Source organism: Solibacillus merdavium, from assembly GCF_014836935.1.
Taxonomy (GTDB): domain Bacteria; phylum Bacillota; class Bacilli; order Bacillales_A; family Planococcaceae; genus Solibacillus; species Solibacillus ferritrahens.
On record NZ_JACSPW010000015.1, the window covers coordinates 57672 to 100352 of the forward strand.

Consider the following 42681-nt stretch of genomic DNA (forward strand, 5'->3'; position numbering starts at 1 on the left):
AAAAGTTTTGACCGTTGTTGTTTTTGTGACTACCGTAGACTCAGTTATTAATGGAATAAGAACGTCTGGATTCATCTCTTTCCCCTTTTTCGATTTCAATGAATATCTCACATAATATTATATTTATATTTTATATTTCTAATTCTATTACTCACGAATACTATATTAGCGTAATTCCTCATGAAATTTCATGGGAGATGATTGTATATGGGTGAAATAACTAGTAAAGTTAATATATATTAAGTGAAAAAACACCTATTTTAAAGTTAATTATTTCCTTGTTTTAACTATTTCATAATAGAAATATATAGAAATGATAATTAGAATTAAAGTTCATAAATTAAAAATAAAAATGTATTAAGGAGTAAAATATAACATTATAGTTTATTTTATTTCAATGGAATTTTGAAATTCACATTTTTGTCATTTCAAACTAGGTAATTAGAACTGTTTTTGAGTGACCTATGAAAAAGGTGAACAAATTAATAATAAAATCAATGAAAATAGACAATTATATACGGCGTCTTGCAGTGGCTATCATTTGTGTATCGAAGGCTTGTGATTAGAACTATTTTGGCGGGGGTAAAGTATGAATGGTTGGCTATTTATTAATAGAACGGTTTTGCTTTTTGATTTTCAAATCGAAAAGCAAAACCGTTCCTTTTTGTTTAAAGAGAAGTAGAGGATACTTCTTTTAAGTAATATGTGAACGATTTTCCTTCTTTAAAAAGAAAAACTACATAAATTTGATACAGTTTTGGGCACTATCGGCCGATATAAAGAGTGTACGTGCTAAAAAGATGTACCATGATTCGACACTTCAAAAAAGGGGGGTTCTCTAACATGGATTCGAAAAAAGGGAAAAAGCTTTCGAAGGCTACAGTCGCAACAGTTTTAGCAGCGAGTGGTGTCATAGTGGCAATGCCGCAGCAGACAAATGCCTATTCATTTAGCGATTTAAATCCATTTGCAGATTATTATGAGCCCATTTTAGATTTAGCTAGCCGCAAAATTGCGACAGGCTACTCAGATGGCACATTTAAACCAAATCAAGCCATTACTCGGGAAGATGCCGCTAAAATGCTGGCACTAACGATTGATGTTAATATAACAAATCCAAAAAACCCAGGCTTCAAAGATGTACAGATGAGCAATCCAAATTACCGCTACATTGCAGCATTGGCAGAGGCAGGGGTTATTAACGGGTATTCCGATAAAACATTTAAGCCAAAAGAACCGATTACTCGCGGGCAAATGGCGAAAATTTTAACACTTGGTTTCAAATTTGGGGTTTCCTCAAAGCTTAACCATGGGTTTAAGGATGTTAACGCAAAAAATGCGAATGCCTACTTCATCCAAACACTATATGATCTGAATGTGACGAAGGGTAAGACACCTGTTTCATTTGATCCATTTAATACAGTAACACGCGCACAAATGGCAACATTTATTTGGCGTGCGGAAAAAGCAGATCGAGGCAATCCTGTATATGCGATTGGCGATATTACTGGCAATCAAATTTACATAAACGGTGTTGCACATACGATTGCGCCACATTTACGAAGCATTTTAAATGCAGCGAATAAAAATGTATTGCAAGGTGCCTTTATTGAAGGGAATTTTTCAGGAAATACGGTTCAAAACATTTCGAAGCTGACGATTAATGCGAGCGGAAATTCTTCGCGATTATTGGCGCTTGATGGCGGCTATTCTTCTTTTGCAGGAGAGCTTATTGTACATGGTAGCTATGTGCGTTTTAAAAATATAAACTTTACCGGGCGTGTGGAAGTGGCGGAAGCACCGAGACGTTCGCTTGCTTCACTAAGTAATATACGTATTGCAAGTGTTGGCAATGTTGCATCATTCATCGATTGGGAAAAACCGACTGTCCCAAAAAATGAAGAGTTCCTGAACCCAATTGATAAAGAAACATTACAAGAGAAACCAGACCCAACAAAGCCACCTCATTTACAGAAGTATACGGACCGCATGTCGAACTTAAAGAAATATGTCGACTTTGAAAACTCGGATATCCGTCATCTATATGTAACGTCAGATCGTACATTTGTAAAAGCCAATTACGAAATCGACCGTCTGACATTACAAGGAAATGTGGCAAATGTTGAGCTATATGCAAGTCCGAATGCTATGTACATCGACACAGACTACAATGTATCGGTTTTTGGTGTGCATGATATCCAGTATGTATACAAAAACACATTAAAAAATGTGTCGTTTAAAACAGATAGTACATACGACTATTATTACATTACTTCAAGCCATGGCTTTACCGATATTGGCTCACATGTTTATATTACGAACGCAATTATTCCGCCAAACAAAACGGTGAATGATGTTTTTGATGATTATAAAACGGATGATCCGAACATTGGCTATATAAAAGATGAAAATGGGAAAGCAGTAGATCGTGATCCGGTAGAAAATACGATTATTCCGGATGTTACTGGACCAAAGATTACGCAGTTGGATGTGGCTGCTGGAGGATCGACAGCGGACGTAACATTAACGGCTGATGAAGATGGAACTTACTACTATGTTGTAAAACCGGCTAAGGAAAAAGCTCCAACGATTAACGAGATTAAAACAGGCGGCACTAAATACAATGGCAACGGTCCACTCGTAATGGACGAGCCAGTTAAGTTTACAGTAAACGGCTTAGAAACAATGACAGATTATGTTATTTATGCCATTGTCATCGATAAAATGGATAACGTATCGGAAAAAGAGGAGCAGGAGTTCTCGACGATTGATAACCGACCACCTACATTCCGCTTGGACAAAGGGGAAACAATGTACGGCGGGAAGCGTGTACAGTTTGTCATCAAAGGAATTACAGAGCCTGGCGAATATTACTATTATATCCGTGAGAAATCACCAGTTACATTACCTGATCCAACTGTTGATGAAATTATGAAACGTTATACAGGTAAAGGTACGATTGCAAAGCCTGACGATGTTGTCATTACCGAAACAAAATACGGTGCAAGCCCAGCGATAGGCGACATTAAGCCAAATACAGAGTACGAAATTTATGCTGTAATGGTGGATAAATCAGGAAATAAAATGCGCAACCCCGCTCCGAAAATTACATTGAAGACGGAAGCGCCTGATACGACATATCCGTATGTACTGGATCCGCCAGAGCTTCAATTGGCAGATAAGGAAAAAGGCTATTTCTATATTAACGTAAGTGAAGAACTGGACAAGGCAACAGCTGAAAATCCGGATAACTATTTATTATCCGGTACAGGTATTGTGAATATTTCCGGACATAAGGAAATGAAACCAGTCGAGGTACAATACTCGAACAAGCGAATTCGCTTAACGATTCCTGCAGTCAGCTCTCTAGTAAACGGCGATACGATTGTTGCGACGGTATTAAAAGGTGTAAAAGACTTAGCTGAAAATGAATTTGAAAATAAAGAGACAGTAGCGGTAGGTGTAGAACCAAGAAACTACGCTCAGTACAATCACACGGATTCGGTGAAACCAGAATTAACAATTAAAAATGTAATTACTGGTCCAAATAAATATGAAGTAGAGGTAGAGGCAAAGAAAGCCGGTACTTATTACTACATGATTTTACCAAATGATTTTGATTTTAAAGATATTACGAGCCGTGATTTTGTAGATGAATTTTCAAATGACCCGAAAGTTATTACAGGGAAGTTTAAAAAAGCGCCACCGTTAGATAAAGAAAATCATTATATCGGAAACGGTCAAAACCCTGCGCCGTTAGGAACATTTAAATTTGATGTAACAAAACCGGGAACACCTCCACGGGACCCGTTTAAAAGCTACAAAATTTACATGGTGTTAAAGGATCGTTCGGGACAGCTTTCGGAGATTATGAATAAAAATTTAATTGATGATGTAAAGCCACCGTTAGTAACAGGTGTCATGATTGAAAATGTGAAAGATAGCGATACACAGATTAAATTCACAGCCAATGTCGATGAGAAAGCAAACTTCTATGTATTACCTGTAAGAAAATATAAAAAAGAAACAGTAGATGGCAAAGAAGTATATGTATTAAATACTGATTACTTTGATGCATCGGGAATTTTAAAAGATATTACGGCTGTGTTAAGCACAACAGCCAATGCACCAGATTTATTTAATAAGTTTAAATCTTTAGGGGCAAAGGATATAGGTGGTTCAACAGGTAAAGGTACATTTATTGATATTCCAAGGGAAAATCTTCTAAACTTAACAGCTCACGAAGAATATGGCTTCTATATAGGGGCAGTTGATACAATTGGAAACTTTACAATTTTAGAGAAGAGTTCAGCCGTAGTAATTGAGGAAGACGAGCCAAAAGGTCCGCAGATGAAGAAGACGCTTTATATGGATGGCACAAACCCTCATATTAAAAATGATGGATTAGTTACTAGACAAAGTAATTCATTTAACTCATCGTTTATGGAAACCACATTTACAATTACATTTAATGAAGCAATTATGCGTCAGGATGATTTAAGCGGATTATCAAATTATAATAAGACGGCAATACCGGCAAGTGGTACGTTTAATCTATCCTCAATTTTGGAATTTAACGGTGCAGATATTAACGATTATGAATTTGTAAGTTATTCAGTAGGTACAAGTACTACAAGCGAATCTAAGTTAATTATTCGTCCGAAAAATGCACGAGCAGCTATGCAAACGTTCCGAGTGAAGATGAAAGAAGATACTACAGGAGCAACTGTTTACGATTATAAAGATCAAAATGGCTTTGATACGACGAAAATTGGAACTTATATTTATCCAGCGTCTATTATTAATCAAATGTCAATTGCACAATTAAGCACACCTTATGTGTTAGATACAATAGTAGAAACAAGTTCTAAAAAGCTAAATTTATCTGTAGATTTTGATGTAGATTTAGGTTTAGTACAACGTTATTATTATGCAGTTGTTCTCGGAACAACGACGATTAAACCGACTGCTGAAGAAGTGATAAATGCAGTAAGAACTAATACTGTATCATCAAGTAGCCCAATTTATATTTATGGATCTGATATGATTGACGGAAGCGCAGGTAAGAGTCAAGTGTTGCCATTAGAAACAGGTAAAATTAGAGCGTCAGATGTATTCAAAACAGGACATAAAATTTATATGTTTACCGTTGATAAATACGGAAATATTGTATGGGCAAAACATAAAACAATGGCACAAGATTATATTGAAATCACAAAGTAATAAATATTTTACACCTGGTGTGAAAACAGTACAAATAACAACAGATTCAAACCAATCTTACAGTGGCCAAAGCTACGTAGGATTGGTTTTTTTTTGTTAAAGATCATAATGGCTACCATTCTATCAATATCTAAACCCCTTTAATATTTGGTGAATTAAGGTAAGATTTAACGCTTCTTTATTATATACAAATCACGGACAGAGCTAACTTAAAAGAATATATCTTAATAAAAATGACAGGTGTCATTAGTATTTACTGACGCCTGTCGATATTTTCGTAAGTGACCTCCAATGTACGATAAAGGTACGGAAATGGAGGGCATGAAGATGAAACGTATTGCATTAATCGATATTTTAAGAGGTATCGCCATTTTAGGGACACTAGGAACGAATATTTGGATTTTTGCCCATTTAGGGGATCTCAAGTATATAACGACCACGGATTTTAGCAGTTGGTCGAATATGGATGATATTTTACGCATGCTTGTACTGTTTGTGTTTAACGGTAAGTTGCTTGGCATGTTAACGATTATGTTCGGAGTAGGGATGGCGATAAAATACGAGCAGTCCATCAGACGTAATAAACCTTGGATTGGGATGTATAAGTGGGTGATTGTATTTTTAATGGTGGAAGGCTTTCTGCACTACGTATTTGTAATGGAATATGATGTGCTTATGAGCTATGCCGTTACTGCCGCAATTATCGCTGTCATACTAAAGCGCGGGGAACGGGCGATGACACGGGCGTTATGGGTTGCTGGAGCTTTACATTTAGGAATGCTTGCTCTTATTTTTACTTCAATGCTGCTTGGTCCCGCATTTTCAATGGCGAGCTCTCCACAGTTAATTGCGATTTATGCAGAAGGATCGTGGCTGGAGCAGGTCCAAAATCGCCTTGCGAATTTTATGTTTTTTAGAGCAGAGGCGATTTTCATACTTCCTTTAAATATATGCTTATTTATTGTTGGGATAAAACTTATGCGCAGCGGTGCTTTCTCCTTTACGGAGCGCGGCATTGCTATTCAGCGGAAGCTTCTTACTTGGGGGCTATGTCTAGGATTGCCCTTGAATGTATTAACTTTTGTACCAGGTGGTTTATTTGATTTGCCTGTCCGATATATATTTGCCCCTGTGCTGGCATTAGGTTATATAGGACTGATTGCTATTATTGTTCGGAAGTGCAGTACATGGGGAATGTGGAAGTGGCTTGAGAAAACGGGGCGTATGTCTTTAAGCTGTTACATTTTGCAAAACCTTACTGCCACAGCTATTTTCTACGGCTGGGGTTTAGGTCTTGGTGGTAATGTAAATAGTGTGGAAATTATAGGTATTTTTTGTATGATAGTAGTGGGACAAATTATATTGGCAAATGTTTGGTTAGCTAAATTTCCGTATGGACCAATCGAATGGCTGCGGAAAGGAATGCTGCAGAGGCTGGAAAGATAGGGGGGCGACATGCTGGAATGGTATCCTAAAAGTCAGGCAAGATATTATTTAATCATTGATGTACTGACGGTCCTGCTGTTTAGCTATGCGGTTGTCGTCTCGGAACAGATTCCGTCACTTGTTTTTAAAATTGTATTTATAGCCGTTTATTTAGGCGCCTATTACATAGCGCTGTGGTATCAGGATGGTCTATTGCTTCCTGCTACCGTGCTTGGTTTTGTCATTACGGCGTACTTGGCCTATATAGGTGGTCCACAGTGGATCTTCTTTCAGTTTGCCTTTGCAGACTTTGTTGGACGCGCTGTCAATCGGCGTGTTTTATGGATTGCTACGTGTATAAATTTTCTCCTTCTTGCCAGTCTCGTCTGGCGCTATCAGGATGTGCTGTTTTCAAACGCACAGTCAATTGTATTGGCGGCTATGGTTTTTATTTTGCTGCTGCCGTGGTTACGCTATTATATTGAGAAATCCAAGCTGCTTCAACGTGAAGTTGATGAAGCGGTAGTACATATTGCAATGCAGCAGGAACGTCAGCGAATCGCCCGTGATCTGCATGATACTTTAGGGCATACGTTAACGGTCATCAAGGTGAAAACAGAGCTTGTTTCCCGGCTGGTGCCAAGTGATGATCACCGGATTCAAAAGGAGCTCGATGACATTATACTGACAGTCCGCACAGCACATAAGCAGGTGCGTGAGATTATATCGGAAATGAACTTTTTATCCTTGCAGGAAGAACTTAAGCATTGTGAGCAGCTACTTAAGAATGCCGGTATTCGTGTGCAGATTGAGTATCAGCTTACAAATATTCTACTGTCCAGTGTGCAGGAAACGATGCTTGCCTATAGTATCCGGGAAGCAGTAACAAATGTTGTGAAGCATAGTCATGCGGCTACTTGCAGAATACACCTTTACCAGATAGAGGACCGAGTGGAAGTAGCTGTTATCGATAACGGAATCGGTTTATCCAATAAACAGCAAGGAAATGGGTTATTTACAATGAAGGAACGGATGAGGTCATTAAAGGGAAATGCCGAAGTGACGTATGATCAGGAGGGAACAAAAGTGTTCCTGACAATACCACTGTACTCAATACAGGAGGATGAAACATGATTAAAATTTGTATCGCCGAGGATCAGCAGTTGTTGAGGGGCGCCTTAATATCCATTATGGAGCTTGAGGAGGATTTACATATTGTAGGTGAGGCAGCAGATGGAGCAGAAGCATGGACTTTAATTGAAAAAGAAAAGCCAGATGTATGCATTTTGGATATTGAAATGCCACATTTATCCGGTTTGGAAGTAGCTGCGAAAATACGCAATCACAATTTTCCATGCAAAATCATGATTATGACAACATTTGCAAGGGCCGGTTATTTGCAGGAAGCTATGGATCTTCATATTGATGCGTATGTGCTTAAAGATGAGCCTATCCAATATGTAATTGGCGCTGTACGTAAAATTATGCAAGGTGAAAGAGTGATTAGCCAGGATCTTGCTGCAACTTTATTTATGAATGAAAAAAATCCTCTAAATGAACGGGAAATCAATGTACTAAAGCTCGTGAAGGATGGCTATACGACAAATGAAATCAGTAAAAAGTTATTTCTTACTAAAGGCACAATCCGCAACTATTTATCTTTATCTATTCAAAAGCTAGAAGTTGAAACAAGGCAGCAGGCTGTGCAAAAGGCGGTTGAAAAGGGCTGGATTTAGTTTTTAAATAGGTAGCTATTTAATTAATAGAAATTAGCAGGGAATATGGAGAACCGTACTATAAAGTAAGTGCAGTTTTTTATTAAAAAACCTGGGACAATATGAGAAATATCGATTTTTCCTTTTGGGAAAATCGATATTTTTCTGCTTCTGCCAGAATTGATTTCCGTTACGGGGACGCTTTCTGGAAGATATTTCTCCTACGGTTACTCGTCTCCAAACAAATAATGCTGTTCTCCCTGGGTTCGCCCCCTCCACTCCAATCAATCTATAGATAGGGTGTAAATTTCTTAATAAGAATCCTTCTCTTATTTAATGAAATTTCTACTTATGTCCCAGCCACTTTGTTTATAAGCAAATAAATTTTAGATAGTCTTTAATATCCTGTGTGTATTTAATACACCTGCATCTGTTGCATTATAAATCAAATTAATTATATAATTTTCCTTTTTAGTTTATTCCTGAAAGTTGAAGATTGAATTTTCTCTTTACTTGATAACTATCAGTAGGTATTTCCTCGTATTTAATTATATGAATATAATGATTTTCTGTTAACTCATCGCAGTATTTTGGGATACCTATTCATATTTTAATAGCTTTTGTTGCTAAAAAAAAATTGGGAACAAGTAGCTAATAGGTAAGGAAAAAGTTGTGGTTTTATGGTATATTTAATCAAATAACCAAAAATTGAGATTCATCAATGTTAGAATACTATAACAATAGAATTTTTGGGGATAAATTACTTTTTTATAATTAAATATGTATTTAATTATAATGGTAATATAATAATTGGAACTGGTAATTAATTAGAAGAGGTGATATGAATGGAGGAAAATAATCTTATGGAAAGTAAACCTTTTACATTTAATTTTCAAAGGGTTCATCAGTTAAACTTAAAAATTACATGCTTCCTGTTGGCGATAATCATAATTCCACTAATCGTTGATAATGGATTTAACGGGGCGATATTGTATATTTTAACTGCTGTTGGTGTGATAGCGTGTGCAGGCTTAAATTATTTTTTGAAGCACCCTGATACTGTTAAGGCAGTCTTATTTGCGGCATTACCCGGAACGGCAGTATTTGCATTATTCTTATTAGATGGTTTTACATTAAATAAGCATTACTTAGTTTTTATTACAATTGTAATGGCAGCAATTTATTTTAGTCGAAAGATTTTGTTTACATACGCACTTATTGTACAAATTTGTGTGGTGTTACTTTACGTTTTAGCTCCGGAAAAATTTTTAGGGGAAAATCAATCGTTCACGGGCTTTCTTACAGTATTTTTCGTATATAACGGAGTTTTATATATGTTAATTAAACTAAATGAATGGGGCGGCCAATTAGTTTCTGGGTCGCAAAAACGAGAGCAAGAGACAAGTCTGCTACTGCAAGAAACGAAGGAATTAGTAGTAAAGATTGAACAAAGTGCTTATACGTTAGGTACAGAAACGGATGATGTGAAAAGTACATCAAATGCGTTAGCAACCGTGAGCGATACAATTTTAAACTCAACACAGCAAATTGCTGAATCTATACATAGTGAAGCGGAGTCAATTTCTGCAATGCATAATATGATGCATGAATCGAAGCTAGAGCTTTCACAAACAGTTGATTTATCTCAAGAAGCAATGGATCATTCACAACAAGTAAATGAGCAGTTATCTAGAAATGCACAAAATGTGGATCAGGTAACGAAGCAGATGGATGTCTTAAGCGAATCGATGAATATGACAGTAATTACGATGGAAGATTTGCAAAGTAGCTTACAGACGGTGAATGATTTACTAGGTGGTATTAAAAGTATTGCCGACCAAACGAATTTGTTGGCATTAAATGCTGCGATAGAGGCGGCACGAGCCGGTGAACATGGGAAAGGCTTTGCGGTAGTAGCAGATGAAGTTCGAAAGCTAGCAGAGGAAAGTGCAGTAACGGCGTCGGAAATTACCGGAGTTACTTCTCAGCTTTTCACAAAATCTTCAGCGGCACAGGAACAATCTATGCACGGTCAAGTGACTGCGTTAGAAGGGCAAAAATTATTACAAGAAATTGCGACTGTCTTCAATAATGTCAAGAATTCAAGTGATATTTCAAACGCCAATATGAAGAAAAGTGCTCTTGCGATTGAAAAGGTTAGCAACCAGTTCACCCAACTATTAAGTGAAATTGATATGCTATCAATTGCGTCCCAGCAAAATAGTGCGGCTACAGAAGAAATTGTTTCTTCTATCTTAGAGGAAAATAAATTACTAGAAGTGATTGGTGAGGCAACAGAAAAACTTCAAACTTTAAATCGAGAGCTAATTGCCTTAACTAAATAATCCATATACCGAGGTACGAGGATGAACCGTTAGCCGGAAAAGGTATAAGGTATATGTTTAAAGGGGAGTTGAACAGTAGGAAAGGCTGACTCTTAAAAAATAAATTCCCTTCATTCTAAGTAGAGAATGAAGGGAATTATTTTTATCTAGTTATTATAACTTCTTCAAGCGTTAAGCCTGTTGATATTCCTCTTTTAAAATAGAGTAATACACACTATCCACCAGTGTTCCGCGGATCATATGATTTTTTCTCATTGTGCCTTCATGGGTCATACCTAAACGGCTCATCAATTTTGAAGATGCTGCATTTCTAGTGTCGGACTCCGAAAATACCCGTTCTAAGCCTAGCTTATTGAAGGCTAAATCGAGTATTAAGTTTCCGGCTTCGTTCATATAGCCTTTTCCCCAGAAACTTCTGTTCATCGTAAATCCGAGTTCACCGCTTTTGTTCCATTCGTGGACGCGGAACTCGATTGCCCCAATCATTTTATTACTTTCCTTTAACATGAGTGCATACTTGCCAAGAGGCTCTTTCAAAAAATAATTTTCTATCATTTTCTTCGTTTGAGTCAGCTCTTTATGGGGTTCGAATAGGAACTTAACTGTTTCCTCATCCGCCATATATTCATACATATCTTCGGCATCCGTAAGAGAAATCGGACGTAAAAAGAGACGCTCGCTTTCCAATTCACTGTGTTCTTCAAGTAGTTGATTACTATTTTTCATGTGTTTTCTCCAATTATTATGTCTTTGATTCGAGAGTGTTATAGGCTTGCTTATCATAACATAATATACATTTTTTACTATAAGTTGATATGTATAGTATATACATTCAATTAGAAACGGAGTTAATCAAATGGAAGTTGAATGAATTGATCAATAATAAAGGAGGCAGCACCGAGAGCAATTGCACGATCCTTTAAAGTTGAAAATTGCACAGAATAGTTATCCCGTTGAAAATGCATAGTATTAGAGTTGATTGTATCTAATATAGATTGTTCAATAAATTTTTGCGCTTTTATTATACGATTACCAATAATAATTTTTTCAGGGTTAAATGTTTGAATTAAATTGGTGATACCGAGACCGATATAGTAACCGGTTTCCTTGAATAATTGTATAACATCTTCATGGCCTTCTTCGGCTAGAGTTATTAACTGCTCTAATGAGAGTTCACGTTCTTTTAACATATAAGTTGCATCATGAATAAGGGCATATTCTGAGGCGTATGCTTCCCAACATCCATTACGGCCGCATGTGCATTTACGCCCATTCATATGTATGATGGCATGTCCGCTTTCGCCCGAATAACCGTTAACACCCAAATAAATATTATGATCAATAATAATCCCGACACCTAGCCCGATGCCTATACTTAAATATAATAGGTTTGAAGTTTCTTTATTATTTTCAAAAATATATTCTGCATAAGCACCAGCATTTGCCTCATTCGAAATATAGATTGGGAAGTCAAAGCGATTACGCAAATAGCCTCTGATATCAAAATCTTCCCAACGTAAATTGGGCGCAATAATAATTACGCCATCTTTATTAACAGAACCAGGAACAGCAACGCCTAATCCAACGATTGAGAATGGGCTAGGGGGTACATTTTCCATGAGTAATTCTATTAAATTCAAAATACTTTTTAAATACGCGTCAAGTTGGATGGTTGGTACGAGTTGGAGATTATCGAAAACAATTTCCCCTTTTAGATTAAAGACTGCTCCGTATAAATAGTTAACGCCAATATCAATGCCAAGTGCAAAACCGGCCGTTTCATTGAACCTTAATAATTGAGATCTTCTCCCTCCAGTTGAAAAATCTTTCCCGTCTTCTACGATTAGTTGATCCTCTATTAGTTCAGTTACTAAATTGGCAACCGTTGCTTTTTTTAATCCGATTTCTTCAATGATTTCTCCTCTGGAAACGATCCTTTTAGAGAAAATATAATTTAAAATTTGCTGCTTATTAAATTTTTTCCCTATTTGTTGATTCCAAGACAAAGTAGCGATCCCTCCAATCCAAACAATTAAAAATTTAATTAAAGTATAACAAAATAACTTTGTTCATCCAATAGACAAACAAATATTGTCATGTTATTCTATTTTTAAATTAAGAATATTACAAATATTAAAAGGGGTGTAGTTCATGCGTAAATGTAAGGGCTTTCTTTTTGGGATTCTGTTAGTAATGTCAATGTTATTGGTGGCTTGTGGGCAGGATGCAGGCGATTCAAGCAAAGATACAGGCAAGGCTAATTCAAGTGATTCAGCAGGGGATAAATTGAAGATTGGTTTATCGGTATCGGACTTAACATTAGAACGTTGGCAGCATGACCGTGATTTCTTCGTAGCTAAAGCGGAAGAAATGGGTGCAGAAGTCGTAGTGCAGTCTGCAAATGGTGATGAAGCAAAGCAATTATCGCAAATACAAAATATGCTGTCTCAGGATTTAGATGCATTAGTAATTATTGCGATTAATTCGGATTCTTTATCTACTGTTGTAGAGCAGGCAAATGCAGAAGACGTTCCAGTATTAGCGTATGACCGATTGATTAATGGAGCAGATATCAGTGCATATGTTTCATTTGATAACGTACGTGTGGGCGAAATGCAAGCGGAGTATTTAGTGAATTTAAAACCTGATGGAAACTATTTCTTAATGGGTGGATCTCCAACGGATAACAACGCAAAAATGTTCCGTGAAGGGCAAATGAATATTATTCAGCCATTAGTTGATAAAGGTGATATTACAATTGTCGGCGATCAGTGGGCGAAAGATTGGGACGCAAATGAAGCATTGAAAATTATGGAAAACGCATTAACTGCAAACAAAAACAATATTGATGTTGTCGTTGCTTCAAACGATAATACGGCTGGTGGCGCAATTCAGGCGTTAGAAGCTCAGGGATTAGCTGGTAAAGTATTAATTTCCGGGCAAGATGCTGACCTGGCGGGTGTTCAGCGTATTGCAGATGGCTTACAGACAATGACAGTTTATAAGCCGATAAAAGCAATTGCTGAAAAGAGTGCGGAAGTAGCGGTTCAATTAGCAAAAGGTGAGGAAGTTACTGCTACGGATTCTGTAAACAATGGCCAAATGGATGTTCCATTCATTAAGCTGGACCCAATTTCAGTAGGTAAAGATGAATTGATGACAACAGTTATTGAAGATGAATTCCATAGCTATGATGATGTATATAAAAATGTACCGGAAAGCGACCGTCCGTAAATAACAGCAAAAGGAGGGGGAGAATTTCCCTCCTTTCTTTTAAATGAGGATATCGAGAATGGTGGTGGAAACATGACTGAATATGTTTTAGAAATGAAAGGAATAACAAAAGAGTTTCCAAGCGTTAAGGCTCTGGACAATGTTACTTTTTCAGTGCGAAAAGGTGAAATCCATGCCTTATGTGGTGAAAATGGTGCAGGAAAGTCGACCTTGATGAAAGTATTAAGCGGCGTTTATCCGGCTGGCACATACAGTGGAAAAATTTTAATCAAAGGCAAAGAAGCAAGTTTCAAAAATATTAAAGAATCTCAAGATGCAGGAGTGGCAATTATTTATCAGGAGCTGGCATTGGTTGGTGAAATGACGATTGCTGAAAATTTATTTTTAGGACATGATTTAATGCGCTCGGCCGTTATTAATTGGAATGAAATTTATAAAAAGTCGGTGGTAGCACTTGAAAAGGTTGGTTTAGATTTGGACCCACAAATGAAGGTATCCGAATTAACGGTAGGAAAGCAGCAACTTCTGGAAATTGCAAAAGCTCTGACGAAGGAAACGGATATTTTAATCTTAGATGAGCCAACAGCTGCTCTTACAGAAAGTGATGTAGCTGTTTTAATTAAATTGTTAAATGAACTTCGAAAACAAGGTGTAACATGCATATACATTTCGCACAAATTAGGAGAAGTAATGGAGCTGGCTGATTCTGTAACAATTTTACGTGATGGTCAGACAATCTCAACGAACTCCATCGAGTATCTCACTGAGGAAATGATCATTACAAAGATGGTAGGTCGTGAACTGACGGAGTTATTCCCTTATGAGGTGCATGAAATTAGTGATGATAATGTATTGCTTGTAGAAAACTACACTTCATACAATAAATCAGGAAAAAAAGTTGTATCTAATATAAATTTCAATGTTAAAAAGGGTGAAATTGTAGGTTTTTCCGGCTTGATGGGAGCAGGTCGCTCAGAGCTGTTTATTAGTTTGTTTGGCGGAATGCCTGGTAAAAAAGAGGGTGCGGTCAAACTTAATAATAAAACCGTAACAATTAAATCACCAGCAGATGCCATTAAAGAGGGTTTTGCTTATGTATCGGAAGATCGTAAGCGATACGGTCTAGTACTAGGAATGGATATCGCAAAAAATACGACACTAATTGCATTAAACAAGGTGATGAAACTAAATGTGATTAGCCAAGCACTTGAAGTAAGAGTAGCAGAAGAGATTACAACTAAGATGAAATTAAAAGCACCTAATCTAGACATAGAGGTAGGAAAGCTAAGTGGCGGAAACCAGCAAAAGGTTGTTTTGAGTAAATGGATTATGAATAATCCAAAACTATTAATCTTAGATGAACCTACTAGAGGGATTGATGTTGGTGCTAAATATGAAATTTATAAAATTATGAATGAGCTTGTTCAACAAGGTGTTGGGATTGTACTAATTTCATCTGAGCTGCCCGAAGTTTTAGGAATGTCAGATCGAATTCTTGTTATGTGTGAAGGAGAAATTACGGGTGAATTTACAAGAGAAGAAGCAACTCAGGAAAAAGTAATGATGTGTGCAACTGGAGGGAAAAAACGTGATTAATGAACAGACAATCAAAAAAGAAAGTAAATTATCCTTCAAATTCGATTTACAATCCTATACCTTAATTCTTGCTTTAATTTTTATTGCTATTATTTTCACATTTTTTACTGGAGGGGAATTCTTATCTTCTCGTAATATTTCAAATTTATTTACCCAAATGTCGATCATAGCTGTACTTGCGGTAGGGATGACATTGGTTATTGTGGCAGGACACATCGATTTATCGGTAGGTTCGATAGTAGGGGTTACAGGTGGAATTGCCGCAATGCTGCAAGTTTGGCAAGGATGGAGTACACCAGTTGTTGTCCTCGCAGCAATTATAATTGGAGGTTTAATTGGATTATGGCAAGGATGGTGGGTTGCATACCGAGCAGTGCCAGCATTTATTGTTACACTTGGCGGTATGTTAATATTCCGAGGGGTTTTAATCGGCTTATCGGATGGTCAAACGATTTCATCATTAAATCCAAGTTTTAAACAAATAGGGAACAGTTATTTACCATTTATACCAGGTTATATTATAGCTGCTATAGCCGTTATTTTAATGATAACTTTCACGGTAAATAGTCGTAGAAAGCGTAAGGAAATGGGCTTATTATTATTGCCTTCTGTAATCGATTATGGAAAAGTGACAGTTTATTCTGTTGTTCTAGTAGTCATTACGTATATGTTGAATCGTTATTTAGGTATTCCTATCCCGTTTTTAATTGTAGTGGTAATTGCGCTTGTTTTCATGTTCATTACAACGAAAACAGCATTTGGACGTCGGATTTATGCAATTGGCGGCAACCCGGAAGCAGCAGCATTATCGGGAATAAATATTAAACGAAATACGCTATATGTATTCGTCAGCATGGGTGCTTTAGCGGGAGTAGCCGGTGTATTATTAACAGCGCGTTTAAATGCAGCAACAGTATCTGCCGGGAACAGTTATGAACTTGATGCCATCGCAGCCTGTGTAATTGGCGGTACATCTCTAATGGGTGGTAAAGGGAAGATTTTTGGAGCAATTATAGGTGCACTAATTATGGCAAGTATTGATAACGGAATGTCGATGATGAATATCGGCGCATATTGGCAGTATATCGTAAAAGGTTTAATTTTGATTTTGGCGGTATGGGTTGACATCATTTCTAAAAACAAATAAATCGGAGGAATATTATATGGCATATTTCAGCAATATCTCAGCAGTCAAGTATGAAGGACCAAAATCATCAAATGATTTAGCATTTAAATACTACAATCCAGAGGAAGTTGTAGGCGGGAAAACGATGGAGGAAACTTTACGTTTTGGCGTAGCCTATTGGCATACTTTTACGTATGATGGGGGCGATCCATTTGGTGCAGGAAATATGGAGCGATCATGGGATAAGTTTTCCGGCATGGACCTAGCAAAGGCACGTTTAGAAGCTTCATTTGAATTTTATGAAAAGTTAAATGTGCCATTTTTCTGCTTCCATGATGTAGACGTTGCACCAGAAGGCCAGTCATTGGCAGAAACGAATAAAAACCTGGATGAAATTATTGAAATGATGGAAAAATACATGGCTACTTCTAAAACAAAGCTTCTTTGGAATACAGCCAATATGTTTTCAAATCCACGCTTTGTCCATGGTGCTGCGACATCACCGAATGCAGATGTTTTTGCCTATTCGGCTGCGAAAGTGAAAAAGGGCTTGGAAGTAGCAAAGCGTTTAGGTGCTGAAAACTATGTCTTCTGGGGTGGTCGTGAAGGCTATGAAACACTGCTTAATACAAATATGAGGTTAGAACAAGATAATCTTGGTAAGTTCTTGAACATGGCGGTAGATTATGCAAAAGAAATTGGTTATGAAGGTCAATTCCTGATTGAACCAAAGCCAAAAGAGCCGACAAAACACCAATATGACTTCGATGTAGCAACAGGGATTGGCTTCTTGCGTACGTACGGATTGGAAGATAAATTCAAATTCAATATAGAAGCAAACCATGCAACATTAGCATTGCATACATTTGAGCATGAGTTACATACAGCACGAATTAACGGCATGCTGGGCTCAGTGGATGCCAACCAGGGCGATATACTACTTGGCTGGGATACGGATGAATTCCCTACAGACCTTTATACAAACACGTTAGCAATGTATGAAATTTTGAAAAATGGGGGCCTCGGAAAGGGCGGCTTGAACTTTGATGCAAAAGTACGCCGTGGATCATTTGAGCAAGATGATTTGTTTTATGCACATATTGCGGGAATGGACTCATTTGCAGTCGGACTGAAGGTTGCCCATAAGCTATTGGAAGATGGTGTGTTAGAAAACTTCGTAGATAATCGTTATAGCAGTTATAACGAAGGTATCGGCAAACAAATTGTTGATGGGACTGTCGGCTTCAAGCAGTTGGAAGAATATGCTTTAGGGCTTGGGGAAGTTAAAAACAGCTCTGGTCGCACAGAGAAATTGAAAATGATTATAAATCAGTACATTTTAAATGCTATAGCTGAATAATTGTTAAATAAGCTTTTTGAGGCTAGAGCAAAAGATTTATACTTTTGGTCTAGCCTTTTATGCAGTATGAGGGTGGAGGCAGAAATATGAAGTACGTAATCGGGATTGACCTAGGAACAAGCGCAGTAAAAGCACTGTTAATGAATGAGCAAGGAACCATTGTCGATGAAGCATCAAGAAGCTATCCGCTTGTTCATGAAAAGCCAAGTTACTCAGAGCAAAATCCAAATGATTGGGTGACTGGAACTAAAGCGGCAATTCAGGAAATTGTTAAACGGTTTACGGAAGATGTTTCTACTATTGTAGGGATTAGTTATTCTGGTCAAATGCATGGATTGGTGCTACTTGATGAAAACAATGATGTTCTTCGACCTGCAATCTTATGGAATGATACGCGGACAACAGAGCAGTGTAAGCAAATTGTTGAACATGTTGGGCAGGAGGAACTGCTGAGAATCACTAAAAATAATGCTCTGGAAGGCTTTACGTTACCAAAAATTTTATGGGTAAAGGAATATGAACCGGAAATTTTTAATGCGGTAAAAACTTTTCTATTACCTAAGGATTATGTGCGTTTTGTAATGACTGGAAATTTGCATATGGATTATTCCGATGCGGCAGGCACATTATTACTGGATATAGAAAAGAGCGAATGGAGTCAGGAAATAGCTGCAGTGCTGGGAATTGATTTAGCAATATGTCCACCGCTTGTGTCATCGGCAACAGAAGTGGGGCAACTGACAGAGGAATTTGCTAAAAGCACAGGATTAACGACTGCAACTAAAATTTATGCTGGTGGTGCGGATAATGCATGTGGGGCAATTGGTTCTGGTGTTGCAGGCGATGGTAAAACAATGGTCAGTATCGGTACATCGGGAGTGCTATTATCATACGAGGAATCCAATTCAAAGGATTTTGAAGGAAAGGTACACTACTTTAACCATGTTGTAGAAGATGCTTACTACACGATGGGAGTTACGTTGTCGGCGGGGCATTCCCTTAGCTGGTTTAAAGAGAGATTTGCGGAAGGGCAGTCTTATAATGAATTATTTACAGGGATTGATACAATTGCTCCCGGAAGTAACGGATTATTGTTTACACCGTATATTGTAGGTGAACGCACACCTTATGCAGATTCTACGATTCGTGGAAGCTATATTGGCATTGATGCGGCACATACGAAGCTACATTTTGCGCGGGCTGTGATGGAGGGAATCGTTTTTTCACTGCGTGATTCGTTAGAGATTTTCCGCACCTCGGGCAAAGATATTACCAAAATGGTTTCCATCGGCGGTGGCGCAAAAAGTCCAGTCTGGCTACAAATGCAGGCCGATATTTTTAATGTTACGGTGTATAAACTAAAAAACGAGCAAGGGCCAAGTATCGGTGCTTGTATGATTGCAGCGGTAGGAGCGGATATTTACACAGATTTTGAAGAAGCTGTTCAGGCTTGTGTTCAAATAGAAGGGAAATTTGAACCGAACCCTGAAAATGTTGAAATATACAATCAGCTATATGCAATATATCAACAGATTTACACTCAGACAAAAGCGTTAAATGAACAATTAAATCTATTTCGCTAGGGAGGAATTCACAATGAATGCAGTAAAATGGGGAATTTTAAGTACAGCAAATATTGCGCAAACGCAATTAATTCCAGCTATAAGACGTGCTGAAAATGCGGAAGTCATTGCGATTGCCAGTCGTGGCCCAAAGGTACATGCGATCGCTGAAAACTTAGGGATCAAAAGAGCTTACGAGAGTTATGAAGAATTATTAAATGATCAAGAGGTAGAAGTAATTTATATTCCGCTCCCAAATAATTTACATAAAGAGTGGGTCATTAAAGCAGCAAAGGCAGGAAAGCACATTTTATGTGAAAAACCTGCTGCATTAAACGAAGCTGAGCTAGAAGAAATGATTACAGTTTGTAATGAAGAGAATGTACAGTTTATGGAAGCGTTTATGTACCAATTTCATCCACAGCATATGCGAGTGAAAGAAGTTATTGATTCTGGAGAAATTGGTGAGGTAAAACTTTTTAAATCAAGTCACTCATTTTATTTAACAGACAGTAAAGGTGACATCCGCATGGACGCAGAAAAGGGTGGGGGTGCCATTTGGGATGTGGGCTGCTATTCCGTTCATGCAATGCAATTGATTTTGGGGAAAGAAGTTAAGTCACTTTCATTTAAAAGGATTATAGATTCAAAAACAACTGTTGATGTTTCTGCTTTTGGAATAGTCGAGCTGGAAAATGGAATCCATGGCATGATCGATTGTAGTTTTGATATGACAGAACGAAATGAATATGAAATAGTTGGGACGAAGGGAACGGTAAAAGTTAAGAATGCATTTAGACCAGACCGTCTAAGCGGGAATGGACAAATTACTATTAACACTTTAACAACAGAACGTATCGAACAAACCGGCGGAGACATATACAAGCAAGAGGTTGAATACTTCTCCGATGCTGTACGTACTAATGGAGACCTGACAGTACAGCATAATTATTCACGCAAAAATGTGGGGGTTTTGCATGCGATTCAGCAATCGGTAATCACAAATCAACAAATCGTATTAGCCGATTACGTTTGCAATGATTGAAGTTAGACCTTTTGGACAAATAAACAAGCATCCCGTTTATGAAGTTATTTTAACGAATGCAAATGGGATGTATGTAAGCAGTTGTACATTAGGGTGTATTATAACGGCAATCGCTACCCCCGATTCTAAAGGAATAATTGAGAATGTTGTTTGTTCATTTGATACGGCAGAAAAATATAAACAATATCCGCAGTTTTTTGGTGCTGCGATTGGACCTTTTGCAGGCCGTCTTGAAGATGCTACTTTAGAAATCAATGGAGTTTCTTTTCAAGCGAGGGCAAATGAGGGACACCATTTACTGCACGGCGGAAATGACGGTTTTCACAATCAGCTGTGGCAATTTGAAACAGGTGTTTCCTCGCGTGGACAATTTGTAAAATACTTTCTTAATTTCGAATCCGTTGATTTTCCTGGAAAATTAAATATGTCTATTACCTATACATTAACAGCCGGTAACGAGCTAATCATTTCTTATGAAGGTATAAGTGATACAGACACGATTTTAAATTGTACAAATCATAGTTACTTTAATTTAAGTGGAAATTTAAAGCGTACGATTGAAGAGCATGCTTTAAAATTTTCCAGTAGAGGAATGCTTTATATTGATGAGCGGGGGTTACCGTTGGGCAATATAGAAAATGTAGTTGGAACAATATTAGATTTTAATGATAAGAAATATTTGAAGGAAGTCATTGGGAGTAACTCTACGCAAGTCAAATTGGCGAGCGGAGGCATAGATCATCCATTTCTATTAGAAAAAAATGAAATTGAATTATCGGAGGAAGAAAGTGGCCGCAAACTTATAATCATAACGGATGAACAAGCTTTAGTTGTATATACGGGCAGTAAAATCAGCAGTGGGTACTCATTTAAAGAAGCGCCCGCACAAAATTTTTTAGGTATTTGTTTAGAAGTACAAAATGTTCCAAATAGCGTGAAATATAAACATTTACCAAGTTCTATAATAAAAAAAGGAATTCCTTACCATCATGAAACAATCTACAGATTTACAAATCTATAATAAATATGTCGCAGAATAGAAGAAGCACCATTCGATTATAAAACGAATGGTGCTTTTAACTTTATATATTCGAATGATGGGCAGCCGAAGTAGAAACTTTTTCTTCTCTTTCGTTTGTTTTTCTCGTTAAAGAAAAGACTGCACATGCTAAAGCAACTAGTACAAGTGCGCCACCATACCAAGCTGCGTGAGAAATTGAATTGGTTTGATTTAAAACAATACCGCCAAATCCTGAACCCATTGAAATACCGATTTGTAATGCTGAATTGTTAAAGCTTTGCTGAATATCCGAAGTAGCTGGATCTGTTTGAATCAGGTAACTTTGCTGAGGTGGAGATAGACTCCAACTTAATGCACCCCAAATCATCATAACCGGTATAAATACAATAAGTGAAAAGGTCGTGAATGGCAGCAAGAACAGTACGACAGCAAACGAAATGATGACAATAATAATACTTTTAGGAGCACCAATCTTATCTGAAAGTGTACCTCCAAATGCGCCACCACTCACTGCGGCAATCCCGAATAATAGATAACAAAGACTGATCCAGCTTGAATTCAGATTAAGTTCCGTTTCCAGAAATGGAGTAAAATATGCATATATTGTATAATGGCCTGCCAGCATAAACATTGTGGCAAGATGGGCCGTACCAATTTTTGAACTGGTAACTGCCTTTAATTGTTGTGAAAGTGGAACGGCCATTTCACCTGGAATGCGCTCTAAATAGATTGAAATCAGGATAAAAGAGCCTACCGATAGAATGGCAATACCTAGGAAAATAACCCGCCAACCGAAATAATCGGAAATTAAAATTCCAAGTGGTACTCCTAATACAAGCGATGAACTAATCCCCATATAAATAAGACCTAGCGCCTTTGCTCGATGCGTCGGTGCAACAACTTTTGCAGCGATTATTAAAGAGAGCACAGTGATCAGTGATGTACTCATAGCACTTAAAACACGGGCAATCATCATAAAGGTGAAATCCGTACTGAAATAAGTCATGATATTACTGATGAAAAATATAAACAACGAAATAAGGTATAACTTTTTCCGTTCGACCTTACTCGTTAAAACTAATAGCACTGGACCGGCAATCGCATAAATAAGGGCAAATACCGTAATTAGCTGCCCGGCCGAGCTTATTGAAATATTCAAATCCGTTGCAATAATTGGAAGAATACCGCCAACGATTAATTCAACCAAACCTACAGCAACAGTTGATAATGCGAGTATAATAACTTTGAAATTCATAATCTGCTATACATCCTTTCTGATGAAAAATTTAGAAAATAAAAAAATCCTGATTACAAAAAATGAGATTAATCATTTTCTGTAATCAGGATTTTAAGGTTCCTGGTAGAGACCCTCAAGCCGTATCCTTGAGGTTATACAGTACTATATTACTATATTGTTGTGTAATAAAACGAGCACTTGAATAGTTTACTAGCTTTCATTTGATTTATCAAGTTTTTTAATTTTGATTTAACAGGGAGGGAAATAAATAAGTTTGTAACGTTTATTTCACGCTCCGCTATAAGTAAAGCTATATTTTCCTATTTTCTTCATAATGACACGGCAGAGGAAGTCTCCAATTGTAGTGAATTGCTGACAAACGTATTGCAACTACAACCAGAACGATTAGTGTGAGTGCGAGAGGGGAGCTCAAGCCAAGCCAAATAGAGATGGCACATAAAATAGTTAATATCGCATGAATTTCTTCCTTCAATGCAAGCGGTTTTCTACCAGCAATCACATCCCGCATTACCCCGCCGCCTACTCCTGTAAATAGGGCGGCCAAAATCATCACATCTAAATCATTGGAATAAACTTCACTTGCTAGCATGGCACCTTGAAGGGCAAAAGAAGCAAGACCAATTGAATCGAAAAACATTCCCCATCTTCTCCAATGGTCAGTCCATTTTAGTGGAATTAACACGATGATGATTAATGTTATGAACACTGTTAAAATAGTGGATTGCTCCCACAGTTCAGTAGCAGGAATCCCTATAATTACATTTCGAATCAGCCCTCCTCCAAAAGCTGTAATAAAACCTAAAGCAAATACACCTATAAATGAAAATCTCGCTTCAAGAGCGACAAATGCTCCCGTTGCTGCATATGAAATAATCCCGATAAAATGAAGAACAACCCATGACATCCTTTTATAACCCCCTTTAAAATACAAAAAACTCCACCACAAGACGTCTTTTAAAAAGACCTTGTAGTGGAGTAATAAATTAGCAATACCTACTAACGAATCAATCCATTTTATAAAATGTAAATAGCACCCCAACAAATAATTATTGGAATTCCATTTATTTCTTTTATTATACTATTTTGTTTTAAAAGAACAAGTTGGAGAGAGAAGGGTTTATTTTTTTTAAAGTTATATTGTATAGTTTGAATAAACTAGGGGGTGTGTACAAATGGGGAAGAAGGAAACCATTTTTAATGAAATCGTACGAAAAGTACGTAAAGAGCTATATGGAAAAGGACCGGATAGAATTTATACGCATTTCGTGGAGAATATGGCTGTCACAACGATGTACGGCATTCTGACACCTACTGAAAAATTTATTATTCAATCAGAAGAAGGAAAAAAGGTTATCCACAATGCGAGAACCCAAATGATTCAGGAAATTTATAAGCAACAGGTTCCTGAAGGATTGGAGGAGCTCGTCGAATCAAAGCTGCTTCATTTATTTTCGGATATAAAGGTGGAAGAGGATATGGCTGTATCGGTATTTATATTTGAAAAGTCAATTGTGTAGGGGTATAGGTACCATATTTTCAATTATTTCTTTACAATGGACTTTATTTCTAATAGAATGAGAAAAGATTAAAATACCTGAGTTGTTCAGGAGAGGTTCATAGCTGATACCCTCTATAAAAAACTATGGATACATGCATATTATGCCATGTCCATATCGGATGTGGCTTTTTTTATTGCATCCGATAGTTTTTTATTGATGATGATACGCTTAACCCCTCCTTGGAATACTTTGGTATGAACGAAGGAGGGGTTTTTCATGTCTAGTAGACACGAAAAAGATGGTTTAGAGGATTTAACGTTATTAGGAAATCAAAATGTGAAATATGCTTTTGAATATGCACCAGAAGTGTTGGAGTCTGTTGATAATATGCATGTTGGCCGCGATTATTTTGTGAAATTCAATTGTCCAGAGTTTACGAGTCTTTGTCCGATTACACAGCAGCCGGACTTTGCGACGATGTATATTTCGTATATTCCGGATCAGAAAATCGTGGAGAGTAAGTCGTTAAAATTATATTTATTTAGTTTCCGTAATCATGGCGATTTCCATGAAGACTGCGTGAATATTATTATGAATGATTTAATCAAGCTGTTAGACCCGCGCTACATAGAAGTATGGGGTAAATTTACGCCGCGGGGAGGCATTTCAATTGATCCTTGGTGCAATTACGGTCGTCCTGGCACAAAATATGAGGAAATTGCCAACTACCGTTTAATGAACCATGATTTATATCCAGAAAAAATCGACAACCGTTAAAAATTAAATATACCTTGCAGGTGAAAGAGGTTATTAGCGACCCTCTATAAAAAACTAAGATTAAACAGCACATAATCTTAGTGCTGTTTTTTCGTTTAAAAGGAGCAAAAAGATGAAGGACGAAAAAGCACTCGTCGTATTTAGCGGCGGACAGGATAGTACAACATGTCTGTTTTGGGCATTAAAAAATTTTAAAGCAGTGGAAGTTGTTACATTTGATTACGGACAACGGCATGCATTGGAAATTGAATGCGCTAAAAAGATTGCCGAAGAACAGAATGTACGACACCATATTTTAAATATGGAGCTACTGAATCAGCTTGCACCAAATGCCTTAACACGTGATGATATACCAGTGGAAGAAGGGGAAAAGGGTGGATTGCCATCAACCTTTGTACCGGGACGAAATTTACTGTTTCTATCGTTTGCGGGTGTGTTGGCAAGCCAAATCGGCGCAAAGCATATTGTCACAGGTGTATGCGAAACGGATTTTAGCGGTTATCCGGACTGTCGCGATATATTTATAAAATCGTTGAATGTGACACTGAATTTATCAATGGATAGCCCCTTTGTAATTCATACACCGCTCATGTGGATTGATAAAGCTGAAACATGGGCATTAGCCGATGAGCTTGGCGCATTTGAGTATGTTAGAGAGAAAACACTGACTTGTTATAACGGCATTATTGCGGATGGATGCGGGGATTGCCCAGCATGTAAGCTGCGATTACAAGGGATGGAAACGTACTTATACTCGAAGGAAACAGGAGAGGTATTATGATAAGAATTTTATTTTATTTAGTATCTATTGTGACGGCAAACGTTGTAACAGCACGTTTTGCACCGCTTGAATTGGGCATGTTTATTATACCGATGGGTTCATTCTTAATTGGTGCGACATTTATATTCCGTGACTTAGTGCAAAATAAATACGGTCGTAAAAAAACATATGGCTTCATTTTACTGGCATTAGTTTTATCTGCAACTGTATCGTTCTCATTAGGCGATACGTTAATTATTGTAGCTGCATCTGCACTATCTTTTTTAGTGGCAGAAACGGCCGATACAGAAATTTACACACGTCTAAAATTACCGATGGCGTGGCGTGTGTTCTATAGTGGAATTGTCGGAGGTTTTTTGGATTCTATTGTGTTTGTTGTAGTGGGGCTAAGTCCTTTAGGAGCAGGCTTTGTACCTTGGGCAGCGGTACCAGCAGCAATTGTAGGTCAAGTAATTGTGAAAACAGTAATGCAAATGGTGGGTGCCATGATTTTAAGTCAAGGGCTCGCTTATAATGATCGACGTCTAGCGAAAGCGGCTTTATCAACAGTAAGCAAAGGTTAAGATTTTAACAAAATGCCATTCCCAATGAATAGGGGGTGGCTTTTTATGGGTTTTAACTAAAAAATAAGCGGAGAATTTACCGTTATCTGCATACTGACCTTATTTTTAAGGGGAAATAACGGTAGTTTTTTCCGTTATTCAGAGAAAAAACAACTCTTTTCGTGTTTTGGAGCGCAATAAGCGGAATTTCTTCCTTTATTTTTGCTGTTTTTAAGATTTAAATCCTAATAAGGGAAATTTATTCCCTTATTTTTTTCAATATGAATACAAAAAACAAGGCTGCATTAAAAGTCAATTTGACCTCCAACACAGCCTTGTTCCAGTACATTCTTTTATAATTGTGGACCTCGTGTATCCTCGTCCACAATGACTAAAATCTTACCAGCTTTAAATTCTTCATCATAACGGTCTGCTTCCTCTGCGGAAATACCCATTCCTACAAAGGCACCTGCCAATCCACCAATACTACCGCCAGCAGCTAATCCTGTCAGCCCTGTAGCGATTGGTCCAGCAGCTACGATAGGACCTACTCCTGGAATGGCCAGAGCTCCAAGTCCTAAAAGGATACCACCAATGCCACCTAAAGCGCCGCCAGCAGCTAGACCTGCAGCTGCACCGCCTGCAACATCAGCACCTGTTTCAGTGGAAACGTGATCTATATCAGTTTTGCTTTTACTAATAATTGAAATATCCTCCGAGCGGTAACCTTGTCGCTTTAAATCCTCGATAGCGGCGATTGCCTCTTGTTCTGTATCATAATATCCTACAGTATGCTTTGCCATGTCTTTCATCCCCTCGGCTGTATATTTTCAACAATAATTAATTATAAAATTGGACCTCGTAAATCTTCGTCCACAATGACTAAAATTTTGCCGGATTCCACATATCCGCTGTAACGGTTTGCTTCATCTTCTGGAATCCCCATACCAATGAGAGCTCCAGCTAATCCACCGACACCTGCACCAGCAGCTGCTCCTGTTAAACCGGCTACAATCGGACCTGCTGCCACGATTGGCCCAATTCCTGGTATTGCTAATGCGCCAAGTCCAGCAAGTACGCCGCCAACGCCGCCTACTACTCCGCCAGCAGCTGCTCCTGTAGCAGCTCCTTCTGCGACTGCACCTGTTTCATCAGAAATTGTATCTACATTTGAGCTGTTTTTACTTACGACTGAAATATCTTCTGAACGATAGCCTTGACGTTTTAAATCTTCAATTTTCATGATTGCCTCTTCCTCAGTATTATAATAACCTACAATATGTTTTGCCATGTTTATCATCCTCTCCTTTGTTTCTTGCACAGTGTAAAAATACCCTGGTGGAAAATATATAAACATTATGTGGTTGATATTTATATAACTACTGCCTGAAAAAAGCAGTAATAGTAAGGGGTATAGATTTGCTTTTTTAATATAAAAAAACCCCCTTTTCAACAAGTTGAAAAGGGAGAAGAATACTTTTGGCGGAATTGTAATCTTACGGTTTTACCTATCGATATTAATAATAATGTCCTCAAGCTCGACCACTTTTATAGGGGATTTACTATTTTCTTCACGGTATAGCACACCGTTTTCAGGTACTTTATTTGCTGCCATTAATGTCAGAGTTTTCGCATCAGGATGAAGCTTTTCGTATGTGAACATATAATACATATCATGAATACCGCTTCCTGCATTAACCCCCGCTGCTTGAATGAGTTGCTAAAATGTGAAATAATTACGTTAACTTAATACAAATACACCTTCTAGGGTTCCGTATGCGCAGGCATAGTCTGGTCCGAGAGAAGGTGCGCAATTTTTTTTGCGTCACGGAAGGATAAAAGCCTGGGAGATATGTTGATGAACATTCCTCCTGGCTTTTTTATTTGTTGAAAAAATACAGGTTGAAATGAACTCAACGCACAATATAGAGGAGATGAGGAAAATGAAGTATTGGTTATTAGTTGTACTCGCTGCTGTGTTTGAAGTCGGTTGGGTAATCGGCTTAAAGCATGCCGCAACACCTTTGGAATGGTTTGGAACAGTGATTGCCATTATTGTGAGCTTCGGAATATTGATTTACGCGAGTGGGGTATTACCAGTCGGAACCGTATACGCGGTATTCGTTGGACTCGGTACATTCGGTACAGTCATCAGCGATATGGTACTATTCGGCAGCCCGGTTGAGCCGTTAAAAATCCTATTTATTTTTACATTATTAGCAGGTGTCATCATGTTGAAGCTTGCTACACCGGATGACAGCGGTACGGGAGGTGAGCAGTAATGGCTTGGATTTATTTAATTTTAGCAGGATTATTTGAAATGGTTTCAGTTGGATTTATGGGTAGGCTACAGCAGCGGAAGGATATCCTTTCGTTTGTGCTGCTTATTGTGGGCTTTTCTGCTAGCTTCTTTTTCCTGAGCCTTGCTATGAAGGTATTGCCAATGGGATTAGCCTATGCAATTTGGACAGGAATAGGTGCAGCAGGGGGGGCAATTTTAGGAATTGTACTATTTAAAGAACCGAAAAATGCCTTGAGAATTACAGCGATCACTTTAATTATCGGGAGTGTCATTGCGCTGAAATTGATTTCTTAATCATACTAATAACCAATTCTACAGATTTGTGTAGAGTTGGTTTTTATTTTAATATTATAAAATATTTTACAATTCCTATAGTAATAGTATAGAATAAAATAATAGAAAATTTAAAATACATAGAAAATAGTGAGGTAATCATTATGTTAGGAATCAAAAACGATTATTTAGTAATTGGTGATGTGAATGCACCTGTTAAAATGGAAGTATTTTTAAATTATGCATGTCCATATTGTGCTACTTTTTATGAATTAGTTGATCATACACTGCCTAAGTATTTTACAGAAGGTAAAGTGGCTTTAGTTGTGAAGCATTATGATAAGTCTCGGGAAATGCTGCTGCCTGGAACGCTAATTAATGCCAATCTGGATTACACCAATCCGGAAAGAACATTGGAAATCATAAGTGAATTATTTAAAAATCAAGCAACATGGGATAAGTATTCGAGTTTTGAAATAAAGAAATATATTGAAGAAAAATATGACTTAAAAGAAGAGCCTGCTAATATCGACCGTAGCTTACTGATTACAGCTGAAGCGATTGAACGTAATGTAAAAATGGTCCCAACTGTCTTTATCAACGAACATGAATTTCAATACCCACGTGAGATATTTGCAGAGGAATTAGTAGAAGTTATCGAAAAAGAGCTAAAGAATGCTGTAATTTAATTGTCTTCCAACATAACAGAAAGAAGGGGCTATCCGGAATAAAATTCTGGATAGCCCCTTAACTTTGAATGATTTAATTACTCAATACAGCTTTTAAACTGTTCCCTTGATTGGTCTCTGAAACCTGTAACGGCTCTTCTTCACCGTGCATTAGGCGATTTAAAATTTTCTCTTCTAGCTCAATTAGTGCCGGATTCGTTAATTTACGCGGACGTGGTGCATTCACCTCTTCATCATAGGCAATTTGACCGTCCTCAATTAAAATGATTCGATCTGCTAATCGGACCGCTTCTCCGACATCATGGGTTACAAGCAATGCCGTGAAGTTATTTTTTTCCCAAATGTTTTCGATTAGATTTTGCATTTCAATCCGAGTTAAGGCATCAAGAGCACTTAACGGTTCATCCAGCATTAACAATGATGGTTCATGGATTAAGGCTCTCGCCAATGCAACACGTTGCTTTTGACCGCCTGAAAGTGTAGATGGCCACTCATCTTTTAAAGGTAATAATCCAACCTTATTTAAAGCTTCTTCGGCCTTTGCTTTCCAATCTCCTGTCAATCCTAAACCGACATTGTCTATAACTTTCTTCCAAGGAAGTAAACGCGAATCCTGATACATCATTTTCACATTAGCTTCCGATTTAGTAGCAGGGACGCCATCGAATAATAACTCGCCGGCAGTAATTTCCTCAAGGCTTGCCACAAGGCGCAGCAGTGTACTTTTCCCACTGCCACTTTTACCGATAATGGCAATGAATTCACCTTTATCAAAAGAGATGGAAATATCATGTAAAATTTCTTTTGGTCCGAATGACTTTTTTAAGTTTTTAATATCAATTTGAATTGCTTCCGGTTTCATGCTAAATGACCTCCTTATTTCGTATAGCTTGCATTCCACTTTAATGCGCGGTTCTCACCAAACTGTGCAATCAAATCGGCTAGCTTACCAAGCAATGCATAAATGATAATGCTTAAAATAATGACATCTGTCTGCATGAACTCACGAGCGTTTGTCGCCAAATAGCCTAATCCTTCATTAGTCGGGATTGTTTCAGCGATGATTAAAGTCAGCCACATGACACCTAGTGCATATCGTAAACCGACAAAAATAGATGGCAGTGCCCCTGGTAACAATACATCTTTGAATAAGCTCCAGCCCTTTAAGTTGTACATGCGACCCATTTCTACTAAATTAGGATCCACATTACGGATACCGTGGAATGTATTCACGTAAATAGGGAAGAGCACCCCTAATGCCACTAAGAAAATTTTTGCATCTTCTCCAATACCAATCCATACGATAACAAGCGGAATAAGCGCCAGGTGAGGGATATTCCGAATCATTTGAATCGTTGTATCTAAATAAATGTAGGATTTTTTTGATAAACCATTTAATACACCTAATACAAATCCAATGACACCACCGATTAACATTCCCGTTAATGCGCGCCATAAGCTTACGCCAATGTGGGTCATTAAATCGCCATTTACTAGCAGATTCCAACCCGTCTCAACGATTGTCAGTGGGGACGGGAACAATGAAGCCGATATAACTTCCAAACGTACAATGATTTCCCAAATCACGACGAGCACCACAGGAATAACCCATGGACGAAAATCTAGTTTCATACTATTTAACCTCCTATATAAAGTAAGCGAGAGCATAATCGCACTCGCTTACTCAATTTCCTATTTAGTCCAAACTTTATCTTGGATAGTTACTTCTACTGGAATCAATTTTAGTTCGAAGTATTTATCCGCCTGTTTTTGCTGTGTTTCAATAATTTCGTCTGTAATTTCGGATGCACCGAATGTACGACGGTTAATTTGCTTACTAATAACCTCTTCTTTAATGCCAAGTGCTTCAGACATAATCGCGATTACTTCCTCGCGATTTTCGTTAGCCCATTTATCGGACTCATCAATTTTTTCTAAAATGAACTCGACTAGCTCTGGATAATTATCAACAAATGTTTCTGTTGCAAAATAGAATGTACGGTTAGGGTAGCCGTCGATATCCCCGTTTACTAATGTAATAGAATCTGTTTCAAGCTCTGCCGATGCAAAGAATGGATCGTAAGAAGCTAAAGCATCGATTTGCCCTGTTTCAAATAATGCACGACCTTGTGCTGCATCCTCAGGATATACCCACTCTACATCATCCACTGTTAAACCGACTGACTCTAGAGCAAGTACTGTAGAATAATGATGGTTACCACCTTTTAAAGCGCCAACTTTTTTACCTTTTAAATCTTCAAGCTTTGTGATGCCTGATTTTTTTAATACGACAATTCCAACACCTTCTGGATTTGGATTATCTGCCCCTACGTAGTAGAAAGGCTTATTGGAAGCTTGAGCGAAAATACCAGGGCCATCCGCAGCGTGACCGAAATGAATTGCCCCCGCATAAATGCCCTCCATTAAAGTATTACCGTGTGTGAATAATTCCCATTTAATCTCTAAATCTTTTTCTTTAGCAGCTTCATCTAAAATACCTGATTCTTTTAAAATGTGTAATGTATTCCCTTTTTGATAGCCAATATTGATTGTCTTTAACTCTTTCCCTTGTGCATTACCTGTTGATGCGCCGTCCTTTTCATCGGATGAACATGCAGTTAACACTGCTAATACTAAAAATAAACCAAATACTGATAATAGCTTTTTCATTATTTATCCTCCATTTTTAAACAAATCGATAAAGTGCATTTGTAATTTCTTCTACCTTTTGTGTAGCTCCTTTAAATTGAAGCGCGAAAAGTCTTTCACCACCGGCTTCCAGTACGTCTGCAACTACACCTTTTCCAAGCGGCTCATACAGTACAATATCGCCACCTTGTAATGATAGGCGTTGCACTTTTGAATTCCACTCTTCATCTATATAACTTGCGCCTTTTTCAAGCTGTAATAGCGTTGACCAAAGTGCTGCTGTTTCTTCAATATTACGGACAGCAAATGCTGCACCGTCTACTTGAACATCACCTAGCGTATGGGGTGCAATTACTCCGCGTGCTGTTAGATCCTCAAGTCGCTCATTATCTTTTTCATCCCACTCGATAAAGAAAGGTAAATGTAATGATTCATCTTGTTTGCCTGCGAATAATAATTTCCAAGTGACCAATGTGCCATCTGGGCGAGTACGACTGAAATCAGTCGGACCATTCACTTCCAGCCCTTGTGCTTTAAAGTGTTCTGCTAGCTCCTGTAAATTATCTGAACGAAGTGCAATACGCTGTGGGCCAGACTGTAGATTATTTTCGATGAATGTATCACGTAGGCTGTATTTTACGCTGCCGGCTTCTTTTACAAGTGCTTCATCAAAGATGCCGATTAACTCTACATAACTTAAATCAAAGTAGCTAAGTGTGTTGTAAGTGCCTAAATTTTCATGACGCCCCCCTTGAACAGCGTGCAAGCCTAACTTTTGAAATGCCTCTGCTGCTTTTGTTGGGTCAGGCGTTAAATGGACAAAATGATCGAACTGTAATGTCATATATATCGTCTCCTCACAATCTAATAAATTCAAAATTATTATAAACAAATAGATTTAGTTGGTTTAGTGGCAAGAACTAAAGGTACGTTCAATTCCAGCTTATTTAAATGTTAAGGATTCATTAACTATAATCCCTATAAATTTAATACACATTAACTTAGTACTACTTTAAATATTGCGGTACGAAAAGTCAACATAAAATTCAGAAAAATTAAATATCTCAATAGGGTTAAGGGGGGGATTAACAGGACCCTGTAATAATAAAAAGAAAATGACTGCTTAATCCCATCTTTATTTCCTTCTAACCATCCCTAAAAATTTCTGTTACACTAAATTTACAGTAAATTCTAACAATTTAAAGGGGGAGCTTTATGGAAGAAGTTAGGGAGATAGCTTTAAATGAAAATATTATTGCTACGCTAGATACTATTGTCGAAACTGTTTTAGGAAGTGACAAAGCAACCATTACATTGAGAGATCGGGCTTCGGGGGAAATTATATATTCATATCGAGGGGAGCATTTAATGCGTCCGGCTTCCAATATGAAAATCATCACCGGGGCAACTGCGTTATCTGAGCTAGGGTTGGATTTCCGATTCAAAACAGAACTTTATCTGGACGGGCAAATTGAGGATGGCACATTGTACGGGGATATTTACATAAAAGGCTACGGAGACCCTACAATAAATGAAGCAACACTCAAGCTTTTTGCGCAGAAGCTGTCGGAACAAGATATTCAAAAGGCAACCGGGATGATCATAGGCGACGATACATATTTTACAGGAGATACATTGCCGCCGGGTGTTGACGAGGAGGGGGAGACGCATTATTATGGGGCGCGGATTTCACCCATTACGATGTCACCGAACGATGATTTTGATGCAAGTACGATTATTATAGAAGTGACTGCGCGTAACGTAGGAGAGCAGCCGGACTATGTAGTCATTCCCCATTTGAGCGGGATGCAGATTTTTAATGAGGCACTCACAGTAGTAAATGATAGAGAAAATACGCTTGAAATTCGTCGCATTAATAATACAAATCAAATCAAAATCACAGGTGAAATTCCTGAAGGGGAAAGTGCAAAAGTATGGGTATCACATCAGGACCCAACAAAAAATACGCTGCAATTTTTCAAAGTGTTATGTGAACAGGTGGGCATACAATTCAGTGAACAGTGTAGGATAGTAAATGGTATTATTCCTCAACAAGCGGATCTTATTTATACGCACGAATCTGAAACGCTTGAGGAAATGTTCTCTATTTTTATGAAGCTCAGCAATAATAGTATGGCGGATATTTTTGTGAAGACAATGGGGAAACTTCAGCACGGAGTAGGGGATTACGCGCATGGTCTGCAAGTTGTACAGGCCTACTTGGAAAAGCATCAAAATAATTTTGAGGCATGGCAGTTTGTCGACGGATCAGGGCTTTCGCATGGCATCCGCCTCCATTCAAATGGCATCTCACAGCTATTGTTTAAGCTTCAGAAAGAGCCTTACTTCCCTCAGTTTTTCGCTTCACTACCGGTTGCAGGGAATACGGATCGTCTCATCGGCGGTACATTAAAGGATCGTTTTTTGGAGCCGGAATTACAAAATACGATATTCGCCAAAACAGGATATATTCATGAAGTAAACACTTTATCCGGTTATGTAACAGGGGAAAGTGGAAGAGACTATATTTTCTCCATTATGCTTGAAGGCCGAGAAGAAGGAATTCCTTTTTTAGATGAAGGATTAAAGTCAATGATTGTTTATTTATAACTATATGAAACAAATAATTCTGAAACTTTTTTGTACAACACCCGTAAAACAATAAGGGGGTGCACAATGAAGAAAAGAATTGAAGCTATTGACGCATTAAGAGGGTTTTCGCTATTAGGAATACTCATTGCGAATATGCTGTATTTTCAATACAGTGATATAACGCAAAATACAATAGATCCGACAACTTGGTGGGATAAAGGGGCATTTTATTTCACAAAAATATTTGTAGAAGCTTCATTTTATCCGATATTTGGATTTTTGTTTGGATACGGCATTATTTTATTTATTCGCACGTTGGAAAATCGGGATTTAAAAACAAGAGGTCCATTATGGCGGCGTGCCATTGGTTTAATGATTTTAGGCGTCTTACATATTGCTTTTGTATGGGATGGCGACATTTTATTTACTTATGGTGCAGGTCTAATCATCATCATGTTATTTATTAAACGTAAGGTAAAAACTCTGCTCATTTGGGCAACGGTTATGACATTATTAATGGCACCACTATTATTACTGAAAACGGATTTCTTGGCACTTGCAGCAAATGAGGATATTGTCGCTGTTTTAGCAAGCGGTACCTACTGGGAAGTTGTCCAGCAACGCATCGGAATTACTGAAGATATTCCATTTTTCATTGTATTACTAGTCATACCTATTGCGGTTGGTTTTATGGCTTTACTGTCCTTTTTCGTCATTGGCCCATTCGTATTATTAGGAATGGCTGCAGCCAAAACAGATTTCTTTGCGAATATTAGTGGGAAAACAGTATTATTAAAACGGTTAGCATTATTAATTCCAATAGGTCTGGCCTGTAAAGCATTGTTATTTTGGGACCACTTTGCCGGAAAGCTGTTATATGGTGCAGGGACATATATGCTGGCACTTGGTTATATGGCGCTCTTTACGCTCCTTTATTTAGCCAATCATGAAAGCAAGTTATCTAAAGCATTTGCAAGCGTTGGCCGTTTATCGTTAACGAATTACTTAATGCAGTCGCTAATTTTTACAACGATTTTCTACGGATACGGATTAGGTTTCTTCGGGGAGCTGGGCGTCGCAATTGGGTTGGTTCTTGCAGTTGCTTTCTATGCCATTCAACTTTTCGTCTCCACACTTTATTCAAAACGCTTTTCGATTGGCCCAGTAGAATGGTTGCTTCGTAAATTCATTTATTTAGGGAAAGGTTGAAGGAAGATGTTGTTAGAAATGACTTCCGAAATTTTTGCCCATAAATAAGCGGAGATTTTACCGTTATTTGCGGATTGAACCTGTTTTTACAGGAAATAAAGGAAGATTTTCCGCTTATTCATCGAAAAAATAACCATTTTCATGTTTTTTAGTGTAATAAGCGGAATCTCTCCGCTTATTCTGGTAGTTTTTTAGTTAATTTTCATAATAAGGGAAATTCCTCCCTTTATTTTTATGGAGGGACTAAAATTCAAAAAAAGTGCCCTCGAAAAAAGGGTGCTTTTTTTATTTTAATGAAACTATTTTTTAATTACACAGGTCTAACGGTTAATCGGGAAAGGAGGCAGCTATGAATTTGCGAACATTTGAAGAGATTGTACATTCACATGGCGATTATATACTGCGCCTTTGTTATACATATACGAAAGACTGGCAAATGGCTGAGGACCTGACCCAGGAAACCTTTATCCGTTTTTACACGGCACAGGAAAAGTTCAGACAGGAAGCCGATGTAAAAACCTATTTATATCGCATTGCGGTCAATCGCTGCAAAACTTATTTGGCGAGCTGGCGTTATAAACAAACACAGCTGATCGAGATTGGCCAAAAATTAATTTCAAAAGATAATGTCGCCTTACAAATAGAGCGAAAAGATGAGGCAAAACAGCTGTATGAAAAAATAGAAGGGCTACCTGTAAAATACCGGGAAGTACTCGTATTTTATCATTATTTTGATTGGACAACAGCACAAATTGCAGAGCTACTCAGTTGTTCAGAAAATACGGTGAAAACGCGGCTGAGGCGTGGGAGACAGCAACTTAGTCAACTATTGGAGAAAGGGGGCATAACGGATGGATCCGATTAAAAAAGTGCTGACAGATGAGCTGGAAGGAAAAAAGCTATCACAAGAAGCAAAACAAAAAATTTTAACAATGAAACCGCGTAAAAAGAGAAATTTCATCCCGCAAATTGCGGCTATCTGTATATGTGCTGTCGCGCTGTTTTTATTTTTAACGAATACGGAAAAGAAGGCGCCGCAAATGGAAGCAGCTAATGCGATGTTCGGCCCTGTAGACGAAGCCATTGTAGACTATTTTAATAAAGAATCACCGAAGCTACAAATGGAGCCTGGAAAACAGGAGGATCCGTTTCATAATGGGGACGCCTATTTAATGCGACTTGCCCTTGAACAGAATAGTGGTCAATTTTATAGTGACTCCTCATTGACGAAAAGTGAACGCTACATAGTCAGTGAGCTGTTGCATTATATACAAGAAGCAATTTGGCACAATAACACTAGGGTAGAAGTCAACCCAGTTCAATCGATCGATCAGCTTGTAGAACAGGCACCGGCACTTATTTCACAGTTAAAGCCGAATGTTGAAATGCCCTATATGAAAACAGTGGACGAAAAACAACAGCAATGGAATTATACTTCGTTTGATAAGAAAAGGTGGATATCGTATGTAGTCGTTTTAGCTTTACTGTTGGCGGCTATTATTTATTTAATAAAGTACAAACATTTTATTATTGTAGCATTTGTGATCTTTTTAGCTTTGGTGTCCTTTTCACAACCATTTTGGCAACCTTTCAAAGATGTGAGCGCATATGATGAAAAGACATTGATCGAAGTTGTTGAACATGAATTGAAAAAAATGAATATACGAGTTGTTGGACAGCCGGAACTTCAATATGCCGCCTCGATTCATAAAGTAAGAACAGCACTTGTCTCCTTTGAGGATGGCATGACGGTACTAGCTGAATTCGATTATAATAATGGCCGATATATAAATCACGGTATGACATGGCATTCAGGTAATATTTTCAGTAATATATCGATCGTTCAAAATGAACAGAATACTATCAATGTAATGGCTTTTAAAGCAGGTCATCATGTAGCAAAAGTCCGTATTGAAAATGAACAGAATTATTTGGCTGAAGCTACATTAAAAGAGCAGAAACCTACAATAATTTATTTTAAAACACCAAAGGGATTAAGCTCCTACTCTAGAGTCTACTTTGATGCTAATGGAGAACGGGTTCAATAATGAAGAATATAAGCGGAGTTTTCCTTCGTTTCATCCGCAATATAGATAAGCAAAAACATCCATTTCTCTTATGAAGGAAAAATGGATGTTTTTCAGTTTGCCATGGTGGTCTTTTCATCTCATTAATCACTGTTTTTCTAATACCTTCCGTTCAATCATTTCCACACCTTTATACATAATTGTTGCTAACACGATAATGATTAAAAGCGCCAAGAATACTAGTGTGAAGTTAAACACCTGGAAGCCTGAAATAATCAAGTAGCCGAGCCCGCTGGATGATACTAAAAACTCCCCTACAATAACCCCAACCCAGGATAGACCGACATTTACCTTTAGTGTTGAAATGATCGTCGGAGTAGAGGCAGGCAGAATAACATGGCGGAATGTTTCATATTTAGAAGCGCCAAAAAGCTGCATGACCTTCACATAATTTTCATTGACTTGCTGAAATGCTGAAAAAATAACAAGGGTTGAAATAATAACCGATATCAGTACACCCATTACAAGTACTGCCAGCATATTCGGCCCGAAAATCACGAGGATAATCGGTCCAATCGCTACTTTAGGCATCGCATTCAATACGACAAGATAGGGGTCCATCACATCGGCAAATGTTTTCGATGACCACAAGGAGATAGCGAGCAATGTTCCGAATAATGTCCCTAGTATAAAGCCGACAACCGTCTCAAACATGGTTATCGCAATATGGGGAAACAATGACCCATCGCTTATTTTCGCGATGAACATGCTTCCAACTGCACGAGGACTACTGAAAATTAGTGGGTCCAGTATCCGGAAATGTGTAGTAACTTCCCATAATAGAAGAAGACCAATAAGAATAACAAATTGAAAAGCGAATATTTTACGCTTTTCTTGACGTCGCTGCTCATTATATTGCTGTTGTAATTGATCAATATTCATCTGTATCAAGCTCCTCCCATATTTCTTGGAAAAGTACTTGAAAAGCAGGAGCGTTACGAGCATCAAATGGTGTAAGCTCGCGAATTTCCTGCGGGATGATGAAGCTTTTTAAAATAGTCCCTGGCCGTGCGCTGAAGATAAATACTTTATCGCTCATCGCAATAGCTTCACTAATATCATGCGTTACTAAAATGGTCGTTGTTGAAAACTGCTTTAACGTCTCCGATACAAAGTTTTCTAAAGATAGCTTTGATCGGAAATCGAGCGCGGAAAATGGTTCATCCAGGAGGAGTAATGTCGGTTTGACGGCAAGTGTGCGCGCAAGTGCAATACGTTGGCGCATCCCTCCGGATAGTTGTGGCGGGTATAATTTCTTTGTATGCGCTAATTCGAATTGCTCCAAAAGTTCATCAACAATATCATGGTTTTCCCTTTTTAAAAGGGTTAGCCCGAGTGCTACATTCTCCTCGATTGTTTTCCACGGAAATAAAAAATCCTGCTGAAGCATATAACCAATTTCTACGTCTCCAGCAAATTGAATCTCACCGGCCGTTGGAGTTAACAAACCTGCAAGTAAAGAAAGAAGTGTCGATTTCCCGCACCCACTCGGACCTAAAAAAGAAACAAATTCACCCGCTCCAACTGAAAAATTTACATTTTCAAGGGCAGTTGCTACTTGCTGTTCCTTAAAAAAATGGTGAGTTACATTTTTTACATCTAAAAATGTCATTTTACTTCACAACCGCATCAGCAAATGATCGGTTTACTAGGTCTTCGTAGGATGGTTCAAAATCCAATACCCCAGCCTCCGTCATAACATCAAGTAAATTTTGGAACTCCTGATCATCGATGATAGGATCCTTCGCATAAGATTCCTGGTCGCGGTAACGTGTTACCACCTGCTCGATAATGGATTGCTCAGTGTCCTCGAAATAAGGAGCAATTGCTTTTGCCACTTCCTCACTCGATGCACTGTAAACCCATTGTTGTGCTTTATATAATGCTGTTGTAAAGCTTTCGACTAATTCCTTTTCTGTAAGAGTACTTTCCTTTGTCATAAACACTGTATATGGAATCGCACCAAGCTCTTCACCGAAAGAAGCAACGATCTTTCCGATACCCTGTTCTTCAAAAATACTCGCAGTTGGCTCAAAAAGCTGTACATAATCACCAGTACCGGAAGCAAAGGCATTGGCAATATTAGCAAAATCAATGTTTTGAATAAGTGTTAAATCATTTTGTGGGTCAATTCCCTGCTGCTTCAGAACAAACTCGCCGGCCATTTGAGGCATCCCACCTACACGTTGACCTAAAAATGTACTTCCTTTTAAAGCATCCCAGCTAAAGTCAACATCCTTATCGCGTGCCACTAAAAACGTCCCATCTGTTTGCGTAAGCTGTGCAAAATTGATGACAGCATCATTTGGATTTTGCCCCGCTACATAAATAGACGTTTCTGCCCCAATTAATGCAATATCAATTCCATCTGATAAAAGGGCTGTCATCGTCTTATCTCCACCGGGAATAGTTGAAAGCTTTATAGACAAACCTTCATCTTCAAAAAAGCCTTCTTCAATCGCCGCATAAAGAGGGGCATAAAAAATAGAACGAGTTACTTCACCGACTTTTACTTCCTGCAAATCCTTTTGTCCACATCCTGCCAATAACAATAAAACCCCTACAAAAAGGGCTGTTCGTAGCCATTTCATCTGGTCATCCTTTTCTCAAATAGTGTTGTAGTATCGTATGCAGCAGGAAGGTGAGAGGTGTTACATACAACTTTACATTTCACTAAGCTAAAACGTTCATGGTACGATAAAGATAATTATTTTTTGTTATAAGGTGGAGAGTGCGATGAATATAAATCATTTGAAAGGACAGCTTGCAAAGCCGCAACCCTTATTTTTAGGGGAGGAAACGGCCTTTCGTTCGGCAGTACTGATTCCTCTTGTTGAAAAAGAAGGGGAGTGGCATGTGTTATTTGAGGTGCGTGCATTAACAATGCGGAAACAACCCGGAGATATTGGTTTTCCTGGAGGGAAAATTGATGATACTGATGCATCTCCGCTTGCAGCTGCGCTTCGTGAAACGCATGAAGAGCTAGGAGTCGATCAACAATCGATTCAAATTTTGGGACACTTAAGCCCGTACGTTGTTTCACCATCATTTGTCGTCTACCCATTCATTGGCGTTATCGAGCCGTCTGAGCTGGATGCATTTAATAAGGATGAAGTCGAGGAACTATTTACGGTACCGCTGGATTGGCTACTGACACATGAGCCATATGTGCATTATATTCCGATAGAACCAAAGCCTTCGATTGATTTTCCATTTGACAAAATTGCGAATGGGGAAAATTATGAATGGCGCACAAGCCGTATGGAAGAATGGTTTTATGAATATAGAAACTACACAATATGGGGATTGACAGCAAGGCTATTAAAGTACTTTGTGGCAAAGATAAAATAAAATGGCTTCAATCTTCGGTGGCTGACACCAAGTCTAGCGTAATATTAAACAGGGAGCTGGATTAATTGCTTTGTATGATTATCCTGGACTTCACAACAGAGGGGACTGTTTAAGTAAGCTTCTACAATCATCATTTCATCAATCGATAAGTTTTTCGCAACCGGAACATTCAGTGAGCGAGTCGAGCAGTCATACATGAATTTAATCAATATTTTATTGTTTGTACGAAAATGGAGCCTTTGATTGTCTTTTGACGTGATAATAATCGTATAGCGACTCATTTTATTCCTCCTTTATTTATGTAATATTATAGTTTTCAGTGTGAAAAATGTAAATATTTTGATAATTGATGGGGTGCCTCAAAATAGAAGGCAAAAAGAAAATAACAGGCGATTTCTTTTTTTATAAAGAGAATAATCGCCTTTTTTAATTTTATACCTTTTTAAATACACGAACCTCAGATAAATGATTGAAAGATGTGCAAAGGAATTTAAAGATAGCAAACATATAGCCCTTTTCTAGAAACATCTAGGATTTATAAAAAAAATAGCATATGATAAAGGCATCGAAAAAAAACGGGAGGCAGTTATGAAAAGGAAAAAATTTTTATATTTAGGTATCGGGCTAGTAATTGCAATTGCTGCAGTATTGGACATTGCTTTTAAAGGGTTAGGATATCAACTGCTTCAAAAACTGTTTTAGTAGCAGTCTTCCCCGCTTCATTTATTAATGAAGACGGGATTTTTTTATTTTTAAAGCTGCAAATTGGGCGATTTTTATAAAAAGAGAAAATAGATATGATTTTTTCTTGGTGATATATAAATAAGAAGAAACTAATAGTAAAAAAATATAGTGAAAAAAGTTTTTAAAAACTGTTGACGGTTTATTAAAAGGAGTGTAATATTCTAATAGTCGTCAGCAACGAGCTGATAACAAAAAGCAAATGAACCTTGAAAACTGAACAAGCAACGTTAATGAAACAAGCTTCTTTAATGAAGCAAACAATAGATTATAACTTTT

The 42681-nt window shown here is 37.9% G+C and carries 40 protein-coding genes and 3 riboswitches (1 of these 43 cut by a window edge); of the genes, 24 read left to right on the forward strand and 16 right to left on the reverse strand.

The genetic code is table 11. The features are described from left to right. Window positions 1-75 carry the 5' portion of a CAP domain-containing protein gene (locus tag H9632_RS14800; RefSeq protein WP_191704844.1) on the reverse strand. The gene continues 777 nt to the left of window position 1, outside the view, so only the first 75 of its 852 coding nucleotides appear in the window; its start codon is at window positions 73-75; its stop codon lies off the left edge, out of view. Window positions 76-843: 768 nt separating this feature from the next. Here H9632_RS14800 and H9632_RS14805 point away from each other — a divergent pair. The 5 genes from H9632_RS14805 to H9632_RS14825 all read left to right on the forward strand — a co-directional run bounded on the left by H9632_RS14805 (window position 844) and on the right by H9632_RS14825 (window position 10708). Further along, a complete protein-coding gene (locus tag H9632_RS14805; RefSeq protein WP_191704845.1) occupies window positions 844-5223 on the forward strand; it encodes an S-layer homology domain-containing protein in 4380 nt (1459 codons plus the stop codon). 327 nt (window positions 5224-5550) lie between these two features. Then, window positions 5551-6669: a DUF418 domain-containing protein gene (locus H9632_RS14810; RefSeq protein ID WP_318247708.1), complete on the forward strand. Its 1119-nt coding sequence runs from the start codon at window positions 5551-5553 to the stop codon at window positions 6667-6669. Between the two features lie 9 nt (window positions 6670-6678). Further along, entirely contained in the window at window positions 6679-7782 is a 1104-nt protein-coding gene (locus H9632_RS14815) for a sensor histidine kinase (protein WP_191704846.1), read from the forward strand. Continuing rightward, entirely contained in the window at window positions 7779-8384 is a 606-nt protein-coding gene (locus H9632_RS14820) for a response regulator transcription factor (protein ID WP_191704847.1), read from the forward strand. Before H9632_RS14815 ends, H9632_RS14820 begins: the two co-directional genes overlap by 4 nt. Before the next feature lie 824 nt (window positions 8385-9208). Further along, window positions 9209-10708 carry a methyl-accepting chemotaxis protein gene (locus tag H9632_RS14825; protein WP_191704848.1) on the forward strand — a complete coding sequence of 500 codons (1500 nt, stop codon included), beginning with the start codon at window positions 9209-9211 and terminating at the stop codon, window positions 10706-10708. Window positions 10709-10879: 171 nt separating this feature from the next. Here H9632_RS14825 and H9632_RS14830 read toward each other — a convergent pair whose 3' ends face one another. Beyond that, a complete protein-coding gene (locus H9632_RS14830; protein WP_191704849.1) occupies window positions 10880-11434 on the reverse strand; it encodes a GNAT family N-acetyltransferase in 555 nt (184 codons plus the stop codon). Window positions 11435-11556: 122 nt separating this feature from the next. Continuing rightward, complete coding sequence (locus tag H9632_RS14835) at window positions 11557-12714, reverse strand: ROK family protein (RefSeq protein ID WP_191704850.1); 1158 nt, start codon at window positions 12712-12714, stop codon at window positions 11557-11559. Between the two features lie 145 nt (window positions 12715-12859). Here H9632_RS14835 and xylF point away from each other — a divergent pair, with 145 nt between their 5' ends. The 7 genes from xylF (at window position 12860) to H9632_RS14870 (ending at window position 21652) form a co-directional block, all read left to right on the forward strand. After that, window positions 12860-13942 carry a D-xylose ABC transporter substrate-binding protein gene (gene xylF / locus H9632_RS14840; RefSeq protein WP_191704851.1) on the forward strand — a complete coding sequence of 361 codons (1083 nt, stop codon included), beginning with the start codon at window positions 12860-12862 and terminating at the stop codon, window positions 13940-13942. Window positions 13943-14014: 72 nt separating this feature from the next. Beyond that, window positions 14015-15538, forward strand: coding sequence for a xylose ABC transporter ATP-binding protein (locus tag H9632_RS14845; protein WP_191704852.1), 1524 nt, complete (start codon window positions 14015-14017; stop codon window positions 15536-15538). Beyond that, complete coding sequence (locus H9632_RS14850) at window positions 15531-16685, forward strand: sugar ABC transporter permease (RefSeq protein ID WP_318247709.1); 1155 nt, start codon at window positions 15531-15533, stop codon at window positions 16683-16685. The genes H9632_RS14845 and H9632_RS14850 overlap by 8 nt, the downstream gene beginning before the upstream one ends. Window positions 16686-16701: 16 nt before the next feature. Beyond that, window positions 16702-18024, forward strand: a complete 1323-nt coding sequence (gene xylA, locus H9632_RS14855; protein ID WP_191704853.1) for a xylose isomerase — start codon at window positions 16702-16704, stop codon at window positions 18022-18024. Between the two features lie 86 nt (window positions 18025-18110). Next, window positions 18111-19607 (forward strand): xylulokinase, encoded by a 1497-nt coding sequence (gene xylB, locus H9632_RS14860; protein ID WP_191704854.1) that lies wholly within the window; start codon window positions 18111-18113, stop codon window positions 19605-19607. A gap of 13 nt (window positions 19608-19620) precedes the next feature. Then, window positions 19621-20631, forward strand: coding sequence for a Gfo/Idh/MocA family protein (locus H9632_RS14865; protein ID WP_191704855.1), 1011 nt, complete (start codon window positions 19621-19623; stop codon window positions 20629-20631). Beyond that, window positions 20624-21652 (forward strand): aldose epimerase family protein, encoded by a 1029-nt coding sequence (locus tag H9632_RS14870; protein WP_191704856.1) that lies wholly within the window; start codon window positions 20624-20626, stop codon window positions 21650-21652. The genes H9632_RS14865 and H9632_RS14870 overlap by 8 nt, the downstream gene beginning before the upstream one ends. A gap of 61 nt (window positions 21653-21713) precedes the next feature. On the opposite strand, the gene H9632_RS14875 is transcribed toward H9632_RS14870, so the two are convergent. Both H9632_RS14875 and H9632_RS14880 read right to left on the reverse strand, forming a co-directional pair. After that, window positions 21714-22907, reverse strand: coding sequence for an MFS transporter (locus tag H9632_RS14875; RefSeq protein ID WP_191704857.1), 1194 nt, complete (start codon window positions 22905-22907; stop codon window positions 21714-21716). A gap of 62 nt (window positions 22908-22969) precedes the next feature. After that, window positions 22970-23069: riboswitch (purine riboswitch) on the reverse strand. Between the two features lie 130 nt (window positions 23070-23199). Beyond that, window positions 23200-23814: a trimeric intracellular cation channel family protein gene (locus tag H9632_RS14880; protein WP_191704858.1), complete on the reverse strand. Its 615-nt coding sequence runs from the start codon at window positions 23812-23814 to the stop codon at window positions 23200-23202. 268 nt (window positions 23815-24082) lie between these two features. Between H9632_RS14880 and H9632_RS14885 the strand changes: the two genes are divergently transcribed. The 4 genes from H9632_RS14885 to H9632_RS14900 all read left to right on the forward strand — a co-directional run bounded on the left by H9632_RS14885 (window position 24083) and on the right by H9632_RS14900 (window position 26530). Then, window positions 24083-24427 carry a DUF2294 domain-containing protein gene (locus H9632_RS14885; protein WP_191704859.1) on the forward strand — a complete coding sequence of 115 codons (345 nt, stop codon included), beginning with the start codon at window positions 24083-24085 and terminating at the stop codon, window positions 24425-24427. A gap of 86 nt (window positions 24428-24513) precedes the next feature. Continuing rightward, window positions 24514-24560, forward strand: a riboswitch (PreQ1 riboswitch). A gap of 125 nt (window positions 24561-24685) precedes the next feature. Beyond that, the gene (gene queF / locus H9632_RS14890) at window positions 24686-25186 is read left to right on the forward strand and encodes a preQ(1) synthase (RefSeq protein WP_191701623.1); all 501 of its coding nucleotides are present in this window, start codon (window positions 24686-24688) and stop codon (window positions 25184-25186) included. Between the two features lie 112 nt (window positions 25187-25298). Next, window positions 25299-25967: a 7-cyano-7-deazaguanine synthase QueC gene (gene queC / locus H9632_RS14895; protein WP_191704860.1), complete on the forward strand. Its 669-nt coding sequence runs from the start codon at window positions 25299-25301 to the stop codon at window positions 25965-25967. Further along, window positions 25967-26530, forward strand: coding sequence for a VUT family protein (locus H9632_RS14900; RefSeq protein WP_191704885.1), 564 nt, complete (start codon window positions 25967-25969; stop codon window positions 26528-26530). The genes queC and H9632_RS14900 overlap by 1 nt, the downstream gene beginning before the upstream one ends. A gap of 332 nt (window positions 26531-26862) precedes the next feature. Here the strand turns inward: H9632_RS14900 and H9632_RS14905 are convergent, their stop codons facing one another. The 3 genes from H9632_RS14905 to H9632_RS14915 all read right to left on the reverse strand — a co-directional run bounded on the left by H9632_RS14905 (window position 26863) and on the right by H9632_RS14915 (window position 28181). Beyond that, window positions 26863-27312 (reverse strand): general stress protein, encoded by a 450-nt coding sequence (locus H9632_RS14905; protein ID WP_191704861.1) that lies wholly within the window; start codon window positions 27310-27312, stop codon window positions 26863-26865. 41 nt (window positions 27313-27353) lie between these two features. Beyond that, the gene (locus H9632_RS14910; RefSeq protein ID WP_191704862.1) at window positions 27354-27800 is read right to left on the reverse strand and encodes a general stress protein; all 447 of its coding nucleotides are present in this window, start codon (window positions 27798-27800) and stop codon (window positions 27354-27356) included. A gap of 213 nt (window positions 27801-28013) precedes the next feature. Continuing rightward, a complete protein-coding gene (locus H9632_RS14915; RefSeq protein ID WP_191704863.1) occupies window positions 28014-28181 on the reverse strand; it encodes a hypothetical protein in 168 nt (55 codons plus the stop codon). 81 nt (window positions 28182-28262) lie between these two features. Beyond that, window positions 28263-28361, forward strand: a riboswitch (guanidine-I (ykkC/yxkD leader). A gap of 91 nt (window positions 28362-28452) precedes the next feature. On the opposite strand from H9632_RS14915, the gene H9632_RS14920 reads away from it, so the two are divergent. From H9632_RS14920 to H9632_RS14930, 3 genes are all read left to right on the forward strand, one after another. After that, window positions 28453-28791: a DMT family transporter gene (locus tag H9632_RS14920; protein WP_191704864.1), complete on the forward strand. Its 339-nt coding sequence runs from the start codon at window positions 28453-28455 to the stop codon at window positions 28789-28791. Beyond that, window positions 28791-29105, forward strand: a complete 315-nt coding sequence (locus tag H9632_RS14925) for a DMT family transporter (RefSeq protein WP_191701619.1) — start codon at window positions 28791-28793, stop codon at window positions 29103-29105. Before H9632_RS14920 ends, H9632_RS14925 begins: the two co-directional genes overlap by 1 nt. Before the next feature lie 143 nt (window positions 29106-29248). Further along, window positions 29249-29773: a thioredoxin domain-containing protein gene (locus H9632_RS14930; protein WP_191704865.1), complete on the forward strand. Its 525-nt coding sequence runs from the start codon at window positions 29249-29251 to the stop codon at window positions 29771-29773. A 73-nt stretch (window positions 29774-29846) separates the two neighbouring features. Here the strand turns inward: H9632_RS14930 and H9632_RS14935 are convergent, their stop codons facing one another. The 4 genes from H9632_RS14935 to H9632_RS14950 are packed head-to-tail and all read right to left on the reverse strand — an operon-like array spanning window position 29847 to window position 33266. Beyond that, window positions 29847-30635 (reverse strand): ATP-binding cassette domain-containing protein, encoded by a 789-nt coding sequence (locus H9632_RS14935; RefSeq protein WP_191704866.1) that lies wholly within the window; start codon window positions 30633-30635, stop codon window positions 29847-29849. Between the two features lie 14 nt (window positions 30636-30649). Then, window positions 30650-31405 (reverse strand): ABC transporter permease subunit, encoded by a 756-nt coding sequence (locus H9632_RS14940; RefSeq protein WP_191704867.1) that lies wholly within the window; start codon window positions 31403-31405, stop codon window positions 30650-30652. Between the two features lie 60 nt (window positions 31406-31465). Then, complete coding sequence (locus H9632_RS14945) at window positions 31466-32443, reverse strand: aliphatic sulfonate ABC transporter substrate-binding protein (RefSeq protein ID WP_191704868.1); 978 nt, start codon at window positions 32441-32443, stop codon at window positions 31466-31468. 16 nt (window positions 32444-32459) lie between these two features. Next, window positions 32460-33266, reverse strand: coding sequence for a VOC family protein (locus tag H9632_RS14950; RefSeq protein WP_191704869.1), 807 nt, complete (start codon window positions 33264-33266; stop codon window positions 32460-32462). 371 nt (window positions 33267-33637) lie between these two features. On the opposite strand from H9632_RS14950, the gene dacB reads away from it, so the two are divergent. From dacB to H9632_RS14970, 4 genes are all read left to right on the forward strand, one after another. Next, window positions 33638-35032 (forward strand): D-alanyl-D-alanine carboxypeptidase/D-alanyl-D-alanine endopeptidase, encoded by a 1395-nt coding sequence (dacB, locus tag H9632_RS14955; protein ID WP_191704870.1) that lies wholly within the window; start codon window positions 33638-33640, stop codon window positions 35030-35032. Between the two features lie 66 nt (window positions 35033-35098). Next, the gene (locus H9632_RS14960; RefSeq protein WP_191704871.1) at window positions 35099-36223 is read left to right on the forward strand and encodes a DUF418 domain-containing protein; all 1125 of its coding nucleotides are present in this window, start codon (window positions 35099-35101) and stop codon (window positions 36221-36223) included. 349 nt (window positions 36224-36572) lie between these two features. Beyond that, window positions 36573-37088 carry an RNA polymerase sigma factor gene (locus H9632_RS14965; protein WP_191704872.1) on the forward strand — a complete coding sequence of 172 codons (516 nt, stop codon included), beginning with the start codon at window positions 36573-36575 and terminating at the stop codon, window positions 37086-37088. After that, window positions 37075-38271 (forward strand): hypothetical protein, encoded by a 1197-nt coding sequence (locus H9632_RS14970; protein WP_191704873.1) that lies wholly within the window; start codon window positions 37075-37077, stop codon window positions 38269-38271. Before H9632_RS14965 ends, H9632_RS14970 begins: the two co-directional genes overlap by 14 nt. Before the next feature lie 126 nt (window positions 38272-38397). On the opposite strand, the gene H9632_RS14975 is transcribed toward H9632_RS14970, so the two are convergent. Genes H9632_RS14975 through H9632_RS14985 form a run of 3 tightly spaced genes read right to left on the reverse strand, consistent with a single transcriptional unit; the run spans window position 38398 to window position 40901 of the window. Next, window positions 38398-39192: an ABC transporter permease gene (locus tag H9632_RS14975; protein WP_191704874.1), complete on the reverse strand. Its 795-nt coding sequence runs from the start codon at window positions 39190-39192 to the stop codon at window positions 38398-38400. Further along, window positions 39182-39922: an ABC transporter ATP-binding protein gene (locus tag H9632_RS14980; RefSeq protein ID WP_191704875.1), complete on the reverse strand. Its 741-nt coding sequence runs from the start codon at window positions 39920-39922 to the stop codon at window positions 39182-39184. Before H9632_RS14980 ends, H9632_RS14975 begins: the two co-directional genes overlap by 11 nt. Before the next feature lies 1 nt (window position 39923). After that, window positions 39924-40901, reverse strand: coding sequence for an ABC transporter substrate-binding protein (locus H9632_RS14985; RefSeq protein WP_191704876.1), 978 nt, complete (start codon window positions 40899-40901; stop codon window positions 39924-39926). A 145-nt stretch (window positions 40902-41046) separates the two neighbouring features. Here H9632_RS14985 and H9632_RS14990 point away from each other — a divergent pair, with 145 nt between their 5' ends. Next, window positions 41047-41661 (forward strand): NUDIX hydrolase, encoded by a 615-nt coding sequence (locus tag H9632_RS14990; RefSeq protein WP_191704877.1) that lies wholly within the window; start codon window positions 41047-41049, stop codon window positions 41659-41661. Window positions 41662-41705: 44 nt separating this feature from the next. On the opposite strand, the gene H9632_RS14995 is transcribed toward H9632_RS14990, so the two are convergent. Continuing rightward, the gene (locus H9632_RS14995) at window positions 41706-41942 is read right to left on the reverse strand and encodes a hypothetical protein (RefSeq protein WP_191704878.1); all 237 of its coding nucleotides are present in this window, start codon (window positions 41940-41942) and stop codon (window positions 41706-41708) included. Between the last annotated feature and the right edge of the window lie 739 nt (window positions 41943-42681).

Coding starts and splice junctions, on each gene's coding strand:
- H9632_RS14830 (WP_191704849.1), bottom strand. CDS start 11,434: ATGAAAAATAGTAATCAACTACTTGAAGAACACAGTGAATTGGAAAGC.
- H9632_RS14950 (WP_191704869.1), bottom strand. CDS start 33,266: ATGACATTACAGTTCGATCATTTTGTCCATTTAACGCCTGACCCAACA.
- H9632_RS14910 (WP_191704862.1), bottom strand. CDS start 27,800: ATGGCAAAACATATTGTAGGTTATTATAATACTGAGGAAGAGGCAATC.
- H9632_RS14905 (WP_191704861.1), bottom strand. CDS start 27,312: ATGGCAAAGCATACTGTAGGATATTATGATACAGAACAAGAGGCAATC.
- xylB (WP_191704854.1), top strand. CDS start 18,111: ATGAAGTACGTAATCGGGATTGACCTAGGAACAAGCGCAGTAAAAGCA.
- H9632_RS14975 (WP_191704874.1), bottom strand. CDS start 39,192: ATGAATATTGATCAATTACAACAGCAATATAATGAGCAGCGACGTCAA.
- H9632_RS14920 (WP_191704864.1), top strand. CDS start 28,453: ATGAAGTATTGGTTATTAGTTGTACTCGCTGCTGTGTTTGAAGTCGGT.
- H9632_RS14965 (WP_191704872.1), top strand. CDS start 36,573: ATGAATTTGCGAACATTTGAAGAGATTGTACATTCACATGGCGATTAT.
- queC (WP_191704860.1), top strand. CDS start 25,299: ATGAAGGACGAAAAAGCACTCGTCGTATTTAGCGGCGGACAGGATAGT.
- queF (WP_191701623.1), top strand. CDS start 24,686: ATGTCTAGTAGACACGAAAAAGATGGTTTAGAGGATTTAACGTTATTA.
- H9632_RS14810 (WP_318247708.1), top strand. CDS start 5,551: ATGAAACGTATTGCATTAATCGATATTTTAAGAGGTATCGCCATTTTA.
- H9632_RS14995 (WP_191704878.1), bottom strand. CDS start 41,942: ATGAGTCGCTATACGATTATTATCACGTCAAAAGACAATCAAAGGCTC.
- H9632_RS14875 (WP_191704857.1), bottom strand. CDS start 22,907: ATGAATTTCAAAGTTATTATACTCGCATTATCAACTGTTGCTGTAGGT.
- H9632_RS14930 (WP_191704865.1), top strand. CDS start 29,249: ATGTTAGGAATCAAAAACGATTATTTAGTAATTGGTGATGTGAATGCA.
- H9632_RS14970 (WP_191704873.1), top strand. CDS start 37,075: ATGGATCCGATTAAAAAAGTGCTGACAGATGAGCTGGAAGGAAAAAAG.
- xylF (WP_191704851.1), top strand. CDS start 12,860: ATGCGTAAATGTAAGGGCTTTCTTTTTGGGATTCTGTTAGTAATGTCA.
- xylA (WP_191704853.1), top strand. CDS start 16,702: ATGGCATATTTCAGCAATATCTCAGCAGTCAAGTATGAAGGACCAAAA.
- H9632_RS14870 (WP_191704856.1), top strand. CDS start 20,624: ATGATTGAAGTTAGACCTTTTGGACAAATAAACAAGCATCCCGTTTAT.
- H9632_RS14960 (WP_191704871.1), top strand. CDS start 35,099: ATGAAGAAAAGAATTGAAGCTATTGACGCATTAAGAGGGTTTTCGCTA.
- H9632_RS14805 (WP_191704845.1), top strand. CDS start 844: ATGGATTCGAAAAAAGGGAAAAAGCTTTCGAAGGCTACAGTCGCAACA.
- H9632_RS14825 (WP_191704848.1), top strand. CDS start 9,209: ATGGAGGAAAATAATCTTATGGAAAGTAAACCTTTTACATTTAATTTT.
- H9632_RS14925 (WP_191701619.1), top strand. CDS start 28,791: ATGGCTTGGATTTATTTAATTTTAGCAGGATTATTTGAAATGGTTTCA.
- H9632_RS14985 (WP_191704876.1), bottom strand. CDS start 40,901: ATGAAATGGCTACGAACAGCCCTTTTTGTAGGGGTTTTATTGTTATTG.
- dacB (WP_191704870.1), top strand. CDS start 33,638: ATGGAAGAAGTTAGGGAGATAGCTTTAAATGAAAATATTATTGCTACG.
- H9632_RS14915 (WP_191704863.1), bottom strand. CDS start 28,181: ATGTATTATATGTTCACATACGAAAAGCTTCATCCTGATGCGAAAACT.
- H9632_RS14990 (WP_191704877.1), top strand. CDS start 41,047: ATGAATATAAATCATTTGAAAGGACAGCTTGCAAAGCCGCAACCCTTA.
- H9632_RS14940 (WP_191704867.1), bottom strand. CDS start 31,405: ATGAAACTAGATTTTCGTCCATGGGTTATTCCTGTGGTGCTCGTCGTG.
- H9632_RS14815 (WP_191704846.1), top strand. CDS start 6,679: ATGCTGGAATGGTATCCTAAAAGTCAGGCAAGATATTATTTAATCATT.
- H9632_RS14980 (WP_191704875.1), bottom strand. CDS start 39,922: ATGACATTTTTAGATGTAAAAAATGTAACTCACCATTTTTTTAAGGAA.
- H9632_RS14885 (WP_191704859.1), top strand. CDS start 24,083: ATGGGGAAGAAGGAAACCATTTTTAATGAAATCGTACGAAAAGTACGT.
- H9632_RS14880 (WP_191704858.1), bottom strand. CDS start 23,814: ATGTCATGGGTTGTTCTTCATTTTATCGGGATTATTTCATATGCAGCA.
- H9632_RS14865 (WP_191704855.1), top strand. CDS start 19,621: ATGAATGCAGTAAAATGGGGAATTTTAAGTACAGCAAATATTGCGCAA.
- H9632_RS14945 (WP_191704868.1), bottom strand. CDS start 32,443: ATGAAAAAGCTATTATCAGTATTTGGTTTATTTTTAGTATTAGCAGTG.
- H9632_RS14935 (WP_191704866.1), bottom strand. CDS start 30,635: ATGAAACCGGAAGCAATTCAAATTGATATTAAAAACTTAAAAAAGTCA.
- H9632_RS14845 (WP_191704852.1), top strand. CDS start 14,015: ATGACTGAATATGTTTTAGAAATGAAAGGAATAACAAAAGAGTTTCCA.
- H9632_RS14820 (WP_191704847.1), top strand. CDS start 7,779: ATGATTAAAATTTGTATCGCCGAGGATCAGCAGTTGTTGAGGGGCGCC.